General features: G+C 70.1%; 51 protein-coding genes and 2 tRNA genes (1 of these 53 only partly in view). 27 read left to right on the forward strand and 26 right to left on the reverse strand.

Features of this window, described 5'->3' with window-relative positions:
* Positions 1 to 1,437, forward strand: the 3' portion of a protein-coding gene (locus tag ACQUS7_RS06770) for an ATP-binding protein (RefSeq protein WP_435124278.1). It extends 78 nt beyond the left edge of the window; the window shows 1,437 of its 1,515 coding nt (coding positions 79–1,515); the start codon falls outside the window, past its left edge; it ends in the stop codon at positions 1,435 to 1,437.
* Between the two features lie 125 nt (positions 1,438 to 1,562).
* On the opposite strand, the gene ACQUS7_RS06775 is transcribed toward ACQUS7_RS06770, so the two are convergent.
* Positions 1,563 to 1,647: transfer RNA gene (locus ACQUS7_RS06775), tRNA-Leu, on the reverse strand.
* A gap of 107 nt (positions 1,648 to 1,754) precedes the next feature.
* Here ACQUS7_RS06775 and ACQUS7_RS06780 point away from each other — a divergent pair.
* Positions 1,755 to 3,410, forward strand: coding sequence for an ABC transporter substrate-binding protein (locus ACQUS7_RS06780; protein WP_435145809.1), 1,656 nt, complete (start codon positions 1,755 to 1,757; stop codon positions 3,408 to 3,410).
* A gap of 18 nt (positions 3,411 to 3,428) precedes the next feature.
* Here ACQUS7_RS06780 and ACQUS7_RS06785 read toward each other — a convergent pair whose 3' ends face one another.
* The gene (locus ACQUS7_RS06785) at positions 3,429 to 3,770 is read right to left on the reverse strand and encodes a ferredoxin (protein WP_435145811.1); all 342 of its coding nucleotides are present in this window, start codon (positions 3,768 to 3,770) and stop codon (positions 3,429 to 3,431) included.
* 54 nt (positions 3,771 to 3,824) lie between these two features.
* Here ACQUS7_RS06785 and ACQUS7_RS06790 point away from each other — a divergent pair, with 54 nt between their 5' ends.
* The gene (locus tag ACQUS7_RS06790) at positions 3,825 to 4,532 is read left to right on the forward strand and encodes a hypothetical protein (RefSeq protein ID WP_435145813.1); all 708 of its coding nucleotides are present in this window, start codon (positions 3,825 to 3,827) and stop codon (positions 4,530 to 4,532) included.
* Positions 4,533 to 4,619: 87 nt separating this feature from the next.
* On the opposite strand, the gene ACQUS7_RS06795 is transcribed toward ACQUS7_RS06790, so the two are convergent.
* The 7 genes from ACQUS7_RS06795 to ACQUS7_RS06825 form a co-directional block, all read right to left on the reverse strand.
* Positions 4,620 to 5,387, reverse strand: a complete 768-nt coding sequence (locus ACQUS7_RS06795) for a CPBP family intramembrane glutamic endopeptidase (protein ID WP_435145815.1) — start codon at positions 5,385 to 5,387, stop codon at positions 4,620 to 4,622.
* A 160-nt stretch (positions 5,388 to 5,547) separates the two neighbouring features.
* Positions 5,548 to 6,189, reverse strand: coding sequence for an NUDIX hydrolase (locus ACQUS7_RS06800; RefSeq protein WP_435124287.1), 642 nt, complete (start codon positions 6,187 to 6,189; stop codon positions 5,548 to 5,550).
* Between the two features lie 62 nt (positions 6,190 to 6,251).
* On the reverse strand, positions 6,252 to 7,598 hold the full coding sequence (locus ACQUS7_RS06805; protein WP_435145817.1) for a hypothetical protein: 1,347 nt from the start codon (positions 7,596 to 7,598) through the stop codon (positions 6,252 to 6,254).
* 304 nt (positions 7,599 to 7,902) lie between these two features.
* Complete coding sequence (locus tag ACQUS7_RS06810; RefSeq protein WP_435145819.1) at positions 7,903 to 8,442, reverse strand: AAA family ATPase; 540 nt, start codon at positions 8,440 to 8,442, stop codon at positions 7,903 to 7,905.
* Positions 8,443 to 8,583: 141 nt separating this feature from the next.
* Positions 8,584 to 9,105: a hypothetical protein gene (locus ACQUS7_RS06815; protein ID WP_435145821.1), complete on the reverse strand. Its 522-nt coding sequence runs from the start codon at positions 9,103 to 9,105 to the stop codon at positions 8,584 to 8,586.
* 132 nt (positions 9,106 to 9,237) lie between these two features.
* Positions 9,238 to 9,310: transfer RNA gene (locus tag ACQUS7_RS06820), tRNA-Pro, on the reverse strand.
* Between the two features lie 48 nt (positions 9,311 to 9,358).
* Positions 9,359 to 10,150: a glycerophosphoryl diester phosphodiesterase membrane domain-containing protein gene (locus tag ACQUS7_RS06825; protein ID WP_435145823.1), complete on the reverse strand. Its 792-nt coding sequence runs from the start codon at positions 10,148 to 10,150 to the stop codon at positions 9,359 to 9,361.
* 414 nt (positions 10,151 to 10,564) lie between these two features.
* Here ACQUS7_RS06825 and katG point away from each other — a divergent pair, with 414 nt between their 5' ends.
* On the forward strand, positions 10,565 to 12,730 hold the full coding sequence (gene katG, locus ACQUS7_RS06830) for a catalase/peroxidase HPI (RefSeq protein ID WP_435145825.1): 2,166 nt from the start codon (positions 10,565 to 10,567) through the stop codon (positions 12,728 to 12,730).
* A gap of 271 nt (positions 12,731 to 13,001) precedes the next feature.
* On the opposite strand, the gene trmY is transcribed toward katG, so the two are convergent.
* On the reverse strand, positions 13,002 to 13,607 hold the full coding sequence (gene trmY, locus ACQUS7_RS06835) for a tRNA (pseudouridine(54)-N(1))-methyltransferase TrmY (protein WP_435145827.1): 606 nt from the start codon (positions 13,605 to 13,607) through the stop codon (positions 13,002 to 13,004).
* Positions 13,608 to 13,853: 246 nt separating this feature from the next.
* On the opposite strand from trmY, the gene ACQUS7_RS06840 reads away from it, so the two are divergent.
* The 6 genes from ACQUS7_RS06840 to ACQUS7_RS06865 all read left to right on the forward strand — a co-directional run bounded on the left by ACQUS7_RS06840 (position 13,854) and on the right by ACQUS7_RS06865 (position 20,730).
* A complete protein-coding gene (locus ACQUS7_RS06840; RefSeq protein ID WP_435145829.1) occupies positions 13,854 to 15,500 on the forward strand; it encodes an ABC transporter substrate-binding protein in 1,647 nt (548 codons plus the stop codon).
* A gap of 81 nt (positions 15,501 to 15,581) precedes the next feature.
* The gene (locus tag ACQUS7_RS06845) at positions 15,582 to 16,580 is read left to right on the forward strand and encodes an ABC transporter permease (RefSeq protein ID WP_435124330.1); all 999 of its coding nucleotides are present in this window, start codon (positions 15,582 to 15,584) and stop codon (positions 16,578 to 16,580) included.
* A 3-nt stretch (positions 16,581 to 16,583) separates the two neighbouring features.
* The gene (locus ACQUS7_RS06850; protein WP_435124331.1) at positions 16,584 to 17,600 is read left to right on the forward strand and encodes an ABC transporter permease; all 1,017 of its coding nucleotides are present in this window, start codon (positions 16,584 to 16,586) and stop codon (positions 17,598 to 17,600) included.
* The gene (locus ACQUS7_RS06855; protein ID WP_435124332.1) at positions 17,600 to 18,739 is read left to right on the forward strand and encodes an ABC transporter ATP-binding protein; all 1,140 of its coding nucleotides are present in this window, start codon (positions 17,600 to 17,602) and stop codon (positions 18,737 to 18,739) included. Before ACQUS7_RS06850 ends, ACQUS7_RS06855 begins: the two co-directional genes overlap by 1 nt.
* Complete coding sequence (locus tag ACQUS7_RS06860; protein ID WP_435145832.1) at positions 18,732 to 20,039, forward strand: ABC transporter ATP-binding protein; 1,308 nt, start codon at positions 18,732 to 18,734, stop codon at positions 20,037 to 20,039. Before ACQUS7_RS06855 ends, ACQUS7_RS06860 begins: the two co-directional genes overlap by 8 nt.
* Before the next feature lie 55 nt (positions 20,040 to 20,094).
* On the forward strand, positions 20,095 to 20,730 hold the full coding sequence (locus tag ACQUS7_RS06865; RefSeq protein WP_435145834.1) for a peptidase: 636 nt from the start codon (positions 20,095 to 20,097) through the stop codon (positions 20,728 to 20,730).
* Between the two features lie 4 nt (positions 20,731 to 20,734).
* On the opposite strand, the gene ACQUS7_RS06870 is transcribed toward ACQUS7_RS06865, so the two are convergent.
* On the reverse strand, positions 20,735 to 21,121 hold the full coding sequence (locus ACQUS7_RS06870; protein ID WP_435145836.1) for a hypothetical protein: 387 nt from the start codon (positions 21,119 to 21,121) through the stop codon (positions 20,735 to 20,737).
* A 192-nt stretch (positions 21,122 to 21,313) separates the two neighbouring features.
* Here ACQUS7_RS06870 and ACQUS7_RS06875 point away from each other — a divergent pair, with 192 nt between their 5' ends.
* Positions 21,314 to 22,654, forward strand: coding sequence for a M28 family peptidase (locus ACQUS7_RS06875; RefSeq protein ID WP_435145838.1), 1,341 nt, complete (start codon positions 21,314 to 21,316; stop codon positions 22,652 to 22,654).
* Positions 22,655 to 23,083: 429 nt separating this feature from the next.
* Positions 23,084 to 24,721 (forward strand): gamma-glutamyltransferase, encoded by a 1,638-nt coding sequence (gene ggt, locus ACQUS7_RS06880; protein WP_435145840.1) that lies wholly within the window; start codon positions 23,084 to 23,086, stop codon positions 24,719 to 24,721.
* A 21-nt stretch (positions 24,722 to 24,742) separates the two neighbouring features.
* Here ggt and ACQUS7_RS06885 read toward each other — a convergent pair whose 3' ends face one another.
* Together ACQUS7_RS06885 and ACQUS7_RS06890 are read right to left on the reverse strand one after the other, a co-directional pair.
* On the reverse strand, positions 24,743 to 24,982 hold the full coding sequence (locus ACQUS7_RS06885) for a helix-turn-helix transcriptional regulator (RefSeq protein WP_435145842.1): 240 nt from the start codon (positions 24,980 to 24,982) through the stop codon (positions 24,743 to 24,745).
* Positions 24,979 to 25,395: a hypothetical protein gene (locus ACQUS7_RS06890; protein ID WP_435124343.1), complete on the reverse strand. Its 417-nt coding sequence runs from the start codon at positions 25,393 to 25,395 to the stop codon at positions 24,979 to 24,981. The genes ACQUS7_RS06885 and ACQUS7_RS06890 overlap by 4 nt, the downstream gene beginning before the upstream one ends.
* A 159-nt stretch (positions 25,396 to 25,554) precedes the next feature.
* Between ACQUS7_RS06890 and ACQUS7_RS06895 the strand changes: the two genes are divergently transcribed.
* Positions 25,555 to 26,049, forward strand: a complete 495-nt coding sequence (locus ACQUS7_RS06895; protein ID WP_435124344.1) for a hypothetical protein — start codon at positions 25,555 to 25,557, stop codon at positions 26,047 to 26,049.
* 114 nt (positions 26,050 to 26,163) lie between these two features.
* On the opposite strand, the gene ACQUS7_RS06900 is transcribed toward ACQUS7_RS06895, so the two are convergent.
* From ACQUS7_RS06900 to ACQUS7_RS06915, 4 genes are all read right to left on the reverse strand, one after another.
* Positions 26,164 to 27,447, reverse strand: a complete 1,284-nt coding sequence (locus ACQUS7_RS06900; RefSeq protein WP_435145895.1) for a tRNA pseudouridine(54/55) synthase Pus10 — start codon at positions 27,445 to 27,447, stop codon at positions 26,164 to 26,166.
* A 34-nt stretch (positions 27,448 to 27,481) separates the two neighbouring features.
* Positions 27,482 to 27,700 carry a hypothetical protein gene (locus tag ACQUS7_RS06905; protein WP_435145844.1) on the reverse strand — a complete coding sequence of 73 codons (219 nt, stop codon included), beginning with the start codon at positions 27,698 to 27,700 and terminating at the stop codon, positions 27,482 to 27,484.
* A gap of 88 nt (positions 27,701 to 27,788) precedes the next feature.
* Complete coding sequence (locus ACQUS7_RS06910) at positions 27,789 to 28,091, reverse strand: hypothetical protein (protein WP_435145846.1); 303 nt, start codon at positions 28,089 to 28,091, stop codon at positions 27,789 to 27,791.
* 192 nt (positions 28,092 to 28,283) lie between these two features.
* Positions 28,284 to 28,424 carry a hypothetical protein gene (locus tag ACQUS7_RS06915; RefSeq protein ID WP_435124349.1) on the reverse strand — a complete coding sequence of 47 codons (141 nt, stop codon included), beginning with the start codon at positions 28,422 to 28,424 and terminating at the stop codon, positions 28,284 to 28,286.
* Between the two features lie 354 nt (positions 28,425 to 28,778).
* Here ACQUS7_RS06915 and ACQUS7_RS06920 point away from each other — a divergent pair, with 354 nt between their 5' ends.
* The 4 genes from ACQUS7_RS06920 to rnhB all read left to right on the forward strand — a co-directional run bounded on the left by ACQUS7_RS06920 (position 28,779) and on the right by rnhB (position 32,356).
* Positions 28,779 to 29,726, forward strand: coding sequence for a transcription initiation factor IIB (locus tag ACQUS7_RS06920; protein WP_435145848.1), 948 nt, complete (start codon positions 28,779 to 28,781; stop codon positions 29,724 to 29,726).
* Positions 29,727 to 29,908: 182 nt separating this feature from the next.
* Complete coding sequence (locus ACQUS7_RS06925) at positions 29,909 to 31,108, forward strand: amidohydrolase family protein (protein ID WP_435145850.1); 1,200 nt, start codon at positions 29,909 to 29,911, stop codon at positions 31,106 to 31,108.
* A gap of 93 nt (positions 31,109 to 31,201) precedes the next feature.
* Positions 31,202 to 31,630, forward strand: a complete 429-nt coding sequence (locus tag ACQUS7_RS06930) for a CBS domain-containing protein (protein ID WP_435124353.1) — start codon at positions 31,202 to 31,204, stop codon at positions 31,628 to 31,630.
* 72 nt (positions 31,631 to 31,702) lie between these two features.
* Entirely contained in the window at positions 31,703 to 32,356 is a 654-nt protein-coding gene (gene rnhB, locus ACQUS7_RS06935; RefSeq protein WP_435124355.1) for a ribonuclease HII, read from the forward strand.
* A gap of 73 nt (positions 32,357 to 32,429) precedes the next feature.
* On the opposite strand, the gene ACQUS7_RS06940 is transcribed toward rnhB, so the two are convergent.
* Together ACQUS7_RS06940 and ACQUS7_RS06945 are read right to left on the reverse strand one after the other, a co-directional pair.
* The gene (locus ACQUS7_RS06940; RefSeq protein ID WP_435145853.1) at positions 32,430 to 32,831 is read right to left on the reverse strand and encodes a methylated-DNA--[protein]-cysteine S-methyltransferase; all 402 of its coding nucleotides are present in this window, start codon (positions 32,829 to 32,831) and stop codon (positions 32,430 to 32,432) included.
* Positions 32,832 to 32,945: 114 nt separating this feature from the next.
* Positions 32,946 to 33,272 carry a hypothetical protein gene (locus ACQUS7_RS06945; protein ID WP_435124358.1) on the reverse strand — a complete coding sequence of 109 codons (327 nt, stop codon included), beginning with the start codon at positions 33,270 to 33,272 and terminating at the stop codon, positions 32,946 to 32,948.
* Positions 33,273 to 33,398: 126 nt separating this feature from the next.
* Between ACQUS7_RS06945 and ACQUS7_RS06950 the strand changes: the two genes are divergently transcribed.
* Positions 33,399 to 34,775 (forward strand): WD40/YVTN/BNR-like repeat-containing protein, encoded by a 1,377-nt coding sequence (locus tag ACQUS7_RS06950; protein WP_435145855.1) that lies wholly within the window; start codon positions 33,399 to 33,401, stop codon positions 34,773 to 34,775.
* A gap of 21 nt (positions 34,776 to 34,796) precedes the next feature.
* Here the strand turns inward: ACQUS7_RS06950 and ACQUS7_RS06955 are convergent, their stop codons facing one another.
* Positions 34,797 to 35,996 carry a redox-regulated ATPase YchF gene (locus tag ACQUS7_RS06955; RefSeq protein ID WP_435145857.1) on the reverse strand — a complete coding sequence of 400 codons (1,200 nt, stop codon included), beginning with the start codon at positions 35,994 to 35,996 and terminating at the stop codon, positions 34,797 to 34,799.
* Between the two features lie 210 nt (positions 35,997 to 36,206).
* Here ACQUS7_RS06955 and ACQUS7_RS06960 point away from each other — a divergent pair, with 210 nt between their 5' ends.
* The 3 genes from ACQUS7_RS06960 (at position 36,207) to ACQUS7_RS06970 (ending at position 37,533) form a co-directional block, all read left to right on the forward strand.
* Positions 36,207 to 36,827: a translation initiation factor IF-2 subunit beta gene (locus tag ACQUS7_RS06960; protein ID WP_435145859.1), complete on the forward strand. Its 621-nt coding sequence runs from the start codon at positions 36,207 to 36,209 to the stop codon at positions 36,825 to 36,827.
* A gap of 114 nt (positions 36,828 to 36,941) precedes the next feature.
* A complete protein-coding gene (locus ACQUS7_RS06965; protein ID WP_435145861.1) occupies positions 36,942 to 37,241 on the forward strand; it encodes a hypothetical protein in 300 nt (99 codons plus the stop codon).
* Between the two features lie 46 nt (positions 37,242 to 37,287).
* Positions 37,288 to 37,533: a DUF7385 family protein gene (locus ACQUS7_RS06970; RefSeq protein ID WP_435124366.1), complete on the forward strand. Its 246-nt coding sequence runs from the start codon at positions 37,288 to 37,290 to the stop codon at positions 37,531 to 37,533.
* Positions 37,534 to 37,547: 14 nt separating this feature from the next.
* Here the strand turns inward: ACQUS7_RS06970 and ACQUS7_RS06975 are convergent, their stop codons facing one another.
* From ACQUS7_RS06975 to ACQUS7_RS06995, 5 genes are all read right to left on the reverse strand, one after another.
* Positions 37,548 to 38,060 (reverse strand): hypothetical protein, encoded by a 513-nt coding sequence (locus ACQUS7_RS06975; RefSeq protein ID WP_435145863.1) that lies wholly within the window; start codon positions 38,058 to 38,060, stop codon positions 37,548 to 37,550.
* Between the two features lie 209 nt (positions 38,061 to 38,269).
* Entirely contained in the window at positions 38,270 to 38,740 is a 471-nt protein-coding gene (gene msrB / locus ACQUS7_RS06980; RefSeq protein WP_435145865.1) for a peptide-methionine (R)-S-oxide reductase MsrB, read from the reverse strand.
* Positions 38,741 to 38,818: 78 nt separating this feature from the next.
* On the reverse strand, positions 38,819 to 39,475 hold the full coding sequence (locus ACQUS7_RS06985; RefSeq protein WP_435145867.1) for an HAD family hydrolase: 657 nt from the start codon (positions 39,473 to 39,475) through the stop codon (positions 38,819 to 38,821).
* A 136-nt stretch (positions 39,476 to 39,611) separates the two neighbouring features.
* A complete protein-coding gene (locus ACQUS7_RS06990; RefSeq protein ID WP_435145869.1) occupies positions 39,612 to 40,199 on the reverse strand; it encodes a methyltransferase family protein in 588 nt (195 codons plus the stop codon).
* A 130-nt stretch (positions 40,200 to 40,329) separates the two neighbouring features.
* Positions 40,330 to 41,331: a beta-ribofuranosylaminobenzene 5'-phosphate synthase family protein gene (locus ACQUS7_RS06995; protein WP_435145897.1), complete on the reverse strand. Its 1,002-nt coding sequence runs from the start codon at positions 41,329 to 41,331 to the stop codon at positions 40,330 to 40,332.
* A 204-nt stretch (positions 41,332 to 41,535) separates the two neighbouring features.
* Here ACQUS7_RS06995 and ACQUS7_RS07000 point away from each other — a divergent pair, with 204 nt between their 5' ends.
* From ACQUS7_RS07000 to ACQUS7_RS07025, 6 genes are all read left to right on the forward strand, one after another.
* Positions 41,536 to 42,372 carry an RAD55 family ATPase gene (locus ACQUS7_RS07000; RefSeq protein WP_435124375.1) on the forward strand — a complete coding sequence of 279 codons (837 nt, stop codon included), beginning with the start codon at positions 41,536 to 41,538 and terminating at the stop codon, positions 42,370 to 42,372.
* Between the two features lie 137 nt (positions 42,373 to 42,509).
* Positions 42,510 to 43,334 (forward strand): CopG family transcriptional regulator, encoded by an 825-nt coding sequence (locus tag ACQUS7_RS07005; protein ID WP_435145871.1) that lies wholly within the window; start codon positions 42,510 to 42,512, stop codon positions 43,332 to 43,334.
* 1 nt (position 43,335) lies between these two features.
* Positions 43,336 to 44,025 carry a hypothetical protein gene (locus ACQUS7_RS07010; RefSeq protein ID WP_435145873.1) on the forward strand — a complete coding sequence of 230 codons (690 nt, stop codon included), beginning with the start codon at positions 43,336 to 43,338 and terminating at the stop codon, positions 44,023 to 44,025.
* Between the two features lie 31 nt (positions 44,026 to 44,056).
* On the forward strand, positions 44,057 to 44,380 hold the full coding sequence (locus tag ACQUS7_RS07015; protein ID WP_435124381.1) for a transcription factor S: 324 nt from the start codon (positions 44,057 to 44,059) through the stop codon (positions 44,378 to 44,380).
* A 228-nt stretch (positions 44,381 to 44,608) separates the two neighbouring features.
* Positions 44,609 to 44,989, forward strand: a complete 381-nt coding sequence (locus ACQUS7_RS07020; protein ID WP_435124383.1) for a hypothetical protein — start codon at positions 44,609 to 44,611, stop codon at positions 44,987 to 44,989.
* Between the two features lie 81 nt (positions 44,990 to 45,070).
* Entirely contained in the window at positions 45,071 to 45,415 is a 345-nt protein-coding gene (locus tag ACQUS7_RS07025) for a hypothetical protein (RefSeq protein WP_435145875.1), read from the forward strand.
* Between the two features lie 119 nt (positions 45,416 to 45,534).
* Here ACQUS7_RS07025 and ACQUS7_RS07030 read toward each other — a convergent pair.
* Positions 45,535 to 46,359 (reverse strand): hypothetical protein (locus ACQUS7_RS07030; protein ID WP_435145877.1); only part of this gene is annotated, 825 nt, incomplete at its 5' end.

A 46,359-nucleotide genomic window follows, 5' to 3' on the forward strand; every position in this document is an offset into this window, starting at 1 on the left:
TCCGGCGTGTTCCAGTACAAGAGCCCGGCCATCGAGCGGGTGCTCGGCTACGAGCCGGGCGAGCTCGTCGGCGAGTCCGCGTTCGACTACGTCCACCCGGACGACCGCGACGAGGTCCGCGAGACGTTCATGGAGGTCGTCGCCGGCGACGACGAGACGACGCGGACGGCGCGGTTCCGGTTCAAACACGCCGACGGCTCGTGGGTGTGGCTCGAAGCCGTCGGAAGCCGGTCGGCCGCCGACTCCATCGGCGGCTTCGTCGTCAACTCCCGCGACGTCACGGCGAACCGGCGGCTCCAGTCGGAGCTCGAAGCCAGCGTCTCGGCGCTGCACGAACTGTACGAAATCGCCTCCGACACCGACCTGACGTTCGACGAGAAGGTCGGCCGCGTGCTGCGGCTCGGCCGGACGCGGCTCGACCTCCCGTACGGCTTCGTCACCCGCACCACGGAGTCGAGACAGATAATCCTCGCCGCCGAGGGCGACCACGAGCTGCTGCAGGCCGGCGAGTCGTGCCCCATCGAGGAGTCGTACTGCCGGAAGACCATCGACACGGACGGCCTGCTCGCCATCGACGACGCCGTCGCCGCCGGCTGGGAGTCCGACCCGGCGTACGAGAAATTCGGGCTCGGCAGCTACGTCGGCGGGAAGCTCGTCGTCGACGGCGACCTGTTCGGGACGCTGTGTTTCGCCTCCCGGGAGGCGCGGGACGCCGACTTCACGGAGAGCGAGCGGACGTTCGTGGAGCTGGCGAGCCGGTGGCTGGGCTACGAACTCGAACAGCGCCGGTACCAGCAGGAACTCGAACGGCAGAACCAGCGGCTCGACCAGTTCGCGAGCGCGGTCAGCCACGACCTGCGGAACCCGCTGAACGTCGTGCAGGGCAGACTGGAGCTCGCCGCGGACCGCTACGGCCCCGACGACGACATCGACGCCGCCGCGGAGGCGCTGGAGCGGGCGTTCACCCGCATCGAGGAAATGCTGGAGTTCGCCCGGATGAGCCGGTCGATGGAGGAGACCGAGCCGGTGTCGATTCCGGACGTCGCCGCGGAGGCGTGGTCGCTCGCCGGCGACGACGCCGGGACGCTCCGGGTGGCCGACGACCTCGAAACCGTCGAGGGCGACCGGTCGCGGCTCCTCCGGCTGTTCGAGAACCTCTTCCGGAACGCGGTCGAACACGGCGGCAGCGACGTCACCGTCACGGTCGGCCCGCTCCCGGGCCGACTCGGCTTCTACGTCGCGGACGACGGCCCCGGAATCCCGCCGGAGAACCGCGACAGCGTCTTCGAGTACGGCTTCACGACGCGGCAGGGCGGCAGCGGCTTCGGCCTCGCGATCGTGAAAGAAATCGCGGCGGGCCACGGCTGGAACGTCTCCGTCACGGACAGCGACGACGGCGGCGCACGCTTCGAGTTCGTCGGCGCCGACGCGACCTGACCGCGAAGAACCAGACAGTTCCGCCGGCACCTCGGACGCGGAGCGGTCCGCGCGGCTCGGCCTCGGCGAGGTAATCTCCCCGAATCGCGCTCGAACGGAGCACGCCATCCCCAGTCGTCGTCTGATGCGAGGGAAGGGATTTGAACCCCTGAACCCCTACGGGAGCGGATCTTAAGTCCGCCGCTTTTGGCCTGGCTCAGCCACCCTCGCGCGGGTCGTCGCTTCCCGCGGGGACCGCAAGTGGGTTTCGGTCGGAGACGCCGGCGAACGAGACGGGGAGCGACACCGGCATCCCTCTCGGCACCCAGTACACGGGTATGACCGACACGAACGGCCGGGACGTCCCGGACCGCGTTACGAGACGCCGACTACTCGCCGGTGCGGGTGCGGCGGGCGCCGCCGGGCTCGCGGGCTGCTTCGGCGGCGACGGCGGCGGGACGCCGACCGACGGCGCCGACACCGGAGCCGGCGGCACCGACACGGCGTCACCGACGCCGACGCCGGGCGGCCGGCTGAGCTTCGCGCAGACGAAGTCGCCGCTCGACCTCGACCCGATGCAGGCGAACGACGTCCCGTCGCTGCAGGTGGTCGAACGGCTGTTCGACAGCCTGTACACGTACAGCGAGGGGACGGCGCTGGTGCCGCAGCTCGCCGCCGGCGAGCCCGAGGTGTCGAAGGACGCGACGCGGTACGTCGTGGAGCTCCGCGACGACGTCACGTTCCAGAACGGGACGCCGATCACCGCCGAGGACGTGAAGTACTCGTTCCTGGCGCCGGGCCGCGAGGAGACGTCGAACGGCTCGGAGTTCACGATGGTCGACTCCATCACCGAGGTGGACGACCGCGCCGTCCAGTTCGACCTGAAGTACCCGTTCGGGCCGTTCCGGCACAAGCTGGCGTGGTCGCCGGTGCCGAAGGAGCACCGCGAGAACAACAAGAAGGCGTTCAACAAGAACCCGGTCGGCTCCGGGCCGTTCACGCTGGAGTCGTTCACGGAGGGCCAGTCGGTCGAGCTGTCGACGTGGGAGGACTACCACGGGAAGCAGCCGGTGCTCGACGGCGTGACGTTCGCGCCCGTCGAGGAGCCGACGACGCGCGTCACGACGCTCCGGAACGGCGAGCACGACATCGTCCAGACCATTCCGCCGAAGCTCTACTCCGCGGTGCAGAACCAGGAGGGCGCCAGCGTCGAAGAGCGCGAAGGCCTCGGCTACTACTACCTCTCGTTCAACTGCAACGAGGGCCCGACGGCGGACCCGAAGGTCCGCGAAGCCATCGACTACGCCGTCTCGATGGACGAAGCCGTGAAGAACTACGTCGAGCCGGCCGGAAAGCGCCTCACGGCGCCGATGCCGGACTCGGTGACCGAGCCGTGGGGCTTCCCGACCGACGAGTGGGAGCAGATTCCGCACGACAAAGACCTCGACGAGGCCCAGCGGCTCCTCGACGAGGCCGGCGTCCCGACGGACTACTCGTGGAAGATCATCGTGCCGCCGGACGACAAGCGCGAACAGATCGGCATCTCCGTCGGCAACAGCCTGCAGGAACTCGGCTACACGAACGTCAGCGTCACCCGGCTCGACTGGGGCGCGTTCCTCGACAAGTACGCGACCGGCAAGGAGTCCGACTACAACATGTACACGCTCGGCTGGGTCGACGAGGTCGACCCGGACGGCTACCTCTACTACCTGTTCCACGAGTCCGAGGAGGGCTCCACGAACGGCTGCTACTACGAGAACGACGAAGTGATGACGCAGCTGGAGCAGGCGCGGCGGACCGCGGACCACGCCGAGCGCAAACGGCTGTACACCGACGCCGTGACCTCCATCCTGGAGGACCGCGCGCACCTGCCGGTGTACAACCTCAAGAACAGCTTCGGCGTGAAAGACTACGTCGAGGGGTTCCGGCCGCACACCGTCGCCAAGGTCAACCCCCGGGTCGCCGGGCAGGAGACGGTGTCGCTCAACAAGTAGCGGTGCGGCTCGGCGGCGTCACCAGTCGACGCTGAGGGTGCCGTCGCCGTGCGGGTCCGGCGCCAGCTCCTCGTCGGTGCGGCGGTCGACGACGTGGATGCAGCCGACGTCCTTCTTCGCCGGACACACCTCCGCGGCGCGGATGTTCTCGTCCAGTTCGTCCTCGCCGACGTAGTACGACTTCGGCCGCGCCATCCCGGAGGCGATGTCCATCTCCCAGTTGTCCGCGACCTCCGCGCACTTCCCGGCGCCGAAGCAGGCGTTCGCCTCGAAGATGATCTTGTACGGCTTCTCCTCCACCGGCGGCCCCTCCCCGCCGAAGTCGCTCGCGGTCTGCACGTCGGCGTCCAGGTCGCTCATGCGGAGCCGTAGCGACCGTGTGGTCTTTCCTCTGTCGGTCAAACGAACCGAGTGATGCCCTCCAGCGACGACGCGAACGACGACCGCCGAGGCGACACGGACCGCGGAAGCGACGCTGCCGGGCGAAGCGACGCCGCTGACCGCGGCAGCACCGTCGACGCCGGAAGCGACGCGGACCGCGGAAGCGACGCGGACCGCGGAAGCGACGCGGACCGCGACAGCACCGTCGACCGCGGCGGCGACGCCGCGTCCGGGGACGTGCGGCGGTTCCCGACGAAGCGCGGCGAGTGCGTCGTCGCCGCCGACGAAATCCGGGTGTCGGGAAGCGTCCGCGGCTACCTCCGGAATCTGTACCGGAGCTACTGGCGGAGCGACGAGTGGTGGCGGAAGGCGGTGTTCGTCGGGTTCGTTCTCGCGCTCCCGACGGGGGTGGCGTCGCTGGCTGCCTCCGACGGCGGCCACGAACTGCTCGTCGTCGTCGCGCTCGCCGGTGTGCTGCTGGCTGTCGCCGCCTATCAGCGCGTCGTGCGCGGCGTCACGACCGCCGACCGGATTCCGCTGGCTGCGGTCACCGAGGTCGTCGCCGTCGAGGGGACGAAGGGGTTGACGCGGCCGCGGTTCGTCGTCCGCTACGAGTCCGGCGGCCGCGAGCGTCGGCGCTACGTGAACATGCCGTCGCGGTACACGCCGAACGGCGACGAGGCGTTCCTCCGCGGACGAGCGGCGTTCGAAGCGGCCGGCCTCACCGTCCGCGACGCCTGACCGAGACGCGGCTGACCGAGCCGACTGACCGACGACGGGCGGGCGTCGCCGCGTCGTCGCGCAGCCGTCGAGTTCGGCGGCAGCGGCTTACAGCGGCAGCACCGCCTGACTCATGCCGGGGCCGTAGACGACGGTGACGTAGATGGCCGTGAAGAGGAACGCGTCCCAGAGCCCGTGGATGAGCGCCGGGACGACGAGGTTGTCGGTGTACTCGTAGACGGTGCCGAACACGAGGCTCGGCACGAACAGGATGACGATGGTGGTGAGTCGCGCGCCGAGCGACCCGGTGAGCGCCGTCACGTGGATGGCGGCGAACAGCGCAGACGACAGCACGACCGCGGCCGGCGCGTCGAACGCCTCCCGGAGCCGGTTGTGGACGGCGCCGCGGAACAGCGTCTCCTCGCACGGCCCGATGACGACGATGGAGGCGACGACGAGCAGCGGGATGATGCGCGGGAGTTCCTGTGCGAGCTGGCCCGTGGAGTTCTCCGCCGTCGGCAGCCCGAGCACCTCCGTGATGAGCAGCGTCATCCCGAGCGTCAACGCGAACACGGCGAGGAACCCGGCGCCGACGACGCCGACCTCTTTCAGCGACGGCACCCGGACGCCGAGGTACTCGCGGACCCCCGCCCAGTCGAAGCCGCGCCACCGGAGGTACAGCAGCGGGAACGCCATGAACGGGAGATACTGGCCGAACACGAACAGCGCCGCCAGCCGGACCGACACGGACGCGACGCCGAGCGCGTCCAGCGCCAGAACCGCGGGGAACGCCAACACGATCGCCAGCACCGCGCCGGCGACGCCGAGACCGTACCCCACGCCGAGCGACCGGACGCGGGGGGAGAGCGTGACCATGCAGGGGGCTTGCGGGCGGACGCAAAGACGCTTGCCACTGCCGACTCTCGCAGTGCCCGAATCCCGGACTCTCGGTCGGCGGTATCTGTTCGTCGTCGCTGACTCGTCGTCGCTGACTCGTCGTCGTCCGGCTGTCGCCCGGACGTGGTGGCTCGGCCGGTCAGTCGTCGCGGTGCGCGCCGGCCTCGTACTGCGAGACGGCGATGACGGCGCGGCCGTCGCGGACGTCGCCGGCGAAGACGGCGTCGCGGAAGTCGTCGTAGTCGGCGGCGACGGGCCGGATGCTCTCGTCGTCGTCGAAGTCGGTCGACGCGGTCGGGGTGCAGCCGGACGCGACAAAGTGGTGGTGGACCGAGTTCGAGACGCCGTTGCTCGGCTCCACCGACGCGAGGTGCTCGACCGCGCCGGCCTCGTAGCCGGTCTCTTCGCGGAGTTCGCGGCGCGCCGCCGCCGCCGGCTCCTCGTCGCCTTCGAGCGACCCGGCGGGCAGCCCGCGGTTCACGCGGCCGACCGCCTGCCGCCACTCCTCGATGAGCACGACCTCGTCGCTCCGCCCGTCGCCGGATTCGTCGGCCGCTCCGTCGGCGGTGAACGGGAGCACCACGACGGCTCCCGGCTCGTCGACGTAGTGGTACTCGCCTTCGGTGCCGTCCGGAAGCCGTACGTCGTCCACGCGGACGTCGAACCCGGGGCAGGCGTAGTCGACGCCGGAGTCCAGCGTCTCCCACGCCAAACCGTCGTCCGGGCCGTCGGCGTCGTCTGGGTCGTCGGGGCGGTCGCCCGCAGCGTCGCTGCCGGTCATACCGGAGCGTCGCGTCGTCCGCCGAAAAAGCCGCTGAAGTCCGCCGCCTCGGCTGGGTCGGGTCAGTCGCGGACGCTGACGACCGCGCCGGCGATGACGAGCGCGAGCGAGACGAGCGTCGCGGCGACCTGCGGCTCCGCGAACCACACCGGCGCCCACGGCGCCGCGGCGCGCACCAGCACGACGAGCGACGAGAGCACCGGGACGCCGCCCTCCGGCGCGGTGTCGTCACCGGCTTCGGGCGTGCCCGCCGCGTCGCCGTCGGCGTTCATCCGCGGGAGCCCGTCGCCGCGGAGCTCGCGCGGCACGCGGTCCGCCTCGTACGGGATGCGCTCGGTCGCGTACCGCCAGACGACGGTGCCGTTCTCGTCGACCTCGACGATGCGCTTGTTCAGCGTGTCCGTGATGAGCGTGTTGCCGTTCGGCAGCCGGTCGGCATCGCGCGGCCAGCGAAGCTCCAGCCCGGCGGCCTCGGTGAGCGTCCACGCGACCGACCAGTTCCCGTCGTCGCCGCGGTGGAGTTCGACGACGCGGTCGTTGTCGGAGTCGGCGACCAGCACGGCGCCCGCGCCGAGCCACTGCGGATTGTGCTGGTGGTTCAACACGTCCGGGTCGCCACAGCGCACGTCGCCGTCGCCGTCCGTGTCGCGGAGCTGGCCGCCGCCGCGGCACGACGCGTCGCTGCTGCCCGCGGCGTCGGCGTTGATGATTTCGACGACCTCGCTGCCGCCGTCGGCGGTGCGCTGAACGACGACCAGCTGGTTCGCGTTCCGCACCGACACGAGGAACCGGCCGTCGCCGATGCGGTCGACGTCGTTGACGTGCAGCCAGTCGGTCGTCGTCGGGTCCGCCGGCGCGTCGTAGACGCTGGAGGCGTTCCACTGCCACACCACCTGTTCGTCGCGCACCACCACGATGCGTTCGCGGTCCATGTCGGTCATCACGAACCCGCCGCCCGGCAGCGGCTCGGCGTCGTGAACCTCGCTGTTCTTCTGGGTCCGCACCGGGAAGCTGTACTCGTCGACGACCGTCGGGCCGCCCGACGCGTCCGGGTCGATGATGCGGTAGCCGGTGCGGGCGCACGGCGAGTCGTACGGGCCGCACCGCTCGTAGCCGTTGTGCATGAACCCGGCGAGGACGTTCCCGTTGTTGAGCCGCTGCACGTCGAAGTAGCTGTCCGCGGAGCCCTCGCGCCACGCCACGTCCGTCCCGTTCAGCAGGTAGACGCTGCCGTACTCGTGCCACCCGGCGCCGCCGCCCTGCGACCCGACCAGCGTCTGCGGCGACTCCCCGGCGGCCGTCCCGCCGACGTGGCCGCGGTCCGGCGCGACCGCCGCGCTCACCGCGATAGTCAGACCGAACAGCACCACGCCGGCGAGCAACAACTGCGCCCCGCGGTCCACCCTCATCGACCGAGCGAAGTCGGCATCGGAGCAAAAGCCTTCTGTCATGGCTGGATGGGCGAGACGGACACGCCGTGATTCCAGTTAGGTCGGTAGCGGCCGTGTTGGTGTCTGCGAACGCCGTCACCGCTGACTGCAGGACCGCGCCGCCGACCGCGAAAGCCCCCGGCGGTGGCGAGTCGGGGGCCTCGCTGCGCGCCTCGCGCGCTCCCTTCGGTCGCTCGCGCTGCGGTGCTTGCGTCGGCCGCCGTTCTCGCCACCGCCGGCCCCTTTCAGCCCCACCCGAGGCCCGGACGGACAGTCGCCGCCGTCAGGCCGGCTCGTCGACCGGGGCCGCGGCGTCGACGCGGCGGAGCAGTTCGTCGATTTGGCCGCGCGTCTCCGCGAGCGACCCGGAGTTGTCGACGACGGCGTGGTCGCCGGCGACCGGCTCGAACTCCGCGCGGAGCAGTTCGTACACGTCGGCGTCGGCGTCGCTCTCGTCGCCTTCGCGGGCCGCGATTCGGTCCCGGGCGACCGCCTCGTCGCACTCCACTTTCACGAGGACGACCGAGGCGCCGTGGGCGTCGGCGACGTCGCGGGTGCGGTCGCGCAGGTCGGCTCGCCTGAACGTCCCGTCGAGCACGGCGACGCCGTCGCGGCCGAGCGCGTCGCCGGCCCGGTCGAGCAGTTCGTCGTACACCGCCGCGGTTTCCTCGTCCGTGTAGTCTGGCTCGGGGAACTCCTCCTTCCGGACGACGTCGGTGCGCAGCAGGGGCGCGTCGATGCGCTCTGCGACGGCCGCCGACACCGTCGTCTTGCCCGCGCCCGGCAACCCGCAGACGACGAAGAGCCGCGTTGTGTCCGCCATTGTCTCAGGTCGACGGAGCACCGGCGGCCCCAAATCCGTTCCGCTCCGCCGACTCACCTGCGGCGTGGCCACACACCGCACCGCGCTCCGGACCCACCGCTTGCCGGACTCATCGCTCGTCGGGTTTACCGCTCCCCGAACTCACCGGTCGCCGGCGGGGCGCTGACGGACCACGGAGTCCTCGTCGACGAGGTAGACGAACGTCTGCGTGAACCAGTCCGCGTGGACGACCGTCGACGTCGCGGTGCTGTTCGGAAGCGGCTCGCCGCCGGTCGTCGCCGACGCGGTGCAGCTCACCACGACCCGGTAACCGACCGAGACGCGCGCCGCGGAGTCGACGCTGCACTCGATGGAGACGTCGCTGCTCGGGCCGCCGTACAGCGTGTTGTACACCCAGCGCCGCTCGTGCGTCTTCGCGAACGACGCCGCCGTCGCCGTCGACAGGTCGTCCGGAATCGCCGGGCGCTCCTTCGGACCGTCCGGGAATGCTGGCGTCGAATCCGGCAGCGGCGTCAACGGTCCGGCGGTCGGCGACTCCGACGGGGACCCGGGCGGAGTCGTCGGCGACGCAGTCGGTGTCGGCGTCCCGCCGGACGTCCCGAGACAGCCGGCCGAGACGACGAGCGCAGCGAACAGGACCGCGTGGAGGGCACGGTGACGCATTCGGTCGGCACCCCGAACGCCTGCGGTAAGTGTCTTGTTGGCGAATCAGTCGCCGAAACCGCGACGGCAGTGACCGACGGAACCGCCGGCGTCGCCGCTACCGTGACTGTGCGGCGGAGAATGCGGGAGAAGTGGGCCGGCGCGAATTTGAATCGCGGTTACGGCCACCCGAAGGCCGAAGGATACCAAGCTACCCCACCGGCCCGCACCTGTTCGAAGGTCAGCCGTTCCTTTAACGCTTCCGAAAGGGGGTTCAGGCGTCGAGGTCGTCGGGGCCGAGCGCGCCGGGAGCGTCGGTTCCGGGCTCGTCGGCGGTCGCGGCGTTGCCGCCGGTGAGCTGTTCGTAGACCGTGACGAGGACGGCGAGCGAGAACACCGTCGTGACGCCGGACATGACGCTGCTGAGCGCCTGTCCGACGGCCGGCGCGAGGACGGAGAGGATGCCGGGGACGAGCCCGATGACGAAGCCGATGACGGCGAGGATTATGCCGAGGAAGAACAGCCGCCAGCGGTGGCCGGTGGCGAGCTCCCAGCTCCGGCTGAGCGAGTCGGTGATGCCGGCGTCTTCGAGGGCGACGAACGGCAGCGCGAACATGAGGCTGATGGCGATGTACAGCCCCGGGACGAAGAGGAAGATCAGCCCGACGAAGACGGCGATGAAGGTGAGGATGTTGACGACGATGCCGACGCCGGTCGCTGCTGCGAGCCGGCGGGTGTGCGTCGCGGTCGGGAACTGGTCGATGTCCTCGTGGAGCGCGCGGAGGGCGACGAGCGAGAGCGCGACGCCGCCGACCATGGCCAGCAGGACGACGACGATGGAGACGACGAGCGGGATGTCCAGGGCGAACGGGAGCGACTGGGTGGACTGCTCTACGACGTCTGCGGGGAGGTACCGCCTGTACACCTCTACCACTGCGGACTGGTAGAACACCTGGAACACGAGCTGGTACGCTACGTACAGCACGGCGAGTATCGCGCCGCCGCGGGTCGCGAGCCGTTCGACGCCGGAGGTCAGCGCGTCGCCGATGTCAACTGTCGGGGACATTTCGTCCGGGATTCAACGTCACTCCTGATAAAGATTCTTCACGAGCGGCGCGCGAACTGATTCGGCCGCCTTCGGGCTGAACCGACATCCTCCCGGGGCTACTGAGGCGTGCAGATTGCGGAGTCGGTATCGGGCGAAAATCCTGACGGCGGTCCGAGCGGTGTCGGCTCCGACAACCAAACACGAGAGAAGGGAAAGATACTCTGCCGAAAGACAAACAAAGAGTTTCTACCTGGGAATGAAAGGGGCGGAATCCACAACTGCATCGGCACCTTTATGATATTTGGTCCGCCAAAACGAAACAGGGAGTCACAGAATGCAAGCCGACGAATCCAACGACGGAACGGTGACGGACGCGGTGGACGCGGTATCGTCCACCGGCGCGAGCGACGGCGGCTCGGGAGGTGCCCGGTAATGGCGCGAGGGACCGCCGACTGGTGGCCGGACCTGCTGGACGTCGACATCCTCGACGACAACGCCGCGGAACTCGACCCGTACGGCGAGGACTTCGACTACGCCGAGGAGTTCCAGAAGCTCGACCTCGACGAGGTGAAATCCGACATCGAGGACGTCATGACGGACTCGAAGGACTGGTGGCCGGCCGACTACGGCCACTACGGCCCGTTCTTCATCCGGATGGCGTGGCACAGCGCCGGGACGTACCGCACCAGCGACGGCCGCGCCGGCGCGTCCGGCGGCCTGCAGCGCCTCCCGCCGGAGAGTAGCTGGCCGGACAACGTCAACCTCGACAAGGCCCGGCGCCTGCTCCAGCCGGTCAAGCACAAGTACGGCCGGAAGCTCTCGTGGGGCGACCTCATCGTCCTCGCCGGGAACGTCGCGCTGGAGTCGATGGGCTTCGAGACGTTCGGCTTCGCCGGCGGCCGCGTGGACGAGTACAAGTCCAACGAGGCCACCGAGTGGGGCCCCGAGACCGAGTGGGAGACGACTTCGCCCGAGCGCTTCGAGGACGGCGAGGTGGGCAACCTCAAGGACCCGCTCGCGAACACCGTGATGGGCCTCATCTACGTGAACCCCGAGGGCCCGTACGGCGAACCCGACGTCGAGGGCTCCGCGGCGAACATCCGCGAGGAGTTCGAGCGCATGGCGATGAACGACGAGGAGACCGTCGCGCTCATCGCCGGCGGCCACACCTTCGGGAAGGTCCACGGCGCCGACGACCCCGAAGAGCACGTCGGCCCCGAACCCGAGGCGGCACCGATGGAGGAGCAGGGCCTCGGCTGGGCGCAGGAGCACGGCGACAAGATCGGCGGTCTCGAAGCCATCACGAGCGGCATCGAGGGGCCGTGGAACTCCGCGCCGACCCAGTGGGACATGGGCTACATCGACAACCTGCTCAACCACGACTGGACCTCGGTCAAAGGCCCCGGCGGTGCGTGGCAGTGGCGCCCGGTCGGCGACGACATCGAGGAGGCGCCGGGCCCGCACGACCCGGAGGACACCGAGGAGCCGATGATGCTGACGACGGACGTCGCCCTGAAACACGACGACGACTACCGGGAGATTCTGGAGCGCTTCCAGGAGAACCCCGACGAGTTCCAGGAGGCGTTCGCGAAGGCGTGGTACAAGCTCATCCACCGCGACATGGGTCCGCCCGAGCGTCTGCTCGGCCCGGAAGTCCCCGACGAGACGTTCGTCTGGCAGGACCCGATTCCGGACGCTGACTACGACGTCGTCGGCGACGAGGAGGTCGCGGAACTCAAACAGGAGATTCTCGACGCCGACGTCGAGCGCTCCCAGCTCGTCAAGACCGCGTGGGCGGCCGCGTCGACGTACCGCGACAGCGACAAGCGCGGCGGCGCGAACGGCGGCCGCATCCGGCTCGAACCCCAGCGCAGCTGGGACGTCAACGAGCCCGAGGAGCTCGAATCCGTCCTCGAAACCTACGAGGAGATTCAGGACGACTTCAACGGTTCCCGCTCGGACGACGTGCGCGTCTCGCTCGCGGACCTCGTCGTGCTCGGCGGCAACGCGGCCGTCGAGCAGGCCGCGGCCGACGCCGGCTACGACGTCGAGGTTCCGTTCGAACCGGGCCGCACGGACGCCACGCAGGAGCAGACCGACGTCGAGTCGTTCGAGGTGCTCGAACCGAAGACCGACGGCTTCCGCAACTACCTCGGCGACGGCGACTTCGACGACCTCTACGACTCCCTCGAGGAGCGCCTGGTCGACAAGGCGGAGCTCCTGAACCTCTCGGTGACGGAGCTGACAGCGCTCGTCGGCGGGATGCGCGCGCTCGGCGCGACCTACCAGGACACCGACCGCGGCGTCCTCACCGACCAGCCGGGGACGCTCACGAACGACTTCTTCGTGAACCTGCTCGACATGGAGTACGAGTGGGAGCCGGTCGACGAGGACGAGGAGGTCTTCGAGGGCTACGACCGCGACAGCGGCGAGCAGGAGTGGGAAGCCACCCGCTTCGACCTCATCTTCAGCTCGAACGCTCGCCTCCGCGCCCACGCCGACGTCTACGCGGCCGAGGACGGCGAGGAGAAGCTCGTCGAGGACTTCGTCGACACGTGGAGCAAAGTGATGCAGCTCGACCGGTTCGACCTCAAATAAGCCGGCCGAGCCGCCGGCTACGCGGCCGCATCGCTTCGACGGCGCGCGCCTGACGCCGGGCCGGCCGCGGCCGCGGCCGCGCCGCCGACGTGCGACGACCTCGACCCGACACCGCCTCGAATTTTCTCGGTTTCGTCTTCCGCCCGAGTCGCTCCCGGGTTTCTGTGGATTTCGCGGTTCAGCGGCGAGAAGTCGATAGTTCACCGGCGAGCCGGTCACGGACTCGCGGCGCGGGGTCCGCGGAGCACGGCCGGACGGGTCGCCGCCGCGGTCAGTTCGTCGGGCCGCCGTAGTCGGTGTAGCCGTCGGTGTCGAGGTAGTTGTGCGCGACCGAGATGGCGTGGTCGGCGTGGATGGCGTCGGGGCCGAGCCGGACGCGGCGGTCGGCGGCGTCCGCGAGCAGTTCCGCCTCGGCGTCGGTGAAGTCGCTGTGGTCCGAGAGCACGAACACCGGGTCCGTCGGCGGGTCGGCGTCGGCGACGGCGGCGCCGTCCTCGTGCAGCTGGACCACGGTTCCGGAGAGCGCGTCGAGCGTGTCGGCGAGCCCCATTCGGTACAGTTCGACGCCGGGGTTGACGTCGGCCGGCATGTGGCCGATGGCGTCCTCGCGCTGTTCGAGCGCCTCGCGGACCCGCGCCGCGGTGGAGCGCTCGTCGGGGTGGAGTCCGCGGGCTGTTTCGCCGTCGAACCGGACCGTGTACTCGTCGCCGAGCACGAGGTGGACGCGGGCGTCCTCGCGGATGCCGTGCGAGAGGAACAGGCCGGCGTTCACGCAGCGGCACAGCAGGTCGAGTCGCCCGGCGGCGCCGGGGAGGTCGTCGAGCGGGAAGTCGGGGGTCGTCGGCGCGTCGTGGCCGCAGACGACGAACTGTCTCATACCTCCCCTCGAACCCGGACGCCCCTGTTCGTTCCGGTTCACCAGCGGACAGTCCTGTCGATTGAGGGTCGTAACTGTACGGTTCTCCTGTGAGCTGGCAAACTATTGTGTATTCCGGGGGGAAAAGATGAAATCCCTGTCTCACCGAACGGCACCTTTATATACGGCAGGTTTCCATGTCAGGGTATCCCAGTATAGAGGGACACACCCATGACAAACGACGACGTCAAACGCGTTTTCGACCGCATGAACCGCCGCTCCTTCCTTGCAGGGGCGGGTGCAGCAGGCGCAACGGCCCTGGCTGGCTGTTCCAGCGGCGGCGACAGCACGCCGACGGACAGCTCCGGTGACGGTAACACCGATTCGACGCCGACCTCTCAGCCCGGGGCGTCCCCCAGCAACACGCTCAACCTCGCGCAGGTCAAGAGCCCCATCGAGTTCGACCCGATCATCCTGAACGACGTGCCGTCCGATCAGGTCGCGATCCAGATGTTCGAAGGCCTCTACACCTACGACTCTGGCACCGGCATCGTGCCGGAGCTCGCGACCGGTGAGCCGACCGTCTCCGAGGACGGCACCACCTACGAGGTGACGATGACGACGGACGCCACGTTCCACAACGGCGAGCCCGTCACTCCCGAGGACGTCAAGTACAGCTTCGAGGCGCCGGTCGCCGAGGACACCGAGAACGCCTCGACGTTCAACATGATCGACACCATCGAGATTTCAGGTGAGGACACGCTGACGTTCAACCTGAAATACCCGTACGGGCCGTTCATGAACACGCTCGCGGCGGGGCGCATCGTCCCGAAGGAGTACCGCGAGAACAACAAGAAGGCGTTCAACACGTCCGCGCCGATCGGCTCCGGCCCGTTCAAGTTCGACAGCTGGCAGGAGGGGAGCTACGTCGACCTGCTCCGGTACGAGGACTACTGGGGCGAGCCGATGGCGAACCTGGAGAAGATCCACTTCACGCCGGTCACCGAGGCGACGACGCGCGTCACGACGCTCCGGAACGGCGAGAACGACGTCATCGAGCAGATTCCGCCGAAGCTCTACTCGACGGTCCGCAACATCGAGGACGCGAGCATCGACGAAGTGCCCGGAATCGGCTACTTCTACCTCGCGTTCAACTGCAAGGAAGGCCCGACGTCGGACCCGAAGGTCCGCGAAGCCATCGACTACTGCGTCAACATGGACGAAGCGGTTTCGAACTACGTCGAGCCGACCGGGATTCGGCAGTACAGCCCGTTCCCGGCGTCTATCACGAAGGAGTGGGGCTTCCCCATCGACGAGTGGAAGCAGATTCCGCACGACAAGAACATCGAGGAGGCGAAGGCGCTGTTCGACGAGGCCGGCGTCCCGACGGACTACTCGTGGAAGATCATCGTGCCGCCGGACGACAAGCGCGAACAGATCGGTATCTCCGTGTCGAACGGCCTGAAGGAGGCCGGCTTCCGTAACGTCTCCGTCCAGCGGCTGGACTGGGGCGCGTTCCTCGAGAAGTACGTCACCGGCAACGAGGAGGACTACAACATGTACACGCTCGGCTGGTCCGGCACGCCGGACCCGGACGCGTTCACCTACTACATGTTCGGCCGGACGAAGGACACGCTCGGCGTCACCAACGGCTCCTACTACGGCGCCAACAGCGAGCGCGGCAAGCAGGCTGCCAAGAAGATCGTGCAGGCCCGTGAGTCCGCCGACCGCGCGGAGCGGAAGCAGCTGTACACCGAGGCGGTGACGACCATCCTCGAAGACCGCGCGCACCTCCCGGCGTACAACCTCAAGAACAGCTTCGGCGTGAAGAACTACGTCAACGACTTCGCGTCGCACCCCGTGGACTCGTTCCACATCACGACCGGGCACAACAACGTGTCGGTCGACAAGTAACGCGCACGGCCCGCACGGGCCGCTTTCCGTTCACTTATACCGAAGTCGGTGTTACGACCGCAACGAGAACACACCTAGACAATGGGACGCGCACAGTACACGATTCGACGCATACTCCAGGCGGTACCGGTGCTCATCGGCGTCGCCGCCATCACGTACTTCCTGATGGAAGCGATGCCTGGTGACCCGGTGAGCATCATGCTCGGGCCGTCGCCGAGCGCATCGCAAGCCGCCGCCATCCGCGCCAAGTACGGGCTCGACAAGCCGGTGTGGGTGCGGTTCCTGAACTACCTCATCGACGCAGTGCAGCTCGACCTGGGTCGCAGCCTCTACTACAAGGTCCCCGTGACCCAGAAGATCGCCGAACGGCTCCCCGTCACGCTGCTGCTGCTGGCGTCGAGCTTCGGGTTCGCCATCGTCACGTCGATCCCGCTCGGCATCATCTCGGCGAAGCGCCGCAACAAGCCGACCGACCACGTCGCGCGCGTCGTCGCGCTGCTCGGCGTGTCCACGCCGTCGTTCTGGATCGGCCTGATGCTCATCATCATCTTCTCGTACCGGCTCGGCGTGCTGCCGGCGACGAACCTCGTGATGCCGTGGGCACCGGTCGCCTCCGTCGAGGGCGCCACCGGCCGCATCGACGTACTCATCAAAACCGCACAGCACCTGCTGTTGCCGACGCTGTCGCTCGGCACGCTGCAGATGGCGGCGCTCACCCGCATCGAGCGCTCGTCGATGCTGGAGGTGCTCGGCGAGGAGTACGTGAAGCTGGCACGGGCGTACGGCGTCAAAGAGACCACCATCCTCCGGAAACACGCGTTCCGGAACGCACAGCTCCCGCTGATCACGCTGCTCGGGCTGCAGCTCACGAGCGCCATCGGCGGCGCGGTGCTGACCGAGACCGTCTTCTCCATCAACGGGATGGGGCGGCTCATCATTACCGCGATCAACAACCAGGACTTCGCGCTGGTCGTCGGGACGACGCTGGTGTTCGGCCTCGTGTTCGTGGTCGGTGTCATCGTCACCGACCTCTCGTACGCGTACGTCGACCCGCGAGTCACGTTCGACGAGGCAGAGTAACACATGGCTACGACAACCAACACGGACGACCACGACGACGCCGCCGACGAGCAGCCCGAGGCGCGCGTCGGGTGGCGCTACACGCTGACGCAGGTGCGGCGCGACCCGACGGCGCTCGCCGGGCTCGCAATCATCGGCGTCGCCATCGTCGTCGCCGTCATCGCGTTCATCGACGGCATCCTCTTCGAGTTCCTCGCACAGTACGCCTTCTTCGCGAACCTCGGCATCGAGCAGTACGCCATCGCGAAGGCGGTGTGGGTGAGCCCAATCGCCGAAACCGGCGCGCCCATCCTGCGGCCGCCGATGTTCGTCACGAACCAGCTGTACCCGAACGACCCGGGGACGTTCGCCCACCCGCTCGGCACCGACCACCGCGGCCGCGACGTGCTCGTCCGGCTGTTTTACGGCACCCGAATCGCCATCACGGTCGGCGTCGTCTCCACCGGCGTCGCGCTGCTCGCAGGGATGCTCATCGGGTCTATCGCCGGCTACTACGGCGGCCTGCTCGACGACGCGCTGATGCGCGGCGTCGAGACGCTGTACGCCATCCCGTTCCTCGTGCTCGTCATCGTGTTCATGGTGGCGTTCGGCCGCAACCTGACGTTCGCGATGATCGGCGTCGGCGTCGCCAACATCCCGACGTTCGCGCGGCTCATCCGGTCGCGCGTGCTGTCCGTCCGCGAGGAGGACTACGTCGAGGCGGCGCGCGCCGCCGGCGTCCGCGACCGCAACATCATCATGCGGCACGTCATCCCGAACAGTTTCGCACCGGTGCTGGTGCAGGCGACGCTGCAGGTCGGCGTCTCCATCCTCATCGTCGCCGGCCTGTCGTTCCTGGGCTACGGTGCGCAGCCGCCGACGCCGTCGTGGGGGCAGATGCTGTCGAACTCCCGTGACTACATGCTGCCGAACCCGTGGTTCAGTATCTGGCCCGGCCTCGCCATCCTGGTGACCGTGGTCGGATTCAACCTCCTCGGTGACGGCCTCAGAGACGCACTCGACCCCCGCATCAACAACTGATGAGTACCGAAGAACCACTCCTGAAAGTCGAGAACCTGAAGACGCAGTTCTTCACCGAGGAAGGCACCGTCCGCGCCGTCGACGGCGTGAGCTTCGAAGTGAACGAAGGCGAACTCGTCGGGCTCGTCGGCGAGTCCGGCGCCGGCAAGTCCGTCGCCGCTCAGTCCATCATGCGGCTCGTCGAAGAGCCCGGCCAGATCGTCGACGGCACGGTGACGTTCAAGGGCCGGAAGCTCGTCGACATCGAGGAGACGCCGGACGGGAAACTGGAGCCGTCCGACGAGATGCTGACCCAGCGGGAGATGCGGCAGGACATCCGCGGCAAGGAGATCGCCATCATCTTCCAGGACCCGATGGAGTCGCTGAACCCGGTGTTCAAGGTCGGCAATCAGCTCCGCGAGTTCATCGAACTGAACCGGGACGTCACGACGGCGGATGCGCGCGAAATCGCCGTCGACATGCTGCGCGAAGTCGGCATCCCGGAGCCGGAGGTCCGGTACGACGAGTACCCCCACCAGTTCTCCGGCGGGATGCGCCAGCGCGTCCTCATCGCTATGGCGCTCGCCTGCGAGCCGAGCCTCATCATCGCCGACGAGCCGACGACGGCGCTCGACGTCACCGTCGAGGGCCAGATTCTGGACCTCGTCGACGACCTCCAGGACAAGTACGACACGTCGTTCATCTGGGTCACCCACGACATGGGCGTCGTCGCCGAAATCTGCGACCGCGTCAACGTCATGTACCTGGGCGAGGTCATCGAGCAGGCCGACGTCGACGACCTGTTTTACGACACGAAACACCCGTACACGGAGGCGTTGCTCCGGTCGATTCCGCGCCCCGACCAGACGGTCGAGGAGCTCGACCCGATCACGGGCGTGATGCCGGAGGCCATCAATCCGCCGAGCGGCTGCCGGTTCCACACGCGGTGCCCGGAGGCCCGCGAGATGTGCCGCGAGGTGCATCCGGCGTACGGCGACGTGAGCGACGAGGACGCCGAGCCGCACCGCGTCTCCTGCATCAAGTTCGAGGACGTCGGCTACGACGACAGCGAGCCGCTCGAAACCGAGGCGACCGGCGCGTTCGCCGGCGGGCTGACCGAGATGCGCGCCGGCGGAGACGGAGGTGAGACCGATGAGTGAGACACACGAGGACCGCGAACCGCTCGTCAGAATCGAGAACCTCACGAAGCACTTCAGCCAGTCGAGCGGCCTGCTCGACGCGCTGTGGCCGAAGTCGCCGGTGAAAGCCGTCGACGGCGTCACCTTCGACATCATGGAGGGCGAGACGCTGGGGCTGGTCGGCGAGTCGGGCTGCGGGAAGTCGACGCTCGCGCGGACCGTGCTCCGGCTGGTCGACCCGACCGACGGCGCCGTCTACGTGAACGGCGAGAACCTCGCGGAGCTGTCCGGCTCTGACCTCCGCGAGCAGCGCCGGAACATGCAGATGATCTTCCAGGACCCGCAGTCGAGCCTGGACCCGCGGATGAAAGTCGGCCCCATCGTCGAGGAGCCGATGAAGGCGCACGGGCTGTACGAGGGCGAACGCGAGGAGCGCGCCCGCGACCTGCTCGAGAAGGTCGGGCTCGACCCGCAGCACTACAACCGCTACCCGCACCAGTTCAGCGGCGGGCAGCGCCAGCGCATCAACCTCGCGCGGGCGCTCGCGGTCAACCCGGACTTCATCGTCTGTGACGAGCCGGTGTCGGCGCTCGACGTGTCGATTCAGGCGCAGGTGCTGAACACGATGCAGGACCTCCAAGAGGAGTTCGGGCTGACGTACCTGTTCATCGCGCACGACCTCTCCGTGATTCGGCACATCGCCGACCGCGTCGCCGTGATGTACCTCGGCAACGTCGTCGAACTCGCGGAGACGGAGGAGCTGTACGAGAATCCGCAGCACCCGTACACGGAGGCGCTGCTCGACTCGATTCCGGTGCCGGATCCGCGGTCGACCGGGACGCGCGGCGTCCTCGAAGGCGACGTCCCGTCGCCCATCGAGCCGCCGAGCGGCTGCCGGTTCCGGACGCGCTGCCCGGAGCTCATCCAGCCCGACCAGTACGGCATGAGCGACGACGAGTGGGCGGCGGTCCGCGAGTTCACCCGCGCCGTGAAGCGCCGGACGTTCGAGGCCGAGGGCCGCGACGACGTCGACGAGGCGTTCTTCCCGGACGGCTACCCGGACGGCGACGCTGGCAGCGTCGTCGCCGACGCGGTCGACGACGTGCTCGCGGGCGACTGGGAGGACGCTTCGGACCTGCTGCAGGAGTCGTTCGCAGAGCAGAGCATCTGTGCGGAGGAGACGCCGGCGTACACCGTCGACTCGGAGTTCGGGACCGCCGAACACCGCGCCGCCTGCCACCTCCACCGCGACGAACACGGCGCCGTGAACCTCGGCGACGGCGTCGGCGCGGACTCCGACTCCGCGCCCGCCGACGACTGACGCGCCGAATCTCCGCCGAACCAACCCTTTTCGTGCCGGGCCGCTGCGCACCGGTATGACCGTTCTCTGCACCGGATACGAGCCGTTCGGCGACCACGAAACGAACCCGTCGGGCGCGGTCGCCCGCGAACTCGACGGCGCGACGGTTTCGGGCCACGACGTCGTCGGCGACGTCCTGCCGGTCGTTCTCGGTGACGCCGGCGGCCGGGTCCGGGCGCTCGTCGACGAACACGACCCGTCCGCGGTCGTCGCGACGGGCCTCGCCGCGGGCCGCTCGGCGGTGTCCGTCGAGCGCGTCGCGGTCAACGTCGCGGACACGGCGGGAACGCCGGACAACGACGGCAACGACCCGGTCGACGACCGAATCGACCCGGACGGCCGCGACGGCTACCTCGCCACGCTGCCCGTGCGCCGAACCGTCGAGGCGTGCCTCGACGCCGGCGTCCCGGCGCGCGTCTCCAACACCGCCGGGACGCACCTCTGTAACGACGTGCTGTACGAGACGCTGGCCGCGCTGGACGGCACCGGCGTCCCTGCCGGGTTCGTTCACCTGCCGGCGACGCCCGAACAGGCGGCGAGAAAAGCGGGCGACGACGCCGCGGCCCGCGGCGGAAGCGTCACGCCGAGCCTCCCGCTGGACCTGCAGACCGGCGCCGTCCGAATCGCCTTCGAAACCGCGCTCGACGCCTGAGTCGCTACGCCGACTCCTCCGGCCGCGCGGCGTCTCCGCCGTCGGCGTCGTCCACGGCGTCGTCGACGTTGCCGCCGGCGTCGTCAACGCTGCCGTCGACGTTGCCGCCGTCAGCGACCGCGGCCGCGTCCGCTCCGCCGCCCTCGTCGGTCGACGCGACGGTCCGCTCTCCGTCGAGCGCGTCGCGGCCGGCGGCGGTGGTCCGGTAGATGCTCTCGCCGCTGACGGCTTCGAGGTAGCCGAGCGCGGTGAGCGACTCGATTCGGCGCTCGACGAGCGGGACGTGCAGGCCGGTGTTCCCGGCGACGAGCGCGGGGTAGTCCGGGCCGTCGGCGGCCAGGTAGGCGAGGACGCGGCGGTCGGCGTCGGTGAGCGCGGCTGAAGGCGGCATAGTGTGGTACTAGTTGGCACGGAACAAAACGTTGGCGGCGGGTCGCCGCCTGGCCGCGGCGCCGCCACTCGTCCGCCGCCCGCCCCGCGGCGACGCCGCGTTTCTGCCGCGTCCCGCGGTGGCTGCCGGAAGTAGGCGCCCTGCTCCGCCGGGACCCGGACACTCAAGAGCGACGCGGCGGACGCACATCGCATGCGACTACCCTCCGCGGTCGTCGGGGACGCACAGACGAGCGGGTTCGCCTGGCGGACGCTCACCGAACTGGTCGACGTCGGGAACCGGATGGCGGGCCAGGAGGGCGAACGGCGCGGCGCAACCGTCGTCCGCGACGCCTTCGACGACGCCGGCTGCCGCGACCCGCACGTCGAGGAGTTCGAGATTCCGGGGTGGTGGCGCGGCTCCTCGTCGCTCGAAGTCCACGAGCCGCACCGCCGCGTCCACGACGGCCAGCAGGACGTCCTGGCGCTGCCGGGCTGCACCGCCGGCGAGGCGACCGGCCGCGTCGTCGACGTCGGCGACGGCACCGAAGCCGAGTTCGACGCCGCCGGCGACCTCGACGGCGCCGTCGTGCTCGCGTCCTCCGACACCCCGGAGTCGGCGGACCGCTGGATTCACCGCATGGAGAAGTACGTCAACGCCGCCGCGCGCGGCGCCGACGCCTTCGTCTTCCGGAACCACCTCGACGGGTCGCTGCCGCCGACCGGCGAAGTCGGCTACCACGAACGCCCCGGCGACATCCCCGCGGTCGGCGTCTCCTGCGAGGTCGGCAAGCGGCTCGCCCGGTACGCCGACGCCGGCTGTGAAGTCACGGTCTCCGTCGACTGCCGGAACGAGCCGACGACCTCGCGGAACGTCGTCGCCGACGTCGGCCCGGACACCGACGAGGCGGTGCTGCTCACCGCGCACGTCGACGCCCACGACGTCAGCGAAGGCGCCAACGACAACGGCGCCGGCTCCGCCATCGTCGCCGAGGTCGGCCGACTGCTCACCGACGTCGACCTCGACACCCGCGTCCGGCTCATCACGTTCGGCTCCGAGGAAATCGGGCTGTGGGGCGCCTACCACGCCGCCGACGCGCTCGACCTCGACGACGTGCGCTGCGTCGTCAACCTCGACGGCGCCGGCTCCTCGCGCAGCCTCCGCGTCCACACGAACGGCTTCGACAGCGTGAAGCGCGTATTCGCCGGCGTCACCGCCGACTTCGACGCGCCGCTCGTCACCGACGACACCATCTCGCCGCACGGCGACCAGTGGGCGTTCGTCCAGGAGGGCGTCCCGGCGGTGATGGCGTCCACCGTCTCCGAGCAGTCCGGCCGCGGCTGGGGACACACCCACGCCGACACGCTCGACAAACTCGACTCCCGCGACCTCCGCGACGTCGCCACGCTCGTCGCCGAAGCCGTCGCCCGCCTCGCCGCCGACGACGCCGACACGCCCCACCGCAGCCGCGAAGCGATGCGCGACGCCATCGACCCCGGCTACGAACAGGAACTCAAACTCGGCGGCCGCTGGCCGTACGACGACCTGGAGTAGCCGCCTTCCGAGCGACGGCCCGCTGCCCCGCGTTCGGGTCGATGCTCCTTCGTTCGGATCGCTCGCCCGGCTCCGCGTCCGGCGTCGCTCTCCCGCACCTCCATACCATCAGGATTGTTTATCACGTACGAATCTATATTTAACTCCGCACATATGGCGTAGTTGGCTCATGAACTGTACGATACCTGGCTCACGAACAACTATTCCTGGCGTCTGTCCGATTCACGATTCGAGGGCCGGCGAGGGGGGCCGTGAGTAGGCCGAGCTGGGTCATCGAGGCCGTCGCGCGCCGCGTCGGCGCCGACGAAGTCGTCATTCCGGAGGTCGTGAGCGCCGAACAGGTGTCCGCCGACATCTGACACGGCGCGAAGTCGGCCGCACCCGCCGTCTTCGGTGGTGACTTTACGGCTGCCGCCCGTACGCGGAGCCATGACCGAACCCGACCTCGACGAGTTCTCGTCGCGCCGCTCGACCGTCTACGGGCAGCGCGGCGTCGTCGCCACGAGCCAGCCGCTCGCCTCACAGGCCGGCATCTCGGTGCTGGAGGACGGCGGAAACGCCTTCGACGCCGCCGTCGCGACCGCCGCGGCGCTGAACGTCGTCGAGCCGACGTCGACCGGGCTGGGCGGCGACGTGTTCGCGCTGTACCGCACCGCCGACGGCGAGGTCGGCGCGATGCGGTCGTGCGGCCCCGCGCCGCAGGACGCCACCATCGAGAACGTCCGGGACGCCGTCGCCGACGAGCAGGGCGTCGACCCGAGCGACGCGGAGATGCCGGACACCGGCGCGCACGCCGTCACGGTCCCAGGCACCGCCCGCGGCTGGGAGACGACCGCGAAGACCTTCGGCGAGAAGTCGCTGTCGGAGCTGCTCCGCCCGGCGATTCGGTACGCCCGCGACGGCTACCCGGTGTCCGAGGTCGTCTCCGCGCAGTGGCAGCACGGCGAGGAGCTGTTCGAGGACGACAACGCCCGCGAGGCGTTCCTGTTCGACGGCGAGGCGCCGTCGACCGGCCAGACCGTGACGCTGCCGCGGCTCGCGGACACGATGGAGCGCATCGCCGAGGAGGGCGCGGACGTCGTCTACGAGGGCGACGTCGCCGAACAGATCGCCGACGAGGTGCAGCGGCACGGCGGCTTCCTCACCGTCGACGACCTCGCGTCGTTCGAACCGGAGTTCCTCGACCCGGTGTCGACGACGTACAACGGCGCCGAGGTGTACGAACTCCCGCCGAACAACCAGGGGCTCATCGCGCTCGAAGCGCTCAACATCGCCGAGGAGGTCGGCGCCGGCGACTACGACCTGGACTCGCCCGAGCGCGTCCACTACTTCGCGGAGGCGATGAAGCTCGCGTTCCACGACGGCCACCGCTACATCACCGACCCCGAGTTCGAAGACCACCCGCCGCTCGGCAGCAAGCGGTGGGCGAAGCGGCGCGCCGAGCAGGTCGGCGACACCGCAAACCACGACGTCTCCTTCGGCGTCCCCGACGCGAACGCCGAGGACGCCGACACGGTGCTGCTGTGCGTCGCCGACGACGAGGGGAACGTCGTCTCGTACATCAACTCCCGGTTCGCCGGTTTCGGCTCCGGGCTGGTCGCCGGCGACACCGGCATCGCGCTGCAGAACCGCGGCTCCAGCTTCTCGCTCGACCCGGAGCACCCGAACTCGCTGGCGCCCGGCAAGCGCCCGTTCCACACGCTCATCCCGGCGCTCGCGGACTTCGCGCCCGACGACGACGAGCGGGACGACTGGGCGGCGTTCGGCGTCATGGGCGGCTACATGCAGCCGCAGGGGCACCTGCAGGTGATTTCGAACGTCGTCGACTACGACCTGCCGCTGCAGGCGGCGCTCGACCGGCCGCGGTGGCGCTACCGCGAAGACGGCGCGCTCGCGCTCGAACCGCACTTCGACTCGCACGCCGCGGCGAAACTCGTCCGGAAAGGCCACGACGTGGAGACGCTGCCGGCGGCGCTGTTCGGCGGCGCGCAGATCGTCAGAAACGAGGACGGCACGCTGTCCGGGGCGACCGAGCCGCGGAAGGACGGCAACGCGCAGGGCTACTGAGCCGGCGGCGCCGCCGAGGACCTAGTTTTCGGTCTGTTCGTCGGGGACGCCGCCGCGTTCGACGTCGCCGAGGTCGGGGTCGAACAGCGCTTCGACGGGGCAGTCGAAGTACGCCGCCAGCTTGAACGCCAGTTCGAGCGACGGGTCGTACCGCTCCCGCTCGATGGCGTTGATAGTCTGTCTCGTGACGTCGACGGCGGCGGCGAGGTCCGCCTGGCTCAGGCCGGCCTCGTCGCGCCGCTCGCGGAGGTCGTTGTTCATGGCCGGTGGCGGAGCCAGAGGTAGACGGCGCCGAACAGCAGCCCCTGCAGCGACACCGTGTACAGCGCGCCCTCGAACACCGGCGAAAGCGCGTACAGCCCGATTTCGTCGGCGACGACCAGCCCGGGCCCGGCGAATATCATGACGAGCGCGGAGGCGGTGAGCGTCGCGGTGCTGGCGCGCCGCTCCAGTTGCGTGTCGCGCTCGTCGAAGACGGTGACGGGCGACAGGAAACAGAGTGCGAGGAACGCGATGAAGCCGAGCCAGTAGACGCCGACGCCGACCACCGGGTAGCCGGCGGACGACCCGGCGACGAAGCCGAGCGTGCCGACGCCGACGCTGCCGTACATCAGCCGGCGGTACCGCCGGCGCCTGGAGGGCCGATTCGTCGCGGAGTGTTCAGTCGAGTTCATGGTATGGACGTAAAGCCCCCGTTCCGTAAAGAGCACTTTACAGGAAAGTATACTTTACACTCACACTTAGTTCTACCGCAGGGAGCGCCTCGGACCGTCCCTCGTGCCGCTCCCGGCGCAAGCGACAGATGAATGGCGGCGCGTCGCCTACCCGTCGCCGTGCCACAGCCGCGTCACGCCCCCGACGAGGCCGACCGGTTCGGCTTCGACGACACCCGCGACTACCTCGGCGCCGCCGTCTCGCGGCTCCTCCCGCGCCGACTCGTCCGCGGCGCGCTCGCCGTCTCCGTCGACACCGACCGCGACAGCTACGCCCCCGGCGACCCGGTCGAAATCCGCGCCACCATCCGGAACCGCTACCCGGTCCCGGTCGAGGTCGAAACCGCGTCCCGCCGCCGCTGGGGCTGGACCGTCGACGGCCTCCTGGAGGCGAGCGACGAACCGCGCCGCGACCCCGGCGGCACCGGCGCCTTCTCGTTCCGCGCCCGCGAGCCGAAGACGGTGACGTGGACGTGGGACGGCCTCGTCAAACACGTCGACGGCGACGGCACCGAACGCTGGGAGCCGCTCGCCCCCGGCGAACACGACCTCCGCGTCTACGTCGCGACCGCCGCCGAGAAGCCGGCCGCGACGACGACGATTCTCGTCGAGTGACGCGGCGCCCCGACCGGAACGCGGGCGTCTGCCGACACCGCTTCGGCCGGTACCGACTTCGGCCGGCACCGCTCCGGCCCGCGCCGACTCCTGCGGGCGCCGCTCCGTCCGCGGTCAGTCCAGGAAGAAGTCCTCGTCCTCGAACGGCTCGTCCTCTCCTTCGACGGCGAGGACGTCGAGGGCGGTGACGACGGCGCCGACGCCGAGCAGGCACGCGAGGCTCGGCTCCGTCCGGCCCTCGTCGCCCGAAATCAGCTCCTTGATGTAGAGGCCGCCCTCGCCGTGGATTTCGACTGTGGCGTGCCGGTCGTCGTCGAGTTCGGCGTCGACGTCGTACACGTCGCGGGTCCGCGTCTTCGCGGCGCGGCGGTGGTCGACGCGGTTCGGCGTGAACTGCTCGACCGTCGCGCCCTCCAGCGTCTCCGCGGCGTCGGCGAGCGCGTCCGCGTCGACGTCGCCGTCGAACTCGACCTGCGCGCGGTAGCGCTTGCTGGCGTCGAGCCGCTTCACGCGCTCCACCATGTCGTGGGTGCAGCGGCGCAGCCCCTCGACTTCGACCTTCCCGTCGGCGAAGGCGTTGATGTCGGCTTCGAGCCGCTCGGCGTCGACGCTGCGGCGCCGCGGCTCCTCCACCTCGATGACGAACGGCCGGCCGGTGCCGAGCATCAGCGCGTCGACGTCCTCGCGGCCCGCGCCGTGGAACACCGAGTCGACGCCCTCCATGACGTCCTCGACGACCGGCGCCGTGAGCTGCTGGACGCTCTCGGGGTACAGGTAGCCGGTGCCGTCGCAGGTGTCGCAGGTCTCGCTGCCGGCGCGGCCGGTGCCGTGGCAGTCCGAGCACGGCCACTCGGTCTGCGGGATGTCGCGCTCCAGCTTCCGGTAGCGGCCGTAGACGAACGCGGAGTTGACGGTGGCGTCGACGCGGTCGTCGTCGAGGTCGAGCAGGAACTGGACCTCGGGCCGGTCGAAGTCGACCTCAGCGTCGAGCAGCCGGCCGACGCGCTTGCCGACCTCGCGGTTGAACTCCTTGCGGAGCGGCTCGCCGGCGTCCGGGTCGAGCCCGGCGTCCTCGCGGAGCAGCACGTCGTTCTCCTCGGCGAGCGCCGGGACGCGCGTCCCGACCTGGTACGTCCGGGTCTCGTAGCCGTCGGCGGCGTCGGCGGCGCGTTCGGCCCACCGGTCGAACTCGGCGCAGCGCCCCTCGCACACCCAGCAGTCCTCGGGGGCGCCCGCCGAGAAGTCCTCGTCGTCGGCGAGCGCGACGGCGACCCGGAGGCCGCGGCCGCGCTCGGCGTTCCCGAGGCCGAACGAGCGCTCGGCGAACGGGCGGCCGAGGCAGTTGTCACAGAGCGGCCCGGTGCGGAGCAGCCGCCGGGCCGCGGCGAGCACGTCGATGTCGTCCATACCGCGTTCATCGTCGCGGCCGCCGTTACACTCTTTCGTTCGCGTCGGCGCCGGACGCCGCCCCGTCGCGGCTCCTCGCGCGCAGCCGGCGTCGTCGGTGTCGCCGACGCACCGCCGCCGCGTACGACGTGGATTCGTCGCCGCCGCGGCCGAGCCGTCGACGGACCGCGGCGACGCCGGCGAGCGCGGCGAGCAGGAGCGTGCCGAGCAGGAACAGCGCCAGTGCGCGAATCGTTCGGGTCACGGCTCGCCGTACGCCGCACCGGCGGAAAAGCCGAGGCGACGTTCCGGTTCGCCGAACCGTCGCCGGCGGCGTGGCTGCGGCGCTGCGGCTACGCGGCGTCGGCGGCGGCGCCGTCGCCCGGGTCGGGCGGGCGCTGCCTGACGCCGTCGACGCGGACGTCGTTGACGCCGAACGTCGACTCGAACGCCTCGGCGAGCGCGTCGGCGTCGCCGTCGGCGTCGCCGGCGAGCGCGAGCGTCGCGTCCGCCTGCACCGTCAGGTCGTTCAGACCGGGTTCGATGCCGCGGAGGTCGACCGACTCGACGGCGTCGACGCCGTCGAGGCGACCGAGTTTCGTTTCGACGCCCTCGGCGAGGTCGCCGGGGGCTGCGCGGGACACTGCGACTGTCATGCTGGCGTCGGCCAGTCGGCTGAGTTGGACCGACATAGGCTCCCGGCGCGACTCGAACGCGCCTGCGGGCCGGCTCCCGGGGAGTCGTGGCGGAGCCACGGGAGCCGCGCATGCGAGACGCTCCGGGGTGAACTGAACGGGCACGGAAAACGTCGTCCGCCTCCGTTCGGGTCACCCCGAACACGTCGTCGCTTACGCGGCGATGGAGACGGACGGTACGTCGAACCGCTTCCCCTGCATCCCCGCGTCGGCGTTCGGGGTGCACGGCCGCCACCCGCCATACGCGGCGCTCGCCCCGGTGAGGCGTGCGCCGAGTGCGGTGGTGGTGGTCATGGGGTATCGGTCGACTCGCGTCACCTGGGCTGTTTCCCGGGTAACACTTAACCGTTCGGTTGGCGTGTGGGGCCGTGACACTGCTCGCCGTGGCCGGTACAGCGGGCGCGCCCCGGCGGCGCCGTCCGGTTCGACGCCGCGAACCCGGTGACTCGGCCGGGGTCGCAGGGGAGACCCAAACATTGTAGGCCCAACCCTCTTTCTGTGTAGCCGTCACGAACGACGTGGAATGCCGGAATGCATCATCACGCGGCGCGGGGGCTGTGGGCCCCGCGCCGAACCCAGTGGGTGCTGGGACACGACTGTGGAACCCCGGGCTACGCGGCCCCGTCCGTCTCGTCCGCGCGGAGGACGATGACGACGACTCGCTACGGGCGCGAGCACGCAGACGAACAGGACGCAGAACCGGTGGACCCCGACGAGGTCGACGACGACCAGCTGGTCCGCACCGAGGACGGCGAACTCATCCACGAGGACACCGGGCTGGTGGTCGACGAGGACAACGTCGACCACGGCCCGGAGTGGCGCGCGTTCGACGCCGCCGAGCGCGACGAGAAGAGCCGCGTCGGCTCCCCGATGACCCAGACGATGCACGACAAGGGGCTGACGACGAGCATCGACTGGCGGAACAAAGACTCCAGCGGCCGCCAGCTCTCCTCGGAGAAGCGCAGCCAGATGGAGCGGCTGCGGACGTGGCAAGAGCGCATCCGGACGCAGGACTCCGGCGAGCGCAACCTCCAGCTCGCGCTCAGCGAGATCGAGCGGATGTCGTCGGCGCAGGGCGTCCCGAAGTCGGTCCGGGAGGTCGCCTCGGTCATCTACCGGCGCGCGCTCGACGAGGACCTCATCCGCGGGCGCAGCATCGAGGCGATGGCGACGGCGTCGCTGTACGCCTCCTGCCGGCAGGAGGGCATCCCGCGCAGCCTCGACGACTTCGTCGGCGTCGCGCGGGTCGGCCGCCGAGAAATCGCGCGGGCGTACCGCTACATCTCCGGCGAACTCGACCTGGAGCTGAAGCCGGTCGACCCGAAGGAGCACGTCCCGCGGTTCTGCTCGGAGCTCGACCTCTCGGACGACGTCGAGCGGCGCGCCACCCGCATCGTCGAGGAGACGACCGAGCAGGGGCTGCACGCCGGGAAGTCGCCGACCGGCTTCGCCGCCGCCGCCATCTACCTCGCGTCGATGCTGAGCAACGAGAAGCGGACCCAGTCAGAAATCGCCGACGCCGCCGACGTGACGGTCGTCACCGTGCGGAACCGGTACAAAGAGCAGATGCGCGCCATCGACGTCGGCGCCCTGTAACGCCGGCGCCGCGCCATCGCGACGGCCCGTTTTCGCCGCCGTTCGCTCCCTGCCGCGTCGACCGCGACCGCGCCGCCGACACCCACGTCGACCGTGACCGCGACAGCACCCGCGACCGCGCCGCCGCGACGACCCTGTTTCGAACCGAAACGCTTTGGCTCGGCTTCCGCCTCACCCTCCCCATGGGAACCACGCTGGTCATCGAAAACGGGACGGTTCACACGCAGACGGACCGCGGCACCATCGAGGGCGACGTCCACGTCGAGGGCGGCGAAATCGTCGCGGTCGGCGACGTCGACGCGCCCGCGGACGCCGAGGTCATCGACGCGTCCGGGCTGCACGTCACGCCGGGACTCATCGACGCGCACAGCCACGCCGGCATGGCCGAGTGGGGCGAACCGGAGGACGGCGACTTCAACGAGGGGACGAGCGCGACGACGCCGCACGTGAACGCGCTCGACGGCTTCCACCCGCGCGACGAGGAACTGAAACACGCCTTCCAGAACGGCGTCACCGCGGTCTCCTCGCGGATGGGGAGCGGGAACGTCATCGGCGGCGTCATCTGCTCGATGAAGACGTACGGCAGCGTCGCCGACGAGATGCTCATCCGCGAGGACGGCATGAAGGCGGCGATGGGCGAGAACCCGAAGCGGTTCCACGGCGAACGCGAGGGGCGCCAGCCGTCCACGCGGCCCGGCGTCGCCGCGACGCTCCGGCAGTCGTTCATGGCCGCCGAAGACTACCTCGACCGGAAGCGGAGCGCCGAGGACGAGGGCGAGCCGTTCGAGCGCGACCTCGGCAACGAGAACCTCGCGCGGGTGCTTGAGGGCGACCTGCCGCTGCGCGTGCACGCCCACCGCGCCGACGACATCATGACGGTGTTCCGGGTCGCCGCCGAGTTCGGCATCGACGACCTCTCCATCGAGCACGCGACGGAGGGCCACGTCGTCGCAGACGAGTTCGTCGACCGCGACGTGCCGGCCATCGTCGGCCCGTCGATTTCGAGCGCGTCGAAGTACGAACTCCGGAACATCACGTTCGAGACGCCCGGCATCCTCCACGACGCCGGCGTCGAGGTCGCCATCCAGACGGACGCGCCGGTCGTCCCCCAGCAGCACCTCGACGTCTGCGTCGGCCTCGCGGTCCGCGAAGGGCTGCCCGAGGACGCCGCGCTGGACGTCGTGACGACGAACCCCGCAGAGATTCTCGGTATCGACCACCGCGTCGGCACGCTCGCCACCGGGAGCGACGCCGACATCGCCGTCTGGGACGGCCCGTTCTACCGGTTCGACACCCGCACTCAGCACGTCGTCGTCGACGGCGAACACGTCTTCGACCGCGAGGCCGACGCCGTCGACCCGCGGGACGCGTACGCCTGGTAGCCGGCAGGGGACAGCGCGCCTGCGCGCAGCGGCCTTCTCATCGGCGATACGCGCGGCCGAACCGTGAAGTGTGTTGGCACGGAACGCCGCGACATGCAGGTCCGTGAGGTGATGAGCGACGACCCGGTGACGGTCGACGTCGACGCGTCGGTGCAGACGGCGGTCGGACGGATGCTCCGCGAGGGAATCGGGAGCGTCGTGGTCACCAGCGGCGACGACCCGGCCGGGATTCTGACGGAGACCGACGCGCTGAAGGCCGGCTACCTCGCGGAGCGCCGGTTCGCCGACATCCCAGTCACGAAGGCGATGACGCGGGACCCCGTGACGATTCCGCCGTCGGCGACGACGCGACGCGCCGCCAACCGGATGCGCGCCGAGGACGTCAAGAAACTGGTCGTCGTCGACGGCATCGACCTCGTCGGCGTCGTCACCGTCACCGACCTCGCGCGGAACCAGACGGCGCTCGTCCGGGAGGCCCACCGCATCGAACGCGGCCGCGGCGGCTGGGAACCGGACTCGTAGCAGCCCGCCACCGCCCGTCCCGGCGTTCGGGAGATGACAACGGCTTAGTCCGCGCTCGCCCACCTGCCGGTCGTGCTCGGCGCCGACGAAGCCGGAAAGGGGCCCGTGCTCGGGCCGATGGTCGCCGCTGCGGTCCGCGCCCCGAGCGACGCGCTCCCGGACGGCGTCGACGACTCGAAACGGCTCTCCGCAGCGCGCCGCGAGGCGCTGGACGCGGCGCTCCGCGACGACCCGGCCGTCGACGTCGCCGTCGCGGTGATTCCGGTCGACCGCATCGACGCGCCCGACACCGACATGAACACGCTGACCGTCGACGGGCAGGCCGAGGCGCTCGCCGCGGTCGCCGCCGACGGCGACGAGGCGGTCGTCGACGCCGGCGACACCAGCGAGTCGCGGTTCGCGCGCCGCGTCCGCGAGGGCGTCGCCGACCGCGGCGTCGACGTCGCCGTCGCGGGCGAACACGGCGCCGACGAGTCGTACCCGGTGGTCGCCGCCGCGTCCGTCGTCGCGAAGGTGGAGCGCGACCGCCGCGTCGCCGCCATCGCCGACGAGTACGCCGCCGACGGCGACGTCGGCAGCGGCTACCCGTCCGACCCGACGACCCGCGAGTTCCTCAGCGGCTACGTCGCCGCCCACGGCGACCTCCCCGACTGCGCCCGCCGGTCGTGGAGCACCTGCGACGACGTGCTCGCCGCCGCAGAACAGTCCGGACTCGACGACTTCTGACCGCAGACTGCCGCCGCTGCTCCTGCGCCGCTCGCTCGCCCTGTTCCGCCCGCTTCGCTTCTCCCGGCCGCCGTCAGAACGCGTCGAGCGACTCGCCGCGCTCGAACGCGAGCAGCGCGCGCTTCGCGTCGACGCCGCCGTGCGCCGAGAAGCCGCCGAGCGACGACGCGCCGACGACGCGGTGACACGGCACGACCACCGGCACCGGGTTCGCGCCGCACGCCTGCCCGACGGCCTGCGCGGCGCTCCCGACCTCCGACGCGAGTTCGCCGTACGTCCGGGTTTCGCCGTACGGGATGGCCGCCATGGCGCGCATCACGTCGCCGAGGAGCCCGTCCGGGAACGCGACGTCGACGTCGAACGTCCGCCGGTCACCGGTCTCGTACTCGCGGAGTTGGCGACGGAGCGCCGCGGACGAGACGCCGAGCACGGACTCGTCGATGTCGTAGGTGTCGCCGAGGACGTCGGCCTGCATACCGGAGAATCGGGTCGCTGCGGGCTTAAGCGTACGCACCGGCGGCTACCGAACCGCGGTCGGTCGGCGTGCGGCTCGCGCGGTTTGTCCGGCTCGCGCTGCTCGCGGACGCCGTCACTCGAACGGCGGGAGCCGCCACGCGTACGCCACCAGCGCGGACGCGGCGAGAAGCGCGGCGATTGCCAGCGCCCACGTCGGGACGCCTGCGGACCACAGCGTCGACACCACGACCCCGGCCAGCGGCACCAGCACGAGCACGCCGACCGCGATTCCGGCCAGAATCGTCAGCACCGGGTGGCCGCGACCGTCCAGTTCCTCGCGGGCGACGCGGCGGGCGACCCGTTCGACCTCCGCCTCCGACAGCCCGGTTTCGGCCTCCGACGGCTCGGCTTCGGCGCCGTCCGGGTCTGCGTCGTCGTCGGTCGGTGAATTGGAGGGCACGGCCGTGGCAACGGCCGGACCGATAAAAAGTGATGCGTCGGCCGCGCTCGACTCCGCGCGGCGCGGACGGTCCGGAAATCCGGAACGTCACCCCCGGTTATCCGGGTGCCGGCCGTCGGTCCGTCCATGCCGACGCCCCCCGAGACGGACGCCGAGTGGAAGCCGGTGTACACCCCGTTCAGCGCGGACCTGACCGACGTCGTTCACGCCGCCAACGGCCCGTACGCGGTCGGGACTAGCGGCGTCGTCGCCGGGAAGCGCGGCGGCGGCTGGGAGGCCGTCGTCGACACCGGCCCCGCCGACAACAACAGCACCCTGAAGGCCGCCGCCGTCACCGACGACGGGCGGCGTGTCTGGTTCGTCGGCGCCTCCGGCGCCATCGGCGCGTACGACCTCGACGAACGACGAAAGTACAACTACACCTACGACGGCGACGCCAGCCCGGAGTGGCACGACGTCACCGTCACCGGCCCGGTCGGCGAGGAGCGCGCCTACGTCGCGAACGGCTCCGGCGCCGTCGTCGAGTTCTCGGTCACCGGGACGGACGTGACGTTCGGCGCGACCCCGAAACCCGGCGACGGAGCGACGATTCGCGCCGTCCAGGCCGCACCGAGCGGGGTCGCCTACGCCGTCGACACCTCCGGTCGCGCCTACGAGAACGCCGGCTCCGGCTGGAGCGCCATCGGCAGCCTCGAAGTGCAGCTTGCGTTCAACGACATCTACGCCGGCCCGGAGGGCGTCTACGTCGCCGCCGGCGACGGCCGCCTGTACCGCTACGACGACTCCGGCGAGTGGACGCCGGTCCGCGTCGGCCAGAATGCGCTCCGGTCCGTCGACGTCCACGGCGGCCGAATCGTCGTGCTCGCGGACGGCGCCATCTACGAGCGCCCCGTCAGCGGCGGCGAGTGGACGTCGGTGCCGACCCCGACCGGGAGCGACCTGCTCGCGCTGGCGCTCGGCTACCCGGACGTCGTCGTCGGGAACGCCGGCACCGTCGTGAACCGGCCGCCGCACCACCCGCCCGAGCAGCCCGAGCCGACCCCGGACGAGCAGCCGGCGGAACGCGGACAGGTGTGCACGCTGCTCGTCGAGGCGCTCGTCGACCGGCTCAGCCGCGCCGAACTCGTCGAACTCATCGAGCGACGCGACCGCTGTGACACCGCGCTGGTCGAACAGCTCGACGAAATCACGGCGGAGCGTCGCCGCGAACGACTCCGCCGCCTCCCCGTCACCCGGATTCCCGCGGCGCGAACCCGGGTCGACTGCGAGCCCGTCGAACCGCGAGCGGAACGCCGCGTCGAGTACGAGCCGGTCGAGTACGAGCCGGTCGAGTACGAACCGGTCGAGCGCGAACCGCGACCGGGCGGGGAGCGCCGTCGCGAGCGTCGCGGCGAGCGTCGCGGCGAGTCCGGCCGGCGACGGGCGGACTGTGCGGAGCCGGAGCGGTACGAGCGCGGCGAGACGCTCACCGTCGCGGAACTCGAACGGCTGCTCGAAGCATAGCGGCGGCGGCCGGCGGCCGGCTCAGCCCGTCGTGACGATTTCGACGACGTCGCGGTGTTCCAGTTCGGCGTCGGCGCCGACCTGCCGGTTCGTCCGGCAGTCGATGCCGTGGAGGAAGCCGTCGCCGATGTCCGAGTGCAGGTGGTACGCGAAGTCCTCGGCGGTGGCGTAGCCGGGCAGCACGAAGCAGTCGCGGAACGGCCCCTTGCTCCAGTCGCCGTTGGCGCTGCCGGGGAAGACGGCCTTCGCGTCGAGTTCGTCGAACAGCGCCGCCTCGATGACCCGCTGGACGCCGGTGCCGTCGAACGCCTCCACGAACTCCCGTATCTGTTCGAGCCCGCGCTCCTGCTCGGCGGAGACGTCGCCGACGATGTCGAAGCCGTCGTCGCCCTGCGTGTAGTCGACGACGCCGCCCTCGGCGGCCTTCTTCAGCGCCTTCTCGGCGTGCGCGCTCGTCGGCACGACCGTGAGGTGGTCGTACTCCGGGTCCGACGTGATCTCGTCGTAGTTCTCCTGTGCGGCCGCCGTGTCCATCTTGTTCGCCGCGACCACCATCGGCTTGGTCCGCTTCCGAATCTCCTGTGCGAGCGCGAACCGGTCGTCGTCGTCCCACGGCTCCGGGTCGAGTTCGAGTCCGAGCGACAGCACGACCTGCTTGATTTCGTCCTTGTTGGTCTTGAACGCGCTGAGCTGCTCGGCGAGCACGGATTCGAGCGTGATTTCGTCGCCCGGGTTCGGCCCCTGGTACATCGACTGGAACTTCTCGATGCCCTTCTCGAGGATGCCGAGGTACCACTGGTCCAGTTCGGCTTCGAGGAAGTCGATGTCGTCGCGGGGGTCGTGGCCCTCGGTCGGCTCGCCTTCGATGTCGGTCTCGCCGGAGAAGTCGACGACGTGCACGAGGACGTCGGCCTCGTTCAGGTCGGAGAGGAACTGGTTGCCGAGGCCGTTCCCCTCGTGGGCGCCGGGGATGAGCCCGGCGACGTCCACCAGTTTCACCGGGACGAACCGGGTGCCGTCCTCGCAGAAGCCGTGGTTCGGTTCGCACGTCTCGTCGAACTCCGGGGCGGCGCAGTCGATGCCGACGTACGCCTCGCCGATGCTCGGGTCGATGGTCGTGAACGGGTAGGCGCCCTCCGGGACGTCGTTCATCGTCGCCGCGTTGAAGAAACTGGACTTCCCCACCGAGGGCTTCCCGACGAGGCCGACCTTGTAGCTCATTGGCCTCGCTGGGCCGCTGACGAACGAAAGGGTTTCTACCCGACGGCGCCGTGGCGGGCGTTCGCACGGGTCGCGCCCGCGCCCGACGCGGCCGAAACCGGCGCCGCCCGGAACCGCGGCGAAAACCGCACGACTGCGGCGCGTCGCGGCCGCGGTCACGTCACTCCCTGTCTCGGAACGCCTATACGTCGGAGTCGCCTCGAACACGTAATGAATCTCAGCTACGACGACGCCCTCGACAGGGCGTACGACGACCTGCCGGAGACCCCCGCGGAAGCCGGCGACCGCCTCCAGGTCCCCGACCCCGAAGGCCAGACCGACGGCGCGTTCACGCGACTCACCAACCTCGACGCCATCGCGGACGCGCTCTCCCGCGACCCCGACCACCTCCACAGCGCCATCCAGCGCGAGTTCGGGACGAACGGCCAGTTCGAAAACGGCGTCGCCCGCTACAACGGCTCGTTCACGGTCGCCGACTTCGAGGCCGCCATCGACGAGTACGTCACCGAGTACGTCACCTGCTCCGAGTGCGGCCTCCCCGACACCGTCCTCAAGACCGAAGACGGCGTCAACATGCTCCGCTGTCAGGCCTGCGGCGCGTTCCGCCCCGTCGAGAAGCGTTCCGGCTCGGCGTCCCGCTCGGCCGCGACCCCCGACATCGAGGAGGGCGAGACGTACGAACTCAAAATCACCGGCACCGGCCGGAAAGGCGACGGCGTCGCCGAGAAAGGCAAGTTCACCATCTTCGTCTCCGGCGCCCGCGAAGGCGACGTCGTGAACGCCTACGTCCACAACATCTCCGGCAACCTCGCGTTCGCCCGCCCCGTCTGAGGCGGCGACCCCGGTTTCTTCTCCCCGCATCGTTCGACGGCCCCGCCGCACCGCCCCCGTCCCGGGACCCGCGCCGCCACAAGCGGTTTCGGCGTGGCGGCCGGTCACAGACGTATGAGCGGAAGCGACGAGGAGAGCGACGACGGCTTCTTCGCGGAGCTACGCGACCGCATCGAGTCCGGCGAGGAGACGCTGGAGTCGGTCGTCGAGGAGCTGACGGTGGAGTCGCCGCCGCCCGGAACCGCAGACCACCCGCGGGCGCACGTCAGCCGCAGCCTGCAGCGCGAGATGGCGGAGACCGGCCACGACCCGGCGGCGACCGCCGAGGCGGTCCGCGAGCGCGCCGCCGACAACGACCGCACCGTCGCCGAACAGCTCAGATACGAGTACGAGACCGCGGATTCTCAGGAGTGAGGCGCGGAGCGGCAGCGCTTTTTCCCGCCGTCACGAACCCGGCGCCGTGACCCGCCTCGACGTCTCCGACGGCTTCGACGTCCACGACCACCGCGCGAACCTGAAGCTCCTCCGGCAGGACGCCGGGTCGATGACGCTCGCGAACCCCGAAGGGCTCGGCTGCCCGGCGTGCGACCGCGCGTTCGACCGGCTGTTCGTCACCGACGACGACCGGGTGTCGTTCGGCGACCCGCCGTCCGGGCCGCTCTGTCTCGTCCGGACCGACGACCGGCTGCTCGTCCTGACGCACTGACGGCGCCGCGGCTTTCAGTCCGGCTCGTCGGACTCGTCGGCGTCGTCCGGCTCGTCGCCGCCGCCGTCGCCGGACGTCTCGTCGGTCGCGGCCGCGGCGGCTTCCTTCGCGGCCTCCGCGTCGTCGGCGACGGTCTCGGCGGCCTTCTTCGCGGCCTCCGAGGCCTTCTCGGCGGTTCGCTGCGCCGTCTTCGACGTGCTCTCTTCGACGTGCTCCCAGTAGACGAACAGCGCGAGCGCCGCGACGAACAGCGCCGCCCACGCGACGAGCTGGGCGCCGTAGTCGGTGCCGACGGTGAGCAGCACGCTCTTCGAGAGCATCTGCGACACCGTGGAGCCGACGACGACGGAGCCGAGCATCTTCCGGCTGAACACCTCGTCTATCCGCCGGACGACGTCCGGGTCGGGCGTCTCCGGGAGGAGCCCTTCGAGCGTCGCAGCGACCCGGTGGAGCCGCGCCGCCGCGCCGTCGCGGATCCGCGTCGAAAACGGGGTCGGCGTCGCCGCCGACTCGGTCTGCTCGCCCATGGCGCCACGGTCGGCCGCGCTCCCCGTAAGGCCGCGAGAACCGAGGGGACGCGGCGGACCACGGCGAGCAGCGACGGCGACCGACGGACGCCGGGCGCAGTCCGCGGGTGCCGTGCGGACGCGCCCGGTCACGGTGCCGTCACCCGTTGCGCGTCGCCGTTCGTCGCCGCGTCGTCACCCGTTGTGCGTCGCCGTTCGTCGCCGCGTCGTCACTCGTCCGCCGGGTCGAAGTCGAGCGCGACCGAGTTGATGCAGAACCGTTCGCCGGTCGGCTCGGGGCCGTCGGAGAAGACGTGGCCGAGGTGGCCGTCGCAGTTCGCACACAGCACCTCGACGCGCTGCATGCCGTGGCGGTCGTCCTCGCGGAGCGTCACGGCGTCCTCGTCGGCGGCGTAGAAGCTCGGCCAGCCGCAGCCGGCGTCGAACTTCGTCTCCGAGTCGAAGACGGCGGCGCCACAGCCCGCACAGCGGTAGACGCCGTCGTCGTCGCGGTCGACGTGCTCCCCGGAGAACCGCGCCTCCGTGCCGCGTTCGCGCAGCACCTCGTACTCCTCGTCGGTGAGGCGGTCGCGCCACTCCTCGTCGCTGTCCGGGAGCGCCGCGTCGCCGCGGGGCGCCGCTTCGGCGGCGTCGTCGCTGGCCGCGTCGTCAGGGTCGGTCGGTGTGTCGGCGTCGCTCACACTCTGTCGTGGGGCGCGAGAACGGGTAAATGCAGCCCCGGCGGCGGCCGCCGCGGGCGCCCGCGCTCGCCGCGGCCGTCAGTGGCAGATGGCGGGGAGGTCGGTGAGGTCGTCGATGTCGTACGTCGGCGACACGGACAGGTCGTAGTTCCGGCGGTGCGGCCGGCGGATGAACGCCGAGTCGACGCCGGCGTTGTGCGCCGCCTCCACGTCGCTTTCGTTGTCGCCGACGAACAGCGCCGTCTCCGCGTCGAGGTCAGCGAGCGCCCGGTCGATGTAGTGGCTGTTCGGCTTCTTCCGGCGGAGGCTCTCGACGGTCGGCTCGCGGCCGTACGCCGTCCCGAACAGGTCGTCGACGCCGTAGTGGTCGAGGACGTAGTCGACGGTCTCCTGCTGGTTCGACGAGACGACGCCGAGCGGCGCCGACAGCTCCCGGAGCGTGTCGATGTCGTCGTACAGCCGCTTCCGGCCGGCGTGAATCTCGCGGCGCTGCGCCTCGAAGGCGGTCCGGTCGCGCGCCGCCCAGAACTCCCGCGGCGTCAAGTCGTACGTCGCACACACCTGCTCGACCTGCTCGGGGGTCACGCCGACCACCATCGACTCGACGTGTTCGGGGTCGGGGTCTTCGACCGACAGCGACTCGAACGTGTCCCACGCCGCCTCGTGGAGCACGTCGTAGCTCGTCCGGCCGACGAGCACGCCGTCGTTGTCGAAGATGACTGCATCGTACACCATTTGTCGGCGATGGGCGGCGTACCCGTAAAAACGTTTCAGGTGGCTGAACGCGCCGCGTCGCCGAGAGGCTCTCCGCCGCGCCGCCGCGCCGAGACGGGGACGCCGCGCTGCCGCGCCGCTGCACCGGCCGGTCGGCTCAGTAGACGCCGGGGATGAGGCGGTACGGCGTGCGGTCGCAGTAGTCGTCGTAGCCGTCGAGGTGCCGGCGGAGCGCGCGCTCTTCGACCCGGATTCGGTGGCCGTAGCCGGCGAGGACCGCCGGGACCGTGACGGCGACGCCCGGCCACGTGCCGAGCGCGAGACTCAGCCCCACGTACAGCAGGACGCCGGCGGTGTACGTCGGGTGCCGGACGACGGCGTACGGCCCGGAGTCGACGACGCCCTGCGACGCCGAGACCGTGACCGTCCGGGAGAAGGCGTCGCCGAGCAGCGCCACGGTGTACCAGCGGAGCGCGGCGCCGCCGACCTGGAGCGCGATGCCGACCCAGAACAGCGGGACCGCGGCTGCGTCGAACGTCGCCCACTCGGGCGCGACGAAGCCGAGCACGAACGCGACGCCGGCGGCGACGCCGAAGGTGGCGTACAGCACGTACTTCGAGTTCGCGTCGTGGTCCGCGCCGCCGCCGTCGCGACGCAGGGCGTCGACGAACTCGGGGACCACCCAGGCGGCGTACGTCGCCCAGAACACGTAGCTGTACGGCGACTGGAGGAACGGCGGCGTCATGTCGGGACGGTTCGTCGTTGCCGCCGCCGCGGAACAGTGTTTCGGTGGCTATCCTCATCGCCTGACGTCCGCTGCCGCCGGTCGCGGCCAGCTTCCAGCCTCCAGCCTCTGCGGTAGCCGTAGCCGGCCACTATTCGCCGTCGAGTCCGGTGACGGCGGCGCCGTCGTTGCGGCCGCGGACGACCGCGACGTCGCCGTCGACGCCGGCGGCGTCGAGCGCGTCGCGGCCGGCGTCCCGGGCGTCGTCGGCGCGGGCGGCGTCCGTGACGCCGTACACCGTCGGCCCCCACGAGGACTGACCGGCGCCGAACACGGCCGGCGCGTCGCCGAGCTCCGCGACGAGGTCGCCGACCGGCGGCCGGTAGACGCCGCCCTGCGCGTCCGCGAACCACGTCCCGTTCAGCCGGCCGACGGCGCGGACGGCGTCCCCGAACCGCTCGACCGCGCCGTCGACGACGGCGGGAAGCAGCTTCCGCTGGAGGACGCCGGCGACGCGGTCGGCGACGGCCGGGTCCGCGGCCTCGACGACCCGGCGAATCGAGGCGTCCTCGTCGCCGCCGCAGCGCCCCGGGTCGGCGTCCGGGACGACGAGCAGGAACCGCCAGTCGTCCGGCACCGGGTGGCGGGCGACGACCGGCGGCACCGTCCAGTCGCCCTGCGCCGGCGGCTCCGCGGTGAACCGCTCGGTCGGGTGGCCGGCGTCGAGCAGCACGCCGCCACGCTCGAACGCGGCGACGCCGACGCCGGAGCGGCCGCCGCGGCCGAGGTCGGGCGCCCGCGCCCTCACCTCCGGGTCGCGGCCGTGCGCCCGCGCGACCGCCGCCAGCGTCGCGAGCGCGAGCTGCGTCCCGCTGCCGAGCCCCATGTGTCGCGGCAGCGGCTCGCGGACCCGGACGCGGGCGCCGTCGACGCCGAGCAGGTCGCAGGCGGCGGCCGCGTAGCCGCGAGCCTCGCCGTGTTCGCAGTCGACGCCGGCGGCGGGCGCGGCTTCGACGCGGACCCGCGGCTCGTCGAGCGCGACGCCCGCCGCGCCGTACAGCCGTTCGTGCGCCAGCGAGAGGTTCGCGAAGCCGAAGTGCAGCCGCGCGCCGGCGGCCACCTCGACGCGACCCGCCCCGGAGTCCGACGTCATCTGTGCGTGGCGCACGCTTCACCGCCCCGGGCCGTGTCGGTTTCGACAGCGGACAATACGGACGCCGACGGAGTCGTCGCCGTCGCGAACCGCTGGCCGTCCGTCATCACCGCCGACCCTCCGCCCGCGCCGTCGACCGGCCGCCTCGTCCGCCGTCGTGCGTGCGGCACAACGACTAAGCGCGCCGGGGCGCGACGGTGGTGCATGACGCGCGTCCCGTTCGGTGTCTCGCAGCTGGATTCGGTGCTGAGCGGCGGCGCTCCCGCGGGGAACGTCGTGCTGGTCGCGGAGGAGTCCGGGGCCGGCGGCCGCGAGTTCGTGTACACGAGCGCGGCGATGAACGCGCTCGCGCGGGCCGACGAGGACCTGTTCGACCTCTACTACGGCGACCTGAACCCGGACGCCGAGGTGCCGCCTGCGGTCCACTACCTGTCGTTCACGGCGGGGCAGGACTACCTGGAGCGGGAGCTCCGCTACACGATGGCCGACGAAATCGTCGACGCCGCGGCGCCCGAAATCGAGTTCGTCGACCTCGCGCCGGAGTACTTCCAGCTCTCGTCGATTCCGCGCGAGTGGTACATGGGCGAGACGACGTCGCTGTCGGACCTCGGGAAGGCCGGGAACCGCGAGGACGTGCTGACGACGCTCGGCGAGTACCTCAGCGAGCACGCCGCCGGGAACCTCGTCGTCATCGACTCAATCACGGACCTCATCGGCGCGAGCGGCGGCGACGTCGAGTGGGAGGACGTCGCGACGCTGGTCCGCGGGCTCGGGAAGGCGGCGCACTCGTGGGGCGGCATGCTGCTCGCGCTCGTGAACACCGACACCATCACGGACCGGCAGCTCGGCCAGCTCGTCGACGGCGGCGGCGGGACGCTGCAGTTCAGCTGGGAGACCGGCGGCTCCAAGCGCGCCCGGACGATGGTCGTCCGGGAGTTCCGCGGCGTGCTCTCCCAGCTCGAATCGGAGAACATCGTCCGGTTCGAAACCGAGATTCACGACAGCGGCCTCGACATCAGCGACGTCCGGAAAATCCGGTGACTGCGCCCGCCCGACTCGGCTCGGACGGCGGCTCAGTCGTGGGGCGGCGTGCTGCTCGCCCGGGGCTGCCGGCGCCGCCGGCGCGAACGTGGCGTCTTGCGGAGCTATTTTACCTACGCCGCTCTCAGAACAGTCGAATGGCCGGTGAGCAGGTGGAGGGGCTTCCGGACGCGCTCCGCGAGTGGGTGGAGTCGCGCGCCGCGGAGACCGGACGGGACCCCAACGAAGTGTTAGTGCGTGCAGCGGCCGCGTACCGCCTCCTCGACGAGAACGAGGAGCTGCTGCCGGAGCCGTCCGGCGCCGACGCCGCCGCCGTCGACGAGCTCGCGGACCGCGTGAACCACGTCGAGCGCCGCGTCGACGGCGTGGAGGCGACGCTCGACGAGAAAATCGACGACGTCCGCGACCGCATCGTCCAGGTGAAACGGGAGACGGACGCGAAGGCGGAGGCGGACCACGACCACCCGGAGCTCCGGCAGGCCGCCGAGACGGCGACGGTGCTCGCCGACGACCTGGAGGACCTCCGCGACGACCTGGACGCGCTCGAAACCAAGTTCGAGGACGGCTTCGCGAACTACGAGGACGTCCTCGAGTACCTCACGGACACCGCGGAGGAACACGACGAGAAGCTGCTGCGGCTGGCGTCGGTGTACGCCGACGTGAAAAACCGGTTCGGGAAGCTGGAGGCGCGGGAGGCGCGCCGCCGCGCCGCGGACGAACTGAAGCGGGAGGCGAACCGCGCCGGCGTCGAAGCCGCCGCCTGCGCCGCCTGCAACTCGAAGGTCCGGCTCGGCCTCCTGACGGCGCCGGAGTGCCCGCACTGCGGCGGCACCTTCGAGGGAATCGAGCCGGCCTCCGGCTTCTTCGGCTCCGCGACGCTCACCGTCGGGGAGCGCCCGGCGCTCGAAGGCGACGTCGCCGAGGAACTCGAACCGGAGGACGTCTTCGAGGAGCACTCCTGACATGACCGACGACGCGCCGCCGCACGACACCGACGACGACGCCGGCAGCGGCGGTGACGCCGGCGACGACGTCGACACCGGCGGCGACGTCGACCGCGACACCGACGGCGACACGGACACCGAGGGCACCAACGACAGCCACGTCGACGCCGACGGCTCCCGGGAGCGGACCGAGTCGACGCCGCGAGTCGAGAATCCGTTCGCGGAGCCGGACGGCGAATCGGGCGCGGAGCCGTCGGGGTCGTCGGAGGCGTGGCAGGGAGTCGGCTCCGGCGACGTCGACGCCGGCGGCGACGCCGAGGACCGGGCGGACGCGCCGTTCGGGTCGCTCGCGGCGGAGGTCGGCGAGCGCCGCCGGCGCGACTCCGGCGAGGACCCGTTCGAGCAGATGGAGGTGTCCGAACTGGACAGCGAGGAGGTGTGGGAGTCGCTGCTCGCCAGCGAGCCCGACGAGGCGGCGCCGGTCGGCGGCGAGGCGGAGCGCGTCGGCGGCGACGACACCCGCCCGGAGCACGTCGTCGACAAACGCGAGTACTGCCAGCGCTGCCCGCACCTCTCGAAGCCGCCGGCGGTGCGGTGCACCCACGACGGCACCGACATCGTGGAGGTGCTCGACGGCGACCAGTTCCGGGTGCGGGGCTGCCCGATGGTCGGCGAGGAGGGCAGTGCGCCGGACTTCCGGAACGGCTGATTTACGGGGCTGGACCACCGACGTCGAAGCGATGCAGTTCTGCGACGACTGCGGGTCGATGATGGTGAACGAAGACGGCACGATGGTGTGTACGAGCTGCGGCGCCACCCAGGAGCGCGACGCCGAGCGCGCCGAGCAGTTCGTGTCCACGGACGCCCAGAGCACCGACGACGTCATCGAGACCGAGGAGGGCGCGAACTTCGAGGGGAAACCCACCTCCGAGGACGTCACCTGCGACGAGTGCGGCAACGGCGTCGCCTGGTACACCATCAAGCAGACCGGCAGCGCCGACGAACCGCCGACCCGATTTTTCAAGTGCACCGAGTGCGGGAACCGGTGGCGCGAGTACAACTGACCGGAACCGCGGAATCGGGGCGGCCGGAGCGGCGGCCGCGCGCGGATGTCGACGCCGCGAAGCCGGACCGCCAGCCGAAGTTTTCGCGCCGACCCGACTCTATTGCCTAGAATTTTGACGGAAAGAAACTGGCCTCCTCGCCAATAAAAACGCAGGACGTAATCCGGACTGGCCGGGTTCTATCAATAGACACAAACATTTATTACAGTCTCGGCACATGAATCGTCCATGTCACGTACGCTCAAAGTATCAGGATTCTTGGGACTGACCGTGCAGATGCTCTGGGGAATCGGGAACGTCGCGAGCCACATGGTCGGGACGCCCGACAACTGGGCGCAGATCGTCGGGGCGCACGCCCACTTCGGCGTGCTCGGCATCCTCGCGGTCGCAACCGGGTTCGCCGTCGACCACTACGGCACCAGCGGGACGCGCGAAACCGTCGTCGTCTGGGGGTACGTCCTCGGCCAGTGGCTCCTCCCCGGGACGCTCGTCCTGCAGGCCGTCACCGGCGTCCAGCCGCTCGGCATGCTCGCGTTCCTCTGGGGCATCCTGCTCGCCGCCGCGATGGGGACGATGACGCTCGAAGCGCTCGACGAAACGCCCGCCTGACGGCGGCCCGCGCCGCGACTGACGTGTCGCCGAGTCGGAACGTCGCCCCTGCTTTTCCGGGTCCGCGCCGACCGTCCCCGTATGTCGGAACTCATCGTCCGAATCGAGGAGTCGTCCGCCGCGGTCCGCGTCCACGACGTCGCCGAAGGCGAACACGGCGCGTTCCTGCTGAACGAGGACGGCGAACACGTCGGCTTCGTCCCCTACGACAACCTCGCGTACGTCCACCCGGACTCCGAGGCGTACGTCGACGACGAGGCCGGCCGCCGCGGCACCGATGCTCCGGCCGACGGCGACGCCGACACTCCGGCCGACGCCGACTTCGACTCCGACGCCGCACGCGACGCGGAGCGGCCGGGGACGACCGGCCCTGACGGCGTCGAGGCGGTGTCCGGGACGCCCGTCGCCGACGACGCGGACGACTAACATGAGTGTTTCAAGCACAACCCGAACTGGGGATCGAACGGACTACACTAAACACCCCGAAAACTGACTCTCGGACAGATATTTGGGATATCTTGGAAGTTTGGAATACTTCTGGTGATTTACTCGTCTCTGATTTGAATTAGAGACGCAATAACACCAACAGAAACTACTGCAGCGAACGGGAGCACATGGAGGACATAGTATCCCATTGTTTTGACGAATAGCGGAAGCGTGTAAATTAATGTCAATACGATTGGAAGGCTGTACCACTCTCGGGAGCCAGTCCATGTCCGGTGGATATGGATTGCTATCGCGGAGACCGTAAGAATGACCTCAAATAGGAGGAATTGGCTGAGGAAGAATACACCAACAGCCCACCCTCTTGGGTTCACAAAGATGTTCCGCACCGGCTGTTCTGTTAGTGGACGATATTGGCTTAGAAGTCCGTTCTCTATCCCACCGATTAGTGATGGCCAACCCCAGATAACTAGCAAAGGAAGGAAAGCGACGACAACCGTGAGGATTCCGGCGATGGTGTATCTAACGACTCCTTCCCATCCTCTCTCCCGAAGGGTCTGATAAGCAAGAACAGGAGCGCCGAAAATTGCGTATTGCGAACAAAGTGCACCCGCAGCAAGAGCTGATCCCCGGTACTCTGGTTTATTTGCTCTAACTGCGAAGAGGACTCCGACAAGCATCGGGGACCGGGCATTAACGCGCATTCCATCCGCGATTGGGAGAGCGGAAAGGAAAATTAGGGCTGCCAGCAGACCTGCTCCCTCCCCCGAGGGCATGTTTGGGCCGGCCCCGTCCCGAACCCATCGATAGAGGAGAATGGCCGCTATTGCATTTGAGACAGCAATAAAATGCCGTGTTGAATAGCGATCTAATCGGCTTATATCACGGAGTAGAAGGACGAAGCCGAGGAAATCGATTCTGTCCAT

The organism is Halobaculum sp. P14 (genome assembly GCF_051195155.1).
In the GTDB taxonomy this organism is placed as follows: Archaea; Halobacteriota; Halobacteria; order Halobacteriales; family Haloferacaceae; genus JBNTKA01.

Coding starts and splice junctions, on each gene's coding strand:
- ACQUS7_RS06780 (WP_435145809.1), top strand. CDS start 1,755: ATGACCGACACGAACGGCCGGGACGTCCCGGACCGCGTTACGAGACGC.
- ACQUS7_RS06785 (WP_435145811.1), bottom strand. CDS start 3,770: ATGAGCGACCTGGACGCCGACGTGCAGACCGCGAGCGACTTCGGCGGG.
- ACQUS7_RS06790 (WP_435145813.1), top strand. CDS start 3,825: ATGCCCTCCAGCGACGACGCGAACGACGACCGCCGAGGCGACACGGAC.
- ACQUS7_RS06795 (WP_435145815.1), bottom strand. CDS start 5,387: ATGGTCACGCTCTCCCCCCGCGTCCGGTCGCTCGGCGTGGGGTACGGT.
- ACQUS7_RS06800 (WP_435124287.1), bottom strand. CDS start 6,189: ATGACCGGCAGCGACGCTGCGGGCGACCGCCCCGACGACCCAGACGAC.
- ACQUS7_RS06805 (WP_435145817.1), bottom strand. CDS start 7,598: ATGAGGGTGGACCGCGGGGCGCAGTTGTTGCTCGCCGGCGTGGTGCTG.
- ACQUS7_RS06810 (WP_435145819.1), bottom strand. CDS start 8,442: ATGGCGGACACAACGCGGCTCTTCGTCGTCTGCGGGTTGCCGGGCGCG.
- ACQUS7_RS06815 (WP_435145821.1), bottom strand. CDS start 9,105: ATGCGTCACCGTGCCCTCCACGCGGTCCTGTTCGCTGCGCTCGTCGTC.
- ACQUS7_RS06825 (WP_435145823.1), bottom strand. CDS start 10,150: ATGTCCCCGACAGTTGACATCGGCGACGCGCTGACCTCCGGCGTCGAA.
- katG (WP_435145825.1), top strand. CDS start 10,565: ATGGCGCGAGGGACCGCCGACTGGTGGCCGGACCTGCTGGACGTCGAC.
- trmY (WP_435145827.1), bottom strand. CDS start 13,607: ATGAGACAGTTCGTCGTCTGCGGCCACGACGCGCCGACGACCCCCGAC.
- ACQUS7_RS06840 (WP_435145829.1), top strand. CDS start 13,854: ATGAACCGCCGCTCCTTCCTTGCAGGGGCGGGTGCAGCAGGCGCAACG.
- ACQUS7_RS06845 (WP_435124330.1), top strand. CDS start 15,582: ATGGGACGCGCACAGTACACGATTCGACGCATACTCCAGGCGGTACCG.
- ACQUS7_RS06850 (WP_435124331.1), top strand. CDS start 16,584: ATGGCTACGACAACCAACACGGACGACCACGACGACGCCGCCGACGAG.
- ACQUS7_RS06855 (WP_435124332.1), top strand. CDS start 17,600: ATGAGTACCGAAGAACCACTCCTGAAAGTCGAGAACCTGAAGACGCAG.
- ACQUS7_RS06860 (WP_435145832.1), top strand. CDS start 18,732: ATGAGTGAGACACACGAGGACCGCGAACCGCTCGTCAGAATCGAGAAC.
- ACQUS7_RS06865 (WP_435145834.1), top strand. CDS start 20,095: ATGACCGTTCTCTGCACCGGATACGAGCCGTTCGGCGACCACGAAACG.
- ACQUS7_RS06870 (WP_435145836.1), bottom strand. CDS start 21,121: ATGCCGCCTTCAGCCGCGCTCACCGACGCCGACCGCCGCGTCCTCGCC.
- ACQUS7_RS06875 (WP_435145838.1), top strand. CDS start 21,314: ATGCGACTACCCTCCGCGGTCGTCGGGGACGCACAGACGAGCGGGTTC.
- ggt (WP_435145840.1), top strand. CDS start 23,084: ATGACCGAACCCGACCTCGACGAGTTCTCGTCGCGCCGCTCGACCGTC.
- ACQUS7_RS06885 (WP_435145842.1), bottom strand. CDS start 24,982: ATGAACAACGACCTCCGCGAGCGGCGCGACGAGGCCGGCCTGAGCCAG.
- ACQUS7_RS06890 (WP_435124343.1), bottom strand. CDS start 25,395: ATGAACTCGACTGAACACTCCGCGACGAATCGGCCCTCCAGGCGCCGG.
- ACQUS7_RS06910 (WP_435145846.1), bottom strand. CDS start 28,091: ATGACAGTCGCAGTGTCCCGCGCAGCCCCCGGCGACCTCGCCGAGGGC.
- ACQUS7_RS06915 (WP_435124349.1), bottom strand. CDS start 28,424: ATGACCACCACCACCGCACTCGGCGCACGCCTCACCGGGGCGAGCGCC.
- ACQUS7_RS06920 (WP_435145848.1), top strand. CDS start 28,779: ATGACGACGACTCGCTACGGGCGCGAGCACGCAGACGAACAGGACGCA.
- ACQUS7_RS06925 (WP_435145850.1), top strand. CDS start 29,909: ATGGGAACCACGCTGGTCATCGAAAACGGGACGGTTCACACGCAGACG.
- ACQUS7_RS06930 (WP_435124353.1), top strand. CDS start 31,202: ATGCAGGTCCGTGAGGTGATGAGCGACGACCCGGTGACGGTCGACGTC.
- ACQUS7_RS06940 (WP_435145853.1), bottom strand. CDS start 32,831: ATGCAGGCCGACGTCCTCGGCGACACCTACGACATCGACGAGTCCGTG.
- ACQUS7_RS06950 (WP_435145855.1), top strand. CDS start 33,399: ATGCCGACGCCCCCCGAGACGGACGCCGAGTGGAAGCCGGTGTACACC.
- ACQUS7_RS06955 (WP_435145857.1), bottom strand. CDS start 35,996: ATGAGCTACAAGGTCGGCCTCGTCGGGAAGCCCTCGGTGGGGAAGTCC.
- ACQUS7_RS06960 (WP_435145859.1), top strand. CDS start 36,207: ATGAATCTCAGCTACGACGACGCCCTCGACAGGGCGTACGACGACCTG.
- ACQUS7_RS06965 (WP_435145861.1), top strand. CDS start 36,942: ATGAGCGGAAGCGACGAGGAGAGCGACGACGGCTTCTTCGCGGAGCTA.
- ACQUS7_RS06975 (WP_435145863.1), bottom strand. CDS start 38,060: ATGGGCGAGCAGACCGAGTCGGCGGCGACGCCGACCCCGTTTTCGACG.
- ACQUS7_RS06985 (WP_435145867.1), bottom strand. CDS start 39,475: ATGGTGTACGATGCAGTCATCTTCGACAACGACGGCGTGCTCGTCGGC.
- ACQUS7_RS06990 (WP_435145869.1), bottom strand. CDS start 40,199: ATGACGCCGCCGTTCCTCCAGTCGCCGTACAGCTACGTGTTCTGGGCG.
- ACQUS7_RS06995 (WP_435145897.1), bottom strand. CDS start 41,331: ATGACGTCGGACTCCGGGGCGGGTCGCGTCGAGGTGGCCGCCGGCGCG.
- ACQUS7_RS07000 (WP_435124375.1), top strand. CDS start 41,536: ATGACGCGCGTCCCGTTCGGTGTCTCGCAGCTGGATTCGGTGCTGAGC.
- ACQUS7_RS07005 (WP_435145871.1), top strand. CDS start 42,510: ATGGCCGGTGAGCAGGTGGAGGGGCTTCCGGACGCGCTCCGCGAGTGG.
- ACQUS7_RS07010 (WP_435145873.1), top strand. CDS start 43,336: ATGACCGACGACGCGCCGCCGCACGACACCGACGACGACGCCGGCAGC.
- ACQUS7_RS07015 (WP_435124381.1), top strand. CDS start 44,057: ATGCAGTTCTGCGACGACTGCGGGTCGATGATGGTGAACGAAGACGGC.
- ACQUS7_RS07020 (WP_435124383.1), top strand. CDS start 44,609: ATGTCACGTACGCTCAAAGTATCAGGATTCTTGGGACTGACCGTGCAG.
- ACQUS7_RS07025 (WP_435145875.1), top strand. CDS start 45,071: ATGTCGGAACTCATCGTCCGAATCGAGGAGTCGTCCGCCGCGGTCCGC.